At 70.7% G+C, this 56629-nt stretch carries 54 protein-coding genes and 1 pseudogene (1 of these 55 cut by a window edge); 22 read left to right on the forward strand and 33 right to left on the reverse strand.

Annotation, left to right across the window (positions count from 1 at the left end):
- From ABZ794_RS22990 to ABZ794_RS23000, 3 genes and pseudogenes are all read right to left on the reverse strand, one after another.
- A pseudogene (locus ABZ794_RS22990) lies at positions 1-422 on the reverse strand (glycosyltransferase family 1 protein); the annotation flags it as partial.
- Positions 419-817 carry a 6-carboxytetrahydropterin synthase gene (locus ABZ794_RS22995; RefSeq protein WP_210786039.1) on the reverse strand — a complete coding sequence of 133 codons (399 nt, stop codon included), beginning with the start codon at positions 815-817 and terminating at the stop codon, positions 419-421. The pseudogene ABZ794_RS22990 and the gene ABZ794_RS22995, both read right to left, overlap by 4 nt.
- Before the next feature lie 2 nt (positions 818-819).
- Entirely contained in the window at positions 820-1803 is a 984-nt protein-coding gene (locus ABZ794_RS23000; RefSeq protein WP_210786025.1) for a zinc-binding alcohol dehydrogenase, read from the reverse strand.
- Between the two features lie 473 nt (positions 1804-2276).
- Between ABZ794_RS23000 and argJ the strand changes: the two genes are divergently transcribed.
- Complete coding sequence (gene argJ, locus ABZ794_RS23005; protein WP_238688712.1) at positions 2277-3425, forward strand: bifunctional glutamate N-acetyltransferase/amino-acid acetyltransferase ArgJ; 1149 nt, start codon at positions 2277-2279, stop codon at positions 3423-3425.
- A 66-nt stretch (positions 3426-3491) separates the two neighbouring features.
- Here argJ and ABZ794_RS23010 read toward each other — a convergent pair whose 3' ends face one another.
- The 4 genes from ABZ794_RS23010 to argH are packed head-to-tail and all read right to left on the reverse strand — an operon-like array spanning position 3492 to position 8064.
- Entirely contained in the window at positions 3492-4337 is an 846-nt protein-coding gene (locus ABZ794_RS23010; protein WP_210786023.1) for a DMT family transporter, read from the reverse strand.
- 28 nt (positions 4338-4365) lie between these two features.
- Entirely contained in the window at positions 4366-5310 is a 945-nt protein-coding gene (locus tag ABZ794_RS23015) for a methionyl-tRNA formyltransferase (RefSeq protein WP_238688711.1), read from the reverse strand.
- Positions 5311-5332: 22 nt separating this feature from the next.
- Positions 5333-6514 (reverse strand): argininosuccinate synthase, encoded by a 1182-nt coding sequence (locus tag ABZ794_RS23020; protein WP_357517450.1) that lies wholly within the window; start codon positions 6512-6514, stop codon positions 5333-5335.
- Entirely contained in the window at positions 6511-8064 is a 1554-nt protein-coding gene (gene argH / locus ABZ794_RS23025) for an argininosuccinate lyase (RefSeq protein WP_357517452.1), read from the reverse strand. The genes ABZ794_RS23020 and argH overlap by 4 nt, the downstream gene beginning before the upstream one ends.
- A gap of 883 nt (positions 8065-8947) precedes the next feature.
- Between argH and ABZ794_RS23030 the strand changes: the two genes are divergently transcribed.
- The 4 genes from ABZ794_RS23030 to ABZ794_RS23045 all read left to right on the forward strand — a co-directional run bounded on the left by ABZ794_RS23030 (position 8948) and on the right by ABZ794_RS23045 (position 13490).
- The gene (locus ABZ794_RS23030) at positions 8948-9724 is read left to right on the forward strand and encodes an enoyl-CoA hydratase/isomerase family protein (protein WP_357517454.1); all 777 of its coding nucleotides are present in this window, start codon (positions 8948-8950) and stop codon (positions 9722-9724) included.
- A gap of 190 nt (positions 9725-9914) precedes the next feature.
- Positions 9915-11186 carry an asparagine synthase-related protein gene (locus ABZ794_RS23035; protein ID WP_357517456.1) on the forward strand — a complete coding sequence of 424 codons (1272 nt, stop codon included), beginning with the start codon at positions 9915-9917 and terminating at the stop codon, positions 11184-11186.
- A 68-nt stretch (positions 11187-11254) separates the two neighbouring features.
- Positions 11255-12067 carry a TauD/TfdA family dioxygenase gene (locus ABZ794_RS23040; protein WP_210786017.1) on the forward strand — a complete coding sequence of 271 codons (813 nt, stop codon included), beginning with the start codon at positions 11255-11257 and terminating at the stop codon, positions 12065-12067.
- Complete coding sequence (locus ABZ794_RS23045; RefSeq protein ID WP_357517459.1) at positions 12057-13490, forward strand: class I adenylate-forming enzyme family protein; 1434 nt, start codon at positions 12057-12059, stop codon at positions 13488-13490. Before ABZ794_RS23040 ends, ABZ794_RS23045 begins: the two co-directional genes overlap by 11 nt.
- Before the next feature lie 41 nt (positions 13491-13531).
- Here the strand turns inward: ABZ794_RS23045 and ABZ794_RS23050 are convergent, their stop codons facing one another.
- On the reverse strand, positions 13532-14128 hold the full coding sequence (locus tag ABZ794_RS23050) for a helix-turn-helix domain-containing protein (RefSeq protein ID WP_357517461.1): 597 nt from the start codon (positions 14126-14128) through the stop codon (positions 13532-13534).
- Positions 14129-14204: 76 nt separating this feature from the next.
- Between ABZ794_RS23050 and ABZ794_RS23055 the strand changes: the two genes are divergently transcribed.
- The 3 genes from ABZ794_RS23055 (at position 14205) to ABZ794_RS23065 (ending at position 19374) form a co-directional block, all read left to right on the forward strand.
- Entirely contained in the window at positions 14205-15779 is a 1575-nt protein-coding gene (locus ABZ794_RS23055) for a bifunctional NAD(P)/FAD-dependent oxidoreductase/class I SAM-dependent methyltransferase (protein ID WP_357517463.1), read from the forward strand.
- Between the two features lie 247 nt (positions 15780-16026).
- Complete coding sequence (locus tag ABZ794_RS23060; RefSeq protein WP_357517464.1) at positions 16027-17739, forward strand: hypothetical protein; 1713 nt, start codon at positions 16027-16029, stop codon at positions 17737-17739.
- A 240-nt stretch (positions 17740-17979) separates the two neighbouring features.
- Positions 17980-19374, forward strand: coding sequence for an FAD-dependent oxidoreductase (locus ABZ794_RS23065; RefSeq protein ID WP_357517466.1), 1395 nt, complete (start codon positions 17980-17982; stop codon positions 19372-19374).
- A gap of 35 nt (positions 19375-19409) precedes the next feature.
- Here ABZ794_RS23065 and ABZ794_RS23070 read toward each other — a convergent pair whose 3' ends face one another.
- The 3 genes from ABZ794_RS23070 to ABZ794_RS23080 are packed head-to-tail and all read right to left on the reverse strand — an operon-like array spanning position 19410 to position 22036.
- Entirely contained in the window at positions 19410-20177 is a 768-nt protein-coding gene (locus ABZ794_RS23070; protein WP_357517468.1) for a nucleotidyltransferase domain-containing protein, read from the reverse strand.
- 36 nt (positions 20178-20213) lie between these two features.
- The gene (locus ABZ794_RS23075; RefSeq protein ID WP_357517470.1) at positions 20214-21554 is read right to left on the reverse strand and encodes a hypothetical protein; all 1341 of its coding nucleotides are present in this window, start codon (positions 21552-21554) and stop codon (positions 20214-20216) included.
- Positions 21555-21559: 5 nt separating this feature from the next.
- Positions 21560-22036, reverse strand: a complete 477-nt coding sequence (locus tag ABZ794_RS23080; RefSeq protein WP_357517472.1) for a hypothetical protein — start codon at positions 22034-22036, stop codon at positions 21560-21562.
- 104 nt (positions 22037-22140) lie between these two features.
- Here ABZ794_RS23080 and ABZ794_RS23085 point away from each other — a divergent pair, with 104 nt between their 5' ends.
- Together ABZ794_RS23085 and ABZ794_RS23090 are read left to right on the forward strand one after the other, a co-directional pair.
- Positions 22141-23007, forward strand: coding sequence for a copper resistance protein CopC (locus ABZ794_RS23085; RefSeq protein ID WP_357517474.1), 867 nt, complete (start codon positions 22141-22143; stop codon positions 23005-23007).
- 248 nt (positions 23008-23255) lie between these two features.
- Positions 23256-25661, forward strand: a complete 2406-nt coding sequence (locus ABZ794_RS23090) for a ricin-type beta-trefoil lectin domain protein (protein WP_357517476.1) — start codon at positions 23256-23258, stop codon at positions 25659-25661.
- A 70-nt stretch (positions 25662-25731) separates the two neighbouring features.
- Here the strand turns inward: ABZ794_RS23090 and ABZ794_RS23095 are convergent, their stop codons facing one another.
- Positions 25732-26118 carry a DUF2267 domain-containing protein gene (locus tag ABZ794_RS23095; protein WP_196923406.1) on the reverse strand — a complete coding sequence of 129 codons (387 nt, stop codon included), beginning with the start codon at positions 26116-26118 and terminating at the stop codon, positions 25732-25734.
- A gap of 180 nt (positions 26119-26298) precedes the next feature.
- Between ABZ794_RS23095 and ABZ794_RS23100 the strand changes: the two genes are divergently transcribed.
- The 3 genes from ABZ794_RS23100 to ABZ794_RS23110 all read left to right on the forward strand — a co-directional run bounded on the left by ABZ794_RS23100 (position 26299) and on the right by ABZ794_RS23110 (position 27764).
- Positions 26299-26631, forward strand: coding sequence for a nuclear transport factor 2 family protein (locus ABZ794_RS23100; RefSeq protein ID WP_210786179.1), 333 nt, complete (start codon positions 26299-26301; stop codon positions 26629-26631).
- 50 nt (positions 26632-26681) lie between these two features.
- Positions 26682-27281: an ATP-binding protein gene (locus ABZ794_RS23105; protein ID WP_357517479.1), complete on the forward strand. Its 600-nt coding sequence runs from the start codon at positions 26682-26684 to the stop codon at positions 27279-27281.
- A gap of 105 nt (positions 27282-27386) precedes the next feature.
- Complete coding sequence (locus ABZ794_RS23110; RefSeq protein WP_210786178.1) at positions 27387-27764, forward strand: nuclear transport factor 2 family protein; 378 nt, start codon at positions 27387-27389, stop codon at positions 27762-27764.
- Position 27765: 1 nt separating this feature from the next.
- On the opposite strand, the gene ABZ794_RS23115 is transcribed toward ABZ794_RS23110, so the two are convergent.
- The 4 genes from ABZ794_RS23115 to ABZ794_RS23130 form a co-directional block, all read right to left on the reverse strand.
- Entirely contained in the window at positions 27766-28293 is a 528-nt protein-coding gene (locus ABZ794_RS23115; RefSeq protein WP_357517482.1) for a hypothetical protein, read from the reverse strand.
- Positions 28294-28403: 110 nt separating this feature from the next.
- On the reverse strand, positions 28404-29162 hold the full coding sequence (locus ABZ794_RS23120; protein ID WP_357517594.1) for a nucleotidyltransferase domain-containing protein: 759 nt from the start codon (positions 29160-29162) through the stop codon (positions 28404-28406).
- Positions 29163-29182: 20 nt separating this feature from the next.
- The gene (locus ABZ794_RS23125; protein WP_357517484.1) at positions 29183-29881 is read right to left on the reverse strand and encodes a nucleotidyltransferase domain-containing protein; all 699 of its coding nucleotides are present in this window, start codon (positions 29879-29881) and stop codon (positions 29183-29185) included.
- Positions 29882-29976: 95 nt separating this feature from the next.
- Positions 29977-30447 carry a molybdenum cofactor biosysynthesis protein gene (locus tag ABZ794_RS23130; RefSeq protein WP_357517486.1) on the reverse strand — a complete coding sequence of 157 codons (471 nt, stop codon included), beginning with the start codon at positions 30445-30447 and terminating at the stop codon, positions 29977-29979.
- A gap of 102 nt (positions 30448-30549) precedes the next feature.
- Here ABZ794_RS23130 and trpB point away from each other — a divergent pair, with 102 nt between their 5' ends.
- The 3 genes from trpB to ABZ794_RS23145 are packed head-to-tail and all read left to right on the forward strand — an operon-like array spanning position 30550 to position 33238.
- Positions 30550-31731: a tryptophan synthase subunit beta gene (trpB, locus tag ABZ794_RS23135; RefSeq protein ID WP_357517487.1), complete on the forward strand. Its 1182-nt coding sequence runs from the start codon at positions 30550-30552 to the stop codon at positions 31729-31731.
- On the forward strand, positions 31728-32450 hold the full coding sequence (gene trpA, locus ABZ794_RS23140) for a tryptophan synthase subunit alpha (protein ID WP_357517489.1): 723 nt from the start codon (positions 31728-31730) through the stop codon (positions 32448-32450). The genes trpB and trpA overlap by 4 nt, the downstream gene beginning before the upstream one ends.
- 56 nt (positions 32451-32506) lie before the next feature.
- Positions 32507-33238 (forward strand): GntR family transcriptional regulator, encoded by a 732-nt coding sequence (locus ABZ794_RS23145; protein ID WP_357517491.1) that lies wholly within the window; start codon positions 32507-32509, stop codon positions 33236-33238.
- 97 nt (positions 33239-33335) lie between these two features.
- Here ABZ794_RS23145 and ABZ794_RS23150 read toward each other — a convergent pair whose 3' ends face one another.
- Together ABZ794_RS23150 and ABZ794_RS23155 are read right to left on the reverse strand one after the other, a co-directional pair.
- Complete coding sequence (locus tag ABZ794_RS23150; RefSeq protein WP_357517493.1) at positions 33336-35438, reverse strand: PQQ-dependent sugar dehydrogenase; 2103 nt, start codon at positions 35436-35438, stop codon at positions 33336-33338.
- Positions 35439-35475: 37 nt separating this feature from the next.
- Positions 35476-35700, reverse strand: coding sequence for a hypothetical protein (locus ABZ794_RS23155; RefSeq protein WP_357517495.1), 225 nt, complete (start codon positions 35698-35700; stop codon positions 35476-35478).
- A gap of 455 nt (positions 35701-36155) precedes the next feature.
- On the opposite strand from ABZ794_RS23155, the gene ABZ794_RS23160 reads away from it, so the two are divergent.
- Entirely contained in the window at positions 36156-37190 is a 1035-nt protein-coding gene (locus tag ABZ794_RS23160) for a LacI family DNA-binding transcriptional regulator (protein ID WP_357517497.1), read from the forward strand.
- 15 nt (positions 37191-37205) lie between these two features.
- Here the strand turns inward: ABZ794_RS23160 and urtE are convergent, their stop codons facing one another.
- The 6 genes from urtE to ABZ794_RS23190 all read right to left on the reverse strand — a co-directional run bounded on the left by urtE (position 37206) and on the right by ABZ794_RS23190 (position 43564).
- On the reverse strand, positions 37206-37898 hold the full coding sequence (urtE, locus tag ABZ794_RS23165; RefSeq protein ID WP_210786172.1) for an urea ABC transporter ATP-binding subunit UrtE: 693 nt from the start codon (positions 37896-37898) through the stop codon (positions 37206-37208).
- Complete coding sequence (gene urtD / locus ABZ794_RS23170) at positions 37898-38674, reverse strand: urea ABC transporter ATP-binding protein UrtD (RefSeq protein WP_357517499.1); 777 nt, start codon at positions 38672-38674, stop codon at positions 37898-37900. The genes urtE and urtD overlap by 1 nt, the downstream gene beginning before the upstream one ends.
- On the reverse strand, positions 38671-39858 hold the full coding sequence (gene urtC, locus ABZ794_RS23175) for an urea ABC transporter permease subunit UrtC (RefSeq protein WP_112680004.1): 1188 nt from the start codon (positions 39856-39858) through the stop codon (positions 38671-38673). The genes urtD and urtC overlap by 4 nt, the downstream gene beginning before the upstream one ends.
- Entirely contained in the window at positions 39855-40742 is an 888-nt protein-coding gene (gene urtB / locus ABZ794_RS23180; RefSeq protein ID WP_112605839.1) for an urea ABC transporter permease subunit UrtB, read from the reverse strand. Before urtB ends, urtC begins: the two co-directional genes overlap by 4 nt.
- Positions 40743-40817: 75 nt before the next feature.
- Positions 40818-42062 (reverse strand): urea ABC transporter substrate-binding protein, encoded by a 1245-nt coding sequence (gene urtA / locus ABZ794_RS23185; protein WP_210786170.1) that lies wholly within the window; start codon positions 42060-42062, stop codon positions 40818-40820.
- Positions 42063-42481: 419 nt separating this feature from the next.
- Complete coding sequence (locus ABZ794_RS23190; RefSeq protein ID WP_210786169.1) at positions 42482-43564, reverse strand: substrate-binding domain-containing protein; 1083 nt, start codon at positions 43562-43564, stop codon at positions 42482-42484.
- Positions 43565-43660: 96 nt separating this feature from the next.
- On the opposite strand from ABZ794_RS23190, the gene ABZ794_RS23195 reads away from it, so the two are divergent.
- Positions 43661-44164: a MarR family winged helix-turn-helix transcriptional regulator gene (locus ABZ794_RS23195; RefSeq protein ID WP_357517502.1), complete on the forward strand. Its 504-nt coding sequence runs from the start codon at positions 43661-43663 to the stop codon at positions 44162-44164.
- A gap of 162 nt (positions 44165-44326) precedes the next feature.
- On the opposite strand, the gene ABZ794_RS23200 is transcribed toward ABZ794_RS23195, so the two are convergent.
- Genes ABZ794_RS23200 through ABZ794_RS23225 form a run of 6 tightly spaced genes read right to left on the reverse strand, consistent with a single transcriptional unit; the run spans position 44327 to position 48883 of the window.
- Complete coding sequence (locus ABZ794_RS23200) at positions 44327-45043, reverse strand: urease accessory protein UreD (RefSeq protein WP_357517504.1); 717 nt, start codon at positions 45041-45043, stop codon at positions 44327-44329.
- The gene (gene ureG / locus ABZ794_RS23205) at positions 45043-45840 is read right to left on the reverse strand and encodes an urease accessory protein UreG (RefSeq protein ID WP_247670132.1); all 798 of its coding nucleotides are present in this window, start codon (positions 45838-45840) and stop codon (positions 45043-45045) included. The genes ABZ794_RS23200 and ureG overlap by 1 nt, the downstream gene beginning before the upstream one ends.
- The gene (locus ABZ794_RS23210; protein ID WP_357517506.1) at positions 45830-46537 is read right to left on the reverse strand and encodes an urease accessory UreF family protein; all 708 of its coding nucleotides are present in this window, start codon (positions 46535-46537) and stop codon (positions 45830-45832) included. Before ABZ794_RS23210 ends, ureG begins: the two co-directional genes overlap by 11 nt.
- A complete protein-coding gene (locus ABZ794_RS23215; protein ID WP_357517508.1) occupies positions 46537-48240 on the reverse strand; it encodes an urease subunit alpha in 1704 nt (567 codons plus the stop codon). Before ABZ794_RS23215 ends, ABZ794_RS23210 begins: the two co-directional genes overlap by 1 nt.
- Positions 48237-48584, reverse strand: coding sequence for an urease subunit beta (locus ABZ794_RS23220; protein WP_357517510.1), 348 nt, complete (start codon positions 48582-48584; stop codon positions 48237-48239). Before ABZ794_RS23220 ends, ABZ794_RS23215 begins: the two co-directional genes overlap by 4 nt.
- A complete protein-coding gene (locus ABZ794_RS23225; RefSeq protein WP_030335444.1) occupies positions 48581-48883 on the reverse strand; it encodes an urease subunit gamma in 303 nt (100 codons plus the stop codon). Before ABZ794_RS23225 ends, ABZ794_RS23220 begins: the two co-directional genes overlap by 4 nt.
- A 323-nt stretch (positions 48884-49206) precedes the next feature.
- Between ABZ794_RS23225 and ABZ794_RS23230 the strand changes: the two genes are divergently transcribed.
- Positions 49207-49596, forward strand: coding sequence for a hypothetical protein (locus ABZ794_RS23230; protein WP_357517512.1), 390 nt, complete (start codon positions 49207-49209; stop codon positions 49594-49596).
- Between the two features lie 60 nt (positions 49597-49656).
- A complete protein-coding gene (locus ABZ794_RS23235) occupies positions 49657-50673 on the forward strand; it encodes a methyltransferase (protein WP_357517514.1) in 1017 nt (338 codons plus the stop codon).
- 89 nt (positions 50674-50762) lie between these two features.
- On the opposite strand, the gene ABZ794_RS23240 is transcribed toward ABZ794_RS23235, so the two are convergent.
- The gene (locus ABZ794_RS23240) at positions 50763-51614 is read right to left on the reverse strand and encodes an alpha/beta hydrolase (protein ID WP_210786162.1); all 852 of its coding nucleotides are present in this window, start codon (positions 51612-51614) and stop codon (positions 50763-50765) included.
- A gap of 141 nt (positions 51615-51755) precedes the next feature.
- Here ABZ794_RS23240 and ABZ794_RS23245 point away from each other — a divergent pair, with 141 nt between their 5' ends.
- The gene (locus ABZ794_RS23245) at positions 51756-52622 is read left to right on the forward strand and encodes a metallophosphoesterase (protein WP_210786161.1); all 867 of its coding nucleotides are present in this window, start codon (positions 51756-51758) and stop codon (positions 52620-52622) included.
- Between the two features lie 11 nt (positions 52623-52633).
- Here ABZ794_RS23245 and ABZ794_RS23250 read toward each other — a convergent pair whose 3' ends face one another.
- Together ABZ794_RS23250 and ABZ794_RS23255 are read right to left on the reverse strand one after the other, a co-directional pair.
- Positions 52634-53824 carry an epoxide hydrolase family protein gene (locus tag ABZ794_RS23250; protein WP_357517517.1) on the reverse strand — a complete coding sequence of 397 codons (1191 nt, stop codon included), beginning with the start codon at positions 53822-53824 and terminating at the stop codon, positions 52634-52636.
- A gap of 504 nt (positions 53825-54328) precedes the next feature.
- Complete coding sequence (locus ABZ794_RS23255; protein ID WP_357517519.1) at positions 54329-55573, reverse strand: helix-turn-helix domain-containing protein; 1245 nt, start codon at positions 55571-55573, stop codon at positions 54329-54331.
- A gap of 353 nt (positions 55574-55926) precedes the next feature.
- Here ABZ794_RS23255 and ABZ794_RS23260 point away from each other — a divergent pair, with 353 nt between their 5' ends.
- A protein-coding gene (locus ABZ794_RS23260; RefSeq protein WP_210784696.1) for a helix-turn-helix transcriptional regulator crosses the window boundary here: on the forward strand, positions 55927-56629 show its 5' portion. Its footprint extends 47 nt past the window's final position; the window shows 703 of its 750 coding nt (coding positions 1-703); its start codon is at positions 55927-55929; the stop codon falls past the right edge of the window.

The following is a 56629-nucleotide window of genomic DNA, read 5'->3' on the forward strand; positions in this document are numbered from 1 at the left end:
GCGAGGGCCGGGTGGCGGGCCAGCAGGGCGCGGCGGGTCCACTCGCTGGTGGTGACGACAGCCCGAGCGGCGGCCAGGGCGCGGGCCTCCGGCTCGTCGTCCAGCGGCAGGTGCACCAGGAGTACCAGGCGCAGCCGACGGGCGTGCGGGGCGAGCAGGTCCGGCACGGCCGAGGCGATCAGGCCGTCGATCAGCACCACGGCGTCGTCGGGCGTGGCGGCGAGCACCTTGCCCAACGTCGCCCGGTCGGCCGGGTCGGGGTGCGGCCACCCGCCGGGCACCGGATGCTCGTGCACCGACCAGCCGCGCTCGCCCAGCCCGGCGCAGATCCGGCGGTCGTAGGAGTTGCCGCCGCTGGGCGTGGCCGGATCGTCGATGTCACCGGGCAGGACGACGTGCACCGCCCGGCCCGCTTCGGTCACAACGACCGCTCGTAGCTCGCCCAGGCGATGTGCGACTCGTGCAGGGTGACGGTGATGCCGGTCAGGTCGCGCGCCCCCGCGCCCAGCTCGCCGGCGTGCACCCGCTCGACCAGCCGGTCCGCGATCGTACGGGCCAGCACCTCGGTGGTGGTGTTCACCCCGGCGAAGGCGGCCTCGTCGTCGAGGTTGCGGTAGGTCAGCTCGCTCAGCACTGCCCGCAGCTGCTCGGTGGCCAGGCCGATGTCCACCACGATCCCGTCGGCGTCCAGGTCCGGCCGGCGGAACGTCGCGTCCACCACGAACGTCGCGCCGTGCAGCCGTTGGGCGGGCCCGAACACCTCGCCTCGGAAACTGTGGGCGATCATCATGTGATCCCGAACGGTCACGCTGAACACTGTCACTCTCCGTCTTCGTAGGTGATGAGGTGGCAGAGCGCGGGCAGGTCGCCCGAGGCCAGTCTGGCGAGCACGTCGGGCAGCTCCGCGAAGCGCGACGCGCCGGTGATCAACGCGTCGAAGGCCGGGTCGTCGAGCAGGTCCAGGGCGAGCGCCAGTCGGTCGGCGTAACTGCGCCGCCCCCGTCGGGCGGGTGCCACCATGCCGACCTGGCTGCTGCGCACGCTGAGTCGACCGGAGTGGAACGCGCCGCCCAGTGACACCTGCACCGGGCGGTCGCCGTACCAGCTCAGCTCGATGACGGTGCCCTCCGGGGCGAGCAGGTCCAGCGACTGTTGCAGGCCGGCGGCGGTGGCGCTGGCGTGCACGACCAGGTCACGGTCACCACGGGCGTCGGCCGGGCTGGCGAAGTCGACGCCGAGGGCCCCGGCGACGCCGGCCCTGCGCGCGTCGGTGTCAACCAACTCGACGTGCACGCCGGGGAACCGGGCCAGCAGCGCCGCGACGCAGCAGCCCACCATGCCCGCACCGATCACGGTGACCCGGTCGCCGACCAGCGGCGCCGCGTCCCACAGCGCGTTGACTGCGGTCTCCACAGTGCCGGCGAGCACCGCTCGGGCGGCCGGCACCCCCTCCGGCACCGGCACCACGGCACTCACCGGCACGACGTACGCGCTCTGGTGCGGGTGCAGGCAGAACACCGTTCGCCCGAGCAGCTCCGCCGGGCCCTGCTCGACCACGCCGACGCTGAGGTAGCCGTACTTCACCGGGCCGGGGAACTCGCCCTCCTGAAACGGCGCGCGCATCGAGGCGTACTGGTCGGCGGGCACCCGGCCGGCGAAGACCAGCGTCTCGGTGCCCCGGCTGACCCCGGAGTAGCGGGTCCGGACCAGCACCTCGTCGGGGCCCGGGGCGGTCAGTGACACCGGCTGGATCTCGGCCACGCCGGGTTCGCGCACCCAGCAGGCGTACGCCTCGCGGATCACCGTCGCGCACCTCAGCTCTGCTCCGGGCCGAATCGATCGGCCGCGTCGGGTCCCCGGTCGGGGGTTGTCGATCATAAACACGGATGTTCGGTGCGCACAGTTCGAAGCGTCGTCGAACGCCCACCTCGGCCCGATCACCTGCGGTCACCGCCACCGCGTGGCGCCCGGTCTGCCTCGCTCCGAGGTCATCCGACCGGCCACAGTGCGGCGGACCGCCCCTGGGATGCTCCGGGCGGGAATCCATCGGATAGCTACCTCATTGATACCTTGGGTCACGAAGGACGGGCCGCTGTGGCTGCCCGTCGATGTGCGTCGGCTTGCGCCGTGCCGGCGTCCGGAGGTCCGCTCCCCCCGGTGACCGGCCTCGGTGACCGGCAGGTGACAGGGGTCCGAGCCGGTGCGAGCCTTGGCGTCGTCCGCCGCTGAGTTTCGGGGGCCAGGACCGGGCCGAGATGAGAAGGATGGAGCAGTACATGATCGTTCCGCAGGGGTTCCGCGCGGTGGTCGCGAACGCCGGGCTCAAGGATGACGAGGACGACTTCACCGCCCTGGTCTCGGAGGTGCCCGCGGTCAGCGCCGCCGTGTTCACCCGCTCCCGGTTCGCCGGGCCCAGCGTCGTCCTGAGCCGTTCGGCGGCGTCGACATCGTCCGCCCGCGGCGTCGTGGTGCTCTCCCGCAACGCGAACGTGGCCACCGGCAAGGAAGGGCTGGAGAACGCCCGCGAGGTGCGGTCCACAGTGGCTCGCGCCGCCGGGCTGGACGACGACGAACTGCTCATCGCCTCGACCGGGGTGATCGGGAAGCAGTATCCGATGCCCAGGGTGCGACAGCGCCTGGCCGAGCTTCGGTGGCCCTTTCCGCCTGCCGATTTCGACCGGGTCGCCCGGGCGATCATGACCACCGACACCACGCCCAAGGTGGTGCGGGCCAGCTGCGCAGCGGCGAGCATCGTCGGCGTCGCGAAGGGCGTCGGCATGATCGAACCGAACATGGCGACCCTGTTGACGTTCTTCTGTACCGATGCCCGCATCGAGCCGGCCGACCTGGACCGGGTGTTCCGGTCGGTCATCGCTCGCACCTTCAACGCGGTCAGCATTGACACGGACACCTCCACAAGTGACACCGCGGCCGTCTTCGCCAACGGCCTGGCCGGGCCGGTCGATCTGGACGAGTTCGAGCAGGCGTTGTACACCGTCGCGCTGGATTTGGTGCGGATGGTCGCCCGCGACGGCGAGGGCGCCAGCAAACTCATCGAGGTACGGGTCAGCGGCGCCCGGGACGGCGAGCAGGCCAAGCGGGTCGGCAAGGCCATCGTCAACTCGCCGCTGGTGAAGACAGCCGTGCACGGGGCGGACCCGAACTGGGGCCGGGTTGCGATGGCGGTCGGCAAGTGCGAGGACGACGAAGACATCGATCAGCAACGGGTCCGGATCGGCTTCGGCGGTATCGAGGTCTATCCGGCACAGGCCACTGAGGAGACGCTGGTTCGGCTGCGGCGCCACCTCGAAGGCGACGACGTGGTGATCGAGGTCGACCTCGGCATCGGCGCCGGCGCCTTCACCGTGTACGGGTGCGACCTGACCGACGGATACATCCGGATCAACGCTGACTACACCACCTGAGCGACGACGCGTCCGGGCGGTACCGTGCTAGGTACCGCCCGGACGTTCGTAGCCGAGCCGCGCAGGTCAGCGGGATGCCAACAGAAACACCCCGACCAACGCCAGGACGACGCCAGCCCACTGCACCCGGGTGGCGCGTTCGCGCAACACCACCCGCGCGAGCAGGAGCGTGCTGACCGGGTAGAGCGATGCGAGCAGGCCCACCACGGACAGGTAGCCCTCCCGGACGGCCAGCAGATACAGCACGCTCGACAGCATGTCGAGACCACCGGAGAGCAGGGCCAGCAACACTGTGTTACGGGGAGCTCTGATCGGCCACCGACCGATCGGCCAGGCGAGCACGAGCAGGGTCAACGAGGCACATCTGGCGGCCACCAGTGGCCACAGCCCCGACCCGTCGCCGGTACGGGCCAACAGCACGAAGAACAGGCCGAAGCCCGCGCCGGCCGCCAACGCCCCGGCCACAGTCCGCAGGTGCGACTGTCGACCCGGCCGGTCACCGCCCGAGGTGACCGAGACGCAGGGGATGGCGATCAGGCCGCAGGCCAGGCCGGCCGCACCGATCACTGACACGGTGTCCCCACCGGCCAGGCCGACAAGGACGGGCAGGATCGCGGCCATGGCGGCGGTGGTGGGGGCCACAACGCTCATCACTCCGTGGGCGAGGGAGTGATAGAGCAACATGGCACCGACGCTGCCGGCCAACCCGGCGAGTGCTCCCCAGCCGGCGTCGGCGGCCCTGATGGTTCCGCCGCCAACAGTTCCGACGAACACCACGGCGGTCGCCAGCCCCGCCATGTTCGACCAGAGCACGACGGTCACTGCCGCCGCGCGTTTGGTGGCGAAGCCGCCGACGAAGTCGGCCGCTCCCAGAACCGTTGCCGAGGCCAGCGACATCAGAATGCTGAACATGTTCCGCCTTGGATTGTCGATGGCCGGATCAGTGAGACGTCAGATAACCCCCCATGGAGGTGAAGTAGGCCCGCGCCGGCATCTGCGCGCCATCCTCCGTGCGCACCTGCAGGATTCTCAGCCCCTGTTCACGTCCGGTGTGGGCCTCCGGTCCGCACACCACGACCACGCCGTCATCCTCGGGGCAGAAGATCCGGCCCGGCGTCCCCCCGTAGCGCTTGGACGACACCGCGGCGGCGGTCACTCGCAGCCGGACGCCGTTGTGGTAGGCAAAGGCGTTGGGGTAGGGATCGCTCTGTGCGCGGATCAGATTGGCCAGCCGGTCGGCCGGCCACGTCCAATGGATTCGGCTGTCCTCCACCGACCTCTTGTGGAAGAACGTCGCCTGGGCCGGATCCTGGCTGATCCACTGCCCGGTGCCACTCTCGATGAGGTCCAGCGCCGACAGGGTGATCTCCGGGAATATCTCGATGGTTCGCTCGAACAGGTCCGTCACAGTGTCCTTGTCGCCCACCTCGACCCGACGCTGCAACACGATCTCGCCAAGGTCGAAATCGTCGTTCATGAAGTGCACGGTGACTCCGACCTCGCGTTCACCGTTGATCATTGCCCAGTTGAGTGGGGCGAAGCCGCCGTAGCGGGGCAGCAGGGCGTCGTGCACGTTGATCGCCCCGTGCCGCGCCAGGCCGTACACGGCCGGCGCCAGCCAGGTCCGCCAGTCCGACGACACGATGATGTCCGGGGCCAACTCTCGCAGCCGCGCGGCGACCTCGTCGTCATTGGCGTACTGACGCACCAGGATCGGCAAGTCGTGCTTCTCGGCCAGGCCGACCACCGAGTCGTTCCAGATGGTTTCGTACTCGTGACCGCTGTCGGGATGGGTGATGACCTGCACCACCTCGTGGCGGGAGTCCATCAGCGCCTGCAGCACTCGATGCCCCCACGTCTGGTAGCCCATGAACACTACTCGCACGGGTGTCGCTCCTCTCTGCTTCTCAGGCCCGGTGACCGGCGGTCAGCGGCAACGACCACACGTAGGCGAAGCCGGCACCCGCCTGGTGGTCGAACTGGTCTCCGGCTTCGTAGGTGGCCATCGCCCGGCTGTAGCGGGAGCGCGGCGACGACCGGCTGACCACTGTGCAGTTCCCCTTGAACAGGTCCACGGCAATCTCGCCGGTCACCGCCGGCTGAAGCGTCGCCACGAATCCGTCGAGCGCCCGCCGCAGGTCGCTGAACCAGTACCCGTAGTAGACGAGTTCGGCGTACCGCAGGGCGATGGACTGCTTGTGGTGCAGGGTCTCGCGGTCAAGTACCAGCGACTCCAACTCCGCGTGCGCGGCCATCAGCACGGTTGCCGCCGGCGCCTCATAGATGCCCCGAGTCTTGAATCCGACGATCCGGCTCTCGGTGATGTCGATCCGGCCGATTCCGTGCGGCGCCGCGAGCGCGTTGAGGCGTCCGACCAGAGCGCTCAGACCGAGCGACTCACCGTCGAGGCTGACCGGAACGCCCTCGGCGAAGCCGATCCGTACCCGGGTCGGCTCGTCCGGGGCCTGGCGAGGATCACCGGTCAGCTGCCACGCGTCAGCCGGTGGTGGCTGGGTGACGTCATCGAGCTCGCCACACTCGATACTGGTCCCCCACACGTTGGTGTCGATGCTGTAGGGCTTCTCCTTGCCGACCGGCACCGGGATACCGTGCTTGTCGGCGTAGGCCAGCTCGTCCTCGCGGGTCTTCAACTCCCAGTCGATCACCGGTGCCAGCACCTTCAGCGACGGGTCGAGCGCCGCCACACTGGTGAAGAAGCGCACCTGGTCGTTGCCCTTGCCCGTGGCGCCGTGCGCGACCGCGTCCGCGCCGACCGCGTGCGCTATCTCGACCATCCGCTGTGCGATCAGGGGTCGGGACAGCGGTGCGGCCAGCAGGTACTTGTTCTCGTACCGGGCGTGTGCCTGAAGGGCGGGCAACGCGAAGTCGGTCAGAAACCGATCGGTCAGCGGCTCTGCCCGTACCTCGGACGCGCCGGTCCGCAGGGCGCGCTCACGCACGTCCGGTACGGATTCGAGCTGCCCGATGTCGGCGCAGAAGGCGATCACCTCGGCGTCGTACCGCTCGCGCAGCCAATGCAGCGCCACCGAGGTGTCCAGGCCGCCGGAGTAGGCGAGAACGATCTTCATGACTGCTCCTGTCCAGGGTGGTCGTGCGCGAGGTCGTCGAGAACGGCGGCGAGGGCCTTGTCGATCGGGGCACCGCCCGCCACCTCGTCCGCGCCGCGCAGCGTGCCGGCGCGGGCTGCGGCAAGGCCGTCGCGACGGGTGCGGATCCAGCCACGGTGTGCGGCGGAACTGGTGCGCAGCTCCGCCGCGACGTCCGTCACGCTGGCGGTGGACGTGCCACCACCACTGGTGTAGCCGTTCATGGCGTTCAGCGGCGCGAGCAGCTCACGGAGCACGTCCACGGCGACCGGATGACCCTCGTCGGCCAGCATCGACGAGACCAGTTCGAGGTCACGCAGCGTCGCCTGCCGGCTGATCAGCTGACCGACCACCTTGCCGACGATGTGATGCGACTGGCGGAACGACACCCCGGCCGCGGATACGAGATAGTTTGCCAGTTCGGTGGCGGTCGAGAAGTTGTCCCAGCACAGCTCTTCGCCGCGCTGCGGGTCGAAGCGAAGAGTACGTGTCTGGCTCTCCACCACGCGCAGGGTGGACAGGTACGAGTCGATGCTCTGCCACAGGAACGGCTTGTCCTCCTGCAGGTCGCAGCTGTACCCGAGGGTGACACCCTTGACCGCTGTCAGCAGTTGCACCAGCACTCCGGTGGCCCGGCCGGACCGCCCGCGTACCAGCTCGGCGACCACCGGGTTCTTCTTCTGCGGCATGATGGAGCTGCCGGTGGTGAAGGCGTCCCCCACCTCGCAGAGCCGGTATTCGTGACCGCTCCACATGACGATCTCCTCCGCCATGCGTGACAGGTTGTTGCTGCCGATGGCGAAGGCCGCGGCAGCCTCGATCATGTGGTCACGGGCGCTGGTGGCGTCCAGGGCGTGGCTGAGCACCCGATCGAAACCGAGGAGCTGTGCGGTCGCGTCGCGGTCGAGCGGGAACGAGGTGCCGGCGAGCGCGCAGGCGCCCAGCGGCGACTCGTTGACCCGACCGAAGGCGTCCCTCAGGCGGCGCACATCACGCAGCAGCGCGCTGGCGTGTGCGGTCCGCCAGAAGGCGACGCTGATCGGCTGAGCGGCCTGGCTGTGGGTGTACCCCGGCAGCACAGTGCGGAAATCCTGGTCGGTGAGCTGCGTCAACCGATCGATCAGGTCGAGGTTGGCGTCGATCGCCTCGAGCAGGACGTCGCGAAGGTACATCCGGGCGTCGGTGGACACCTGGTCGTTGCGGGATCGGGCGGTGTGCATCCGGCCACCGACGTCCAGCCCCAACGCCTCGATGACCATCTGCTCGATGTTGAGGTGGACATCCTCGTACTCGGCGCGCAGCGTGAGCGCGCCGGCGCGATGTTGCTGGTCCAGCTCGACCAGCGTCGTGACGATGGATCGCGCCGCGTCCTGCGCGATGATGCCCTGCCGCGCCAGCAGCAGGACGTGCGCGATGTTCTGCCACAGGTCGTGCGGGATCAGCCGGACGTCGATGTCAACGGTGAGCGTGTAGTCGAGTACCTCGGGTGTGATGTCTTCCTCGAAGCGACCGCCCCAGAGCTTCTGGGTCATCGGACACGCCTTTCCGGGCCCGTCGGGACCACATGTCGCAACGCCATGACAATTGTTTTTGCGCAGGCGTCGTCCATTCCGCGGCCATTTGAGCGCAGAATTGTCGAGCAGTGATGTCTTGTTCTGGTGACGCAGCCGGCTCACCGGCCCGTGCGAGATTGGGGCATCGATGCCACGGGTCGACGACGCAGGCGACCGGGAAATGCCCCGAATACCGGGAGGAGGGTCGCGTCGGATGCTCGTCACATCACGGCGACCGCTGCTTTCTGCTTGTCACAACCCCGACATCTGGCGGGCCAACCCTCCACGGAGTCGACTAACACCCCGGGAGCGAGTGATGACCCATGCGGGCAATTGCGCCGACGAAGGCGGCGCTTTCGTCGAGCTGAGCACTTTTCGTCTGATTTTCAACACCCCGTGTGTCGTTCACGTCGCTGACCTGCTGGTTTGCCCAAGCCTCGGTCCGAGACGTGGGCACTGACCGTTCACCGTGCGACCACCGTATGTCAGGAGGCGTTGGGGCGGTTGCCCCTTCTCGCCATCTGGGAGCGGTTTTCTGTGCGGCGATCACGGCATCCCCGCCGTTCAGCATAAATTGACCGAATCATGAGCCGAAGGTCAGCGGGAGCCGGCTTTGACGAACAGGCGTATGGTCGAAATTGCGTCTGTTGACAATGAGCGCGATGATGCCCAAGATGAGGGCTATCTGAGCAAGTCGGCGTCGTGAATGCCCGTCGGTGTCACCAGTCGCGCTCCTGTCGTACCGTGCTTGACGATCCCGCCGTTCTTCGCCGTACGTCGGCGCGTCTTGAGCTGCCCGGGCCGGCCTCGCGGTACCGATACGCCGGGGGGCGACACCAACCAGTCGGAAGAGCGGAAGCGAATGTCAGCGGAATTGAGCACGCAGACCTATTTCAGCCTCGACGTCTCCGAGGGCGTGGCCGTCGTGGAGTTCTCCGAGGGCCACCGGCACAACATGTGGTCGATGCCCCGGATGCGGGCGCTGACCGAGACGGTTCGCGACCTTGACGACCCGGGCATCCGTGCGGTCGTGCTGTTCAGCGGCGTCGACAGGTCCTTCGGCGTGGGGGGTGACTTCCACGAGACGTCGACGTTCCGGGGCGGCGACGAGGTTGACGAGTGGATCGATCACATCACCGACCTGTACGTCGCCTGTCTACAGCTCAACCGCCCGTTGGTGGTGGCGATCGACGGCTTCGCGATCGGTATCGGCCTGCAGATCGCGCTCACCGCGGACTACCGGGTGGGCAGCGACCGGTGCGTGCTGAAGATGCCGGAATTCCAGGTAGGCATCGCCTGCACCTTCGGTGGATACATGCTCGAGCGGTCCGTGGGCCGCAGTGTCATGCAGCAGATGCTGATGTCCAGCGAAGACTGGCCGGCCGCGCGGGGCCTGCAGGACAAGTTGCTCCACGACGTGGTCCCGGTGGACCGACTGCTCTCCACCGCCGTGCAGCGGGCCCGGTCCTTCGCGGCGTACCCGGCGGCCGGCTTCCGAAGCACCAAGCCGTACCTCAACAGCGGATTCGTCGACGGGCTCGAACAGCTTCGAGTCATCGGCAAGCAGGCGCACCGGACGGCGTTCGCCGCCGGTGAGGCGCAGCGCAACATGCGACAGGTCATCGACAGCAGTCGGTGACGTCGCAGACCATTCACGCGGAAGGAACACCATCATGGCGGCCAGCAGGTGGGCGGCGGTCGGGAACTGCGATCTGACCCTTTTGGAGCGGATAAGGCCCGCTGTCCACGTCGGTGACCTGAGAGTTCACACCAGCGGGTTGGCGGGTGACAACCCTCGCACCACGCCGTTGGAGATCAATGTGCGGACGATGTCGGTCCAGCCCGCGAACGGCGACGCTCCGACCGGCACCACCGGTTCCGACACGGCACGGATCGTCGTGGACGAGGACCGCGTCGTGGTGCGGACCTCGGCGCTGAACGAGGATGCCATTTACCTGGCGTTCAACCGATCTCAGGGCAAGCTGGCATTCTTCACCGACCTGTTTCTGGCCCCGCTGATCCTGCCCGCGCTCGGTCTGCCCGTCGAGGTCCGCCCAGAGCGACCTCAGCCGCGAAGCGACGAGACCGCCCTGCTGCACGTCAGCCGGGTGCCGTTCGGCGCGGTGCAGGAGGGCCGGCGGCTGCGCGACGGGTGGACCCTGCGCACCACCCTGGCCGACGATCCCCTGCGGCGCCTGCGTCGTCCCCGGCTGACCGACGCGCTGGAAGCAGGAGAGGCGCAGGTCAGCGCCGTGCAGGCGCAGATCCGGGCGGTAGCCCGGAACCGGCCCCTCGACCGGTTCGCAACGCTCCTGTCAGGCGGCATCGACTCCGGCACCGTCACCTTGCTCGCCGCCTCGGAGGGACTCGCCGTGACGCCGTACAGCGCCGGCACTCCCTGGGGCGACGAGTTCGACGACGCCGCGGAGTTGGGCGATCACCTCGGTCTCTCGGTACGCCGGATCGAGCTGTCCGAGGAACGCATCATGGCCGCCGTCCCGCAGGCCATCCGAGGGCTGGGTGTGACGGAACCCGAGGTGGTGGAGGTCGCGCTGACCGCCACGGCGCTCTACGACGGGACCGAGATTCCGCGCGACGAGGTGCTGCTGACCGGGTACGGAAGCGATCTCATCAACGCCGGCATCTACCGTCCGTTCAGCGCCCCGGAGGAACTGATCGACCAGACGATCGCGGCCATCCACCAGACCCGGTTCACCAACGAGTTGTCCAGCCGGTTGCCGTTGGCGCACGGCCGGGAAGTCCATCACCCGTTCTGGGCGTGGCCGGTGATCCAGGTCGCCCTGGACACCGCGCCGGACTGCAAGGTGCGTGGCGGGAGGGAGAAGTTCCACCTCCGCCAGGCCATGAGCCGACGGGTGTCGCACGACATCGCCTGGCGTCGCAAGATCGCCGTTCATCACGGCGGCGGTCTGCAGCGAGGAGTCGTGAAGCGACTCGAGACGGATGCCCCCGGCGTCGACCGGGCCGCGATCTACCTGGCCTGCTTTCGGGAACTGTTGAACCTGGCACAGGAAGGCTCGATCGACGACTGGGACCCACGGCAGGTGTACGAGCGCAGCATCGCCAACGCCAGGCGCTGACCACCCCGAACCCGGCTCACCGCGGCCGCCCCACCCACCATCCCATCGCCACATCTCAGGAGATGACCTTGAGTCTCACCCCGTCAGGTCTCGGGCTAGTACTCGACCCCGCCCCTACGGACAATCTGGCGAGCGCCTGCCGCACCGCCGCGACCCGTACCGGCGCCGCGCTCGTACGAGGGCTCGATCTCGACGAACCAGCCTTTCAACGCTTGGTGCACGAGCTCGGCGACACCGTGCGGCACAAGTTCGGCGAGGGCCGGGCCGACCTGCTCAAGTTGAACGCCTCGGCAGACGAGGGAAAGGTGGTCACCGGGCGCGGCCCACTCCCGCTGCACACCGACGGCATCCTGGTAGGAGAGCAGACGGATCTGATCGTCCTGTACGCCAGCGAGTTCCGCGACGAACCCGGATCCGGCGAGACGACCGTCTGTGACCAGTTGGCGGCGTGGGCCGAGATGCCCGACGACCTGCGGCAGACGATCGAGACCGTAGGGCTGGAGTATCTGGTCGAGGATCGGGGTTACTTCCCGACCGTCCCTGACGACTGGTACGAGATCCCCACTGTCCGCGACTACGGTCGGGTTCGGTCCCTGAACCTGACGTTGCCGTTCCCCGCCGGCACCAACCACGGCTGGCAGGTACGGGTCAAAGGTGGCGACCGAGCCACCACGGACAATTTCTTCACCCAGCTCAGTGACTTCCTACACCGCCCCCGATTCCTTTACCAGCACCGCTGGCAGGTCGGCGACCTTCTCGTGATCGACAACCAGCGCACCCTGCACGGCCGCACCGCGATCGGTGCCGACGGGGTACGGCTGCTCCTGCGCGGACAGGTCACCCTCAACACGGCACGCCAGGACGATCCGCATGCTGCATGAGGCGTTCCAGGAGGTGGTTCGGACCCGCAGGGCAGCGGTGGCCGTTCAAGCCGTCGACGGAGAGGAGTTCACGTATGCCCAGCTGAGCGACCTGGTCGAGCGGGCGTCCGCCGGCCTGCTCGGCGTCGGGGTGCAGCCTGGTCACCACGTCGCCACCCGGCTGCACAACGGCCCCGCATACATCGCGATCATCCTCGCCCTGGCTCGGCTCGGCGCGGTGCACCTGCCGATCAGCGTGCAGGCGGACCGGGATCGTCTTCGCTGGTCGCTGGCCCAGGTCCCGGTCCAACTCCTGATCCACGAGCAGCACGACGACCTGCTCAACACCCCGGTCGACAGTCTCGGTGTCGACGCCCTCTTCGCCGGGTCCGCCCCGCGCGCCGTCGAGTCGCTGCCGGTCGGCTCTCGGTCCGGCGTCTTCCGGTTGCTGGAGACCACCGGATCCACCGGGGTCCCCAAGCTTGTCGCCTGGCGTCAGGAAGACCTGCTGGCCGATCGGCGGCAATGGCTGTCCTATCTGAAGGTGACCTCCGAGGACGTCTTCCTGACCATGCATCCGTTGGATGTGGCCCACGGTGTCGATGTGCACATGTTTCCGGCGCTCCTGGCCGGAGCCCGACTCGTGCTCTCCGACCCTGCCGCGCCTCCGGACCGGCTACTGAGCACTCTCGCCGAATCGGGCACGACCATCTTCAGTGCCTTGCCACGCCACTACCAACTGCTGGCCGACACCGGATCAACCGCGCTGCCGTCGCTACGGCTGCCGCTCTGCGGCGGGGCCTATCTCAGCCCGGAGGTGATCACGCAGGCGCGCCGACACCTCGGAATCCAGATCCGTCGCATCTACGGGTCCACGGAGTTCGGCATCGTCCTGGGCAACCTGGACGACGTCGCGCAGGAGTCCCGCGGCATGCATCCGCTGCCGGCAGTCGAGGTGACGCTGGAACCGCTCTCGGCGCAGATGCCGGCACTCGGTGAGATCCTGGCCCGTTCACCCCACACCAGCATCGGGTACGAAGGCAACCCGGTCGAGACGGCACGGGCCTTCCGGGCCGGCTGGTACCGGACCGGCGACGTGGGCGAGCAGACCGAATCCGGCGAGTACCGCGTCCTGGGCCGAGTCGCCGACGTCTTGACCACCACGTCGGGACGACTGATCTTCGCACCCCAGCTCGAAGGCACGCTTCAAGCCGACGCCGCAGTCAGTGAGGCCGCGGTCCTACCCTCATCGACGGGTGACGGGTCAGCCCCGCTGGTGGTGGTGACGCCGGCCGACGGAGCCTCGGTGCTGAACGTCGCCGCCGCGGTGCGCCGCCTCCTGGGCGAGCACGGTCTGGCTGACCGCGTACAGGTGGTCGACGAGCTTCCGCACACCCCGGTCGGAAAGCTCGACAAACCAGCCATCCTGCGCAGGTGGGGCTGAGCCGGATGGCTGGGCACTCCACCGCCGAAGATTCGTGTGGATCACAGCTGCTTGTCGGGCGTGGCCGGGCGGGCCCGGACGTGCAACCGCTCCCCCTGCGGCCCGAAGAGACTGAGGGCTTCGGCGGTGCCCGGGCCAGGGTTGAAGAAAAGGTGCGGGATGCGGGTGTCGAACTCGGCCACCTCCCCCGGGGTCAGCGTCAGATCACGGTCACCGAGCAGCAGGCGTAGCCGCCCGGAGAGCACGTAGAGCCACTCGTACCCCTCGTGGGCCTGCGGGATTCGGCCCCCGGCGGACGGGTCCGGCGGGAAGATCTGCTTGAACGCCTGGACACCGCCCGGTCGGCGGGTCAGCGGCAGGTACGTCACGCCGTGGATGACGATCGGTTTGGGGCGTACCCGGGGGTCGCCGGTGGCGGGGGCGTCGACCAGTTCGTCCAGCGCCACCTGGTAGGCCCTCGCCAGCGGGAGCAGTAACTCCAGCGTGGGGCGACGGCTACCGGACTCCAGCCGGGACAGGGTGCTCACCGAGATGCCGGTCAGGTCGGCGAGCTGGGTCAGCGTGGTCCCGCGTTGGTGACGCAGGGCACGCAGCCGGGGGCCGACGGCCGCCAGCGCGGCGCTGTCCTCGTTTGCCATAACGGCAAGGATAGTTGCCACCTTGCCGACGGCGACGGATGGTGGGCGCATCCGACGAAGCAAGAGGGAGATACCGGTGGACGAGACATACGACGTGGTGGTGGTGGGTGCCGGCGCCGCAGGGCTCAGCGGAGCCCTGGCGCTGAGCCGGGCCCGACGGTCGGTGCTGGTGATCGACTCCGGTGAGCCGCGCAACGCGCCGGCCGATCGGGTGCACAACTACCTGGGCCGGGAGGGGACGCCGCCGGGCGAGCTGCTCGCGATCGGACGGGCCGAGGTGGCCGGGTACGGCGGGCAGTTCCGCACCGGACGCGTGCAGGCGGCGACCCGGGACGACGACGGGTTCCGGCTGGGCCTGGACGGCGGGGAGGCGGTGCGGGCCCGCCGGCTGCTGGTGACCACGGGACTGACCGACGAACTGCCCGACGTGCCCGGCCTGGCCCAGCGGTGGGGTCGCGACGTGCTGCACTGCCCGTACTGCCACGGCTGGGAGGTTCAGGACCGCCGGATCGGCGTTCTGGCGACCAGCCCGCTGAGCGTGCACCAGGCCGAGATGTGGCGACAGTGGAGCCCCAGCGTGCTGCTCCTCCTGCACGACTCCCCCGCACCCGACGCGGAGACCGCCGAGCGGCTCGCCGCCCGCAGCATCGCTGTGGTGCCCGGCCCGGTCGCCGCGGTGGAGGTGACCGACGACGCGCTCACCGGTGTACGGCTCGCCGACGGCCGGGTCGTGGCGCTCGACGCGATCGTGGTGGCGACGCGGCTGACCCCCCGCGCCGATGTGCTGGTGGGGTTGGGTCTGGCCCCGGAGGAAGTGACGATGGGTGAGCACGTCATCGGTGCCCAGATCCCGACCGACGCCACCGGCGCGACGACCGTCCCGGGTGTCTGGGTGGCGGGCAACGTGGCCGACATCCGCGGTCAGGTGATCACGTCCGCCGGGGCCGGCCTGACCGCGGCGGCGGCGATCAACGCCGATCTCATCGCCGAGGAGACCCGGCACGCGGTGGCCGCGTACCGGCAGTTGGTGGCGACGACGTTCGAGGAGCCGGCGTGGGAGGAGCGCTACCAGTCCCGCCCCTCGATCTGGAGTGGCCGGCCGAACCCGCAGCTGGTCGCCGAGGTCACCGACCTGGCCCCGGGGCGCGCCCTGGACGTGGGCAGCGGCGAGGGCGGCGACGCGGTGTGGTTGGCCGAGCGCGGCTGGCAGGTGACGGCGGTGGACATCTCCAGCACGGCGTTGAGCCGGGCCGCCGCGCACGCCGAGGCCGCCGGAGTGGGCGACCGGATCGAGTTCACCCACGCCGACCTACGGGACAAGCCGCCCACCGAGAAGGCGTACGACCTGGTGTCAGCGCAGTTCATGCACCTGCCACCGGCGGAGCGGCGGGAGTTGTTCGGCCGGCTGGCCGCGGCGGTGGCACCCGGCGGCGTCCTGCTGATCGTCGGGCACCACCCGTCGGATCTGTGGGGGTCGGCGCACCGGATGCACATGCCGGACGCGATGTACACCGCGCAGGACGTGGCAGCCGATCTGGAGCCGGCCCACTGGGAGGTGTTGGCGGCTGAGGAACGCTCCCGCCTCGCCACCAACCAGAACGGTGAGGACATCACCCACCACGACGCGGTCCTGGTCGCCCGCCGACGCTGACCTCGCGTCGAGGTGACCTGCGTCGATCATGGAGTGGTGCTGGATGACAAAGGTGGTGGAGCATCACCTTTCCGGCACCACGGGTCCATGATCGGCGCGGGATCGGGGGGACGCGGGACGCCAACGTGAGAGGTGGTGGGGCAGGACTTCGCATGAGGTCCGGTCGGCGGTAGCGTTGCGCCACACTGACGGCCCGTGGGGCAGGCGACCGCCGACCCTGACGCCCCGATCGTACGGAGGATGGTGCATGTCCATCGGCGCTGAGCCGCACGCAGCACGCGACGATGCGGCCTCCCGGCCGAGCTTCGAGCTCGCCCTGCGCGGATACGACAAACGCCAGGTGGACCGGCACCTGGAACAGCTCGACGGCCAGATAGCAATGCTGAGCGGAGAGCACGGGCGCTCCGCGGTCCGCGTCCGTGAACTGACCGCCGAGGTGCAGCGGCTGCGCGCCGAACTGGCCGAGCTTCAGGAGCAACCCGTGCAGGTGGACCGCGCTTCGTTCCACGATCTGGGCCCGATGGTCGGCGAGATCATGGCGCTCGCCGAGAAGCAGGCCGGCATCATCACCGAGTCGGCCACCGACCGGGCCAACGAGCTGCGCAGCGAGTCCGAACGGATCCTCGCCGACACCCGTGAGCGGGCCGCCCAGGCACGCCAGGATCTGGCCGAGGAACTGGCCGCCCGGCGGGCCGAGCAGGAGCAGGCGCACGAGGAACGGCGCACCCACGCCGAAGCTGAACTGACAGCGATCCGCGAGCACGCCGAGCAGTTGCGGGCCGACGGTGAGGCCGCGCACGAGCGCGCCCAGCACGAGGCCAAGCGGATCACCGAGCAGAGCGCGCAGCAGCTCAACCAGACCCGGGTCGCCGCCGACGCGCTGATGAAGTCGGCCCGTACCCAGATCCAGCAGGAACTCCAGTCGACCCGCTCCAAGCACCAGCAGGAAATGGCCCAGTGGCAGGCCAACGTGGAGCGAGAGGTCAACGAACGGCGCACCGCCGCCGAGCAGGACATCGCCGAACAGCAGGCCGCCGCCGAGCAGGAGCTGGCCGAGCAGCGCAGCGCGACCGAGCAGCAGATCGCCGCGCTGCTGGCCGAGGCGCAGCAGCACGTGACCGAGCTGCGCAACCGCGCCGACGAGCAGGCCGCCAGCCATCAGCAGCAGCTCGCCGCCCTGCAGAAGGAGCTCGAGGAGCGCCGGCAGGAGGCCGCCGAGCTGAACGCCGAGCTGGACACCGGCCGCCAGCAGCTCGCCGAGATCCGCCAGGAGGGCGAGACGCTGGAGAACGAGCTGTCCCGGATGCAGCAGCGACTCAGTGAGGTCCGTCGGGACCTGACCGCCGAAAGTGCCCGGTTGGACGAGGCCCGGCGGGCCGGGGACTCCGCCGAGCGGCACGCCAAGGAGGTCCGCGCCCGCGTGCAGCGGGAGGCGAAGCGGGTGGCCGACCTCGCCGCCGCCGCGGTCATGGCCGCGGCAGCCGGCGGTACGGAGACCGCTGAGTACCCGATGGTGGGTTCCCGCTCCAGCGCCGACCGGCCCGCCCCCGAGCGGGTAGGCGTCGAGCGGCTCACCGTCGACCGCGTCGGCGTCGACCGGTACTCCGCGGAGCGACCCACAGTGGACGACGCGGACGCCGACCGCGCCACTGCCGAGCGCGCCCCGCTCAACCCCGCACCTGCCGACCGGAGCCCGGTCCAGAGCGGCTACGCCGACCTGACCCCGGTAGGACAGGCCACTGGCGACCGGGCCCCGGCGGAGCAGGCGAATGACGAGCAGGCGGACGCACCGGCGGTGGCGGACGAGCCGACGACGTCCGAACCTACGGCTGCCCGGGAGGTTGGCGCCGACGACACCGAGCCGACCTTCCCTCGGCACATCGGCACGGACGCACCGACGCCCGTGCCGTTCCTGGCCTTCGGGCAGCCGGTCAGCGAGAACGGCGCCGCCCGGCACTAACCTCAGCCACCGTTGCACCCCACCCCACCCCACCCCCGCCGATCTTGCAGTTTCGGTCGCCGAGATGCGCGGAATGCCCCCTACGTCGGGACAGTTAGTGCAAGATCGCGGAACGGGGGCGGGCCCGGGCGGATTCTGCGCGGAACCGGGTCGCCGCGTCCGGTCGAGCTGGCAGGCTGGGCTGGCCGCCGCGCACCAGCGGTGGCCGCCGGCCTGGCCGGTGACCGAGAGGAGCGCCCGGTGACCGACCAACCGGAGGAGTTCGACCTGCTCGTCGTCGGTGGCGGCAAGGCCGGCAAGACGTTGAGCATGGACGTCGCCCGATCCGGTCAGCGGGTCGCCATGGTCGAGCGCGGCATGATCGGCGGCAGCTGCATCAACGTCGCGTGCATCCCGACGAAGGCACTGGTGACCAGCGCGCGGGCCGCCCGCCAGCTGCGGGACGCGTCGGCGCTCGGCCTGACGGTGGAGGGCGGCCGGGTCGACATCGACCTGTTGCGCGCGCACAAGCAGGACGTGGTCGAGGGGATGGTCGCCGCCAACCGGCAGCAGTTCCTCGACTCCGGCCTGCACCTGGTGATCGGCGAGGCCCGGTTCGTCGGCCCACGAACCGTACGGGTGGCACTCGCCGACGGCGGCGAGCGAGTGCTGCGCGGCAGCGACGTGGTGATCAACACGGGCACCCGCCCCCATCTGCCGTCGGTGCCCGGGATGGCCGAGGCCGGGGTGCTCACCAGCGACGAGTTGCTGCACCTGGATCGGCTGCCGGCCCGGCTGGTGGTGCTCGGCGGCGGCACCGTCGGGGTGGAGTTCGCGCAGATGTTCGCGTTGTTCGGCAGCGCGGTGACAGTGGTCGAGGGTGGTCCACGGCTGCTCACCCGCGAGGACCCCGACATCAGCGACGCGGTGATGCGCGTCTTCCTCGATGATGGCATCGACGTACGGGTGGGTGTGGCGGTCGCGCGGGTCGACCGGGAGGCCGACGGCTCGCTCCGGGTGACGCTGGACGACGGCAGCGTGGTGATCGGGGACGACGTGCTGGTGGCGGCCGGGCGGGAACCGGTCACCGACGGGCTCGGCCTGGACGTGGCCGGCGTACGGCTCAGCGACCGGGGCTTCGTGGAGGTCGACGAGCACCTGCGCACCAGCGCCGAGCGCACCTGGGCGGCCGGGGACGTCGCCGGCAGCCCGCAGTTCACCCACGTCTCGTTGGACGACTACCGGATCATCCGGGCGAACCTCGCGGGGGGCCAGCGCAGCACCGCCGACCGGCTGATCCCGTACACCGTCTTCACCACCCCGGAACTGGCACGGATCGGGCTGACCGAGACCGGGGCGCGCCGCGCCGGGTACGACATCCAGGTCGCCCACCTGCCGGTCGCCGCCATCCCCCGGGCGCGCACCCTGCGCCAGACCCAGGGCATGTGGAAGGCGGTCATCGACACCAGCACCGACCGGATCCTCGGTGCGGCGCTACTCGGCGCCGAGGCCGGTGAGGTGATCACCTCGGTGCAGCTGGCCATGCTCGCCGGAATGCCGTGGACCGCCCTGCGGGATGCGGTCATCACCCACCCGACCATGACCGAGGGTCTCAACCTGCTCTTCGCCTCGCTGGAGTCCAGCCCGGTCCGCTGAGCCCCGCGAGGCCCGCTCCCGCAGCGGCGAAACGGCTACCCGGCGATCTCGTCGCGTACCCGTTGTTGGAAGGCGCGGGCCTGTGCCCCGGTGGGCGGCGGCCCGCCGTGCCGTGCGGCGACCGCCTGAGGGATCACCTCGGCCCGGTCGCCGGCGTCGATCAGCCGCTGGCCGGCGGCCACCTTCGCCAACCAGACGCCGTCGCGGTGGCGTACCAGTGACCGGCAGGCGCCGAGTACGGCGTCCTCGGTGCCGGGCGCGGGTTGGTCGGCCGGCGGTGTGGGCAGGGCGAGCCACCAGGACAGCGCCTCGATGAGCAGCCGGCGCAGGTCGGCCGGGGCGAGGTCGGCGAAGGCCTCTCCGGCCGGCGGGCCGAGCAGTGGGAGTCCACTCTGGTGCAGGATGCTGCGATCGAGGCCGTACCAGAATCGGCCGTCGGTGACCGGGCGGTCGGCGGGGTCGAGGGTGCGCCGGAACGGCATGCCGGCCCCGGTGTTCAGTTCGACCTCGAAGCCGGGCTCCGGGGTGCCGGAGGCGGCCACCGCCCGGTCGTAGACGACCAGCTCCAGTCCGCGTGCGGGGCAGGGCAGCGCCTCGTGCCGCAGCCGGGCGACCAACGTCCGCTTGGCGGTGTCGGTGAGCGGCCCGGCGCTGAGCAGCGCCACGTCCACGTCGCTGCGGCCGGGTTGGTACGCCCCGAGCCCCACCGAGCCGGCCGCGTACGCGCCGACCAGGTCGGCGCCGAGCACGCCCCGGGCGGTGCTGACGAGGTCGTCGAGGTAACGCTGAAGATCGGAGTCCACGGGCCATCATGACGCACGGGTCGGAGCCCGCCGGGACTACCCCGCGTAGAGCAGCAGCAGACCGGCGACGGTGTAGGCGACCATCAGTGCCAGCAGGGGTAGTTGGCCGGCCACCGCCCGGGCCCGGGGGAACAGGTACAGGGCGCGGTCGTGGGCGAGCAGCGTGCCGAGCAGGTGCCCGAGGATGATGACGGTGATCTGGAGGGTCGCCACCCCGGAGGGCGTGATCAGCGCGGTCTGCGGCTCCCAGTCGCCGGTGCCGAGCCAGTTGGCGCCGGTGCCCAGGGGGTCGGAGAGCAGCGCGACGGTGCGCTGGCCCTCCAGGATCAGCAGCGAGTAGTAGTGCGCCACCACGTACCCCACCGCGATCGGCACGATGGAGTGGGCGATCTCGCCCGGCACCCCACGGGCCTCGGCCGCGTCGGCGCGACCGATGCGCGCCGCGGCGCCGGTGGCGGCGAGGTACGCGACCGCGACGGCGGCGATGACGAGGCTCAGACCGCCGCTGCCGGTGACGGCCGGGTGCAGGCCGTTCTCCTGGCCGAAGCGCAACCAGCCCGGCGCGTTGGAGAGGCTGTCGTACATGGTCGAGCCGAGCAGCACGATCACCACGGCGACCAGCCCGGGGCGGGGTCGCAGGCCGGCGATCCCGTCGAGCGGGTTGCGCCAGACCAGCACGCCGTCGGCGGCCCGGCCGAGCGGGGCGAGTTGACCGATCAGTGTGCTGTACGCCTCGAACGGGTCGGCGCTGTCGAACCAGCCGGCGCCGAACAGCACCGCGCCGGCCAGCAGGACCACCGCGTACCCGGCCAGCCAGGCGGTGATGACCGGCAGGGTGGCCCGGTCGGGGGCCACCAGTTCCAGCCAGACGAACCCGAACACTGTGGCGGCGGCCGGCCACCAGCCGACGCTGTCGGGCAGCTCACGGAGCCCACGGTTCGGGTCGCGCCGCGCCGCCAGCGCCGCGAGCAGGTGCACCGTGCGCAGCGGGTTGACCGCCCGCCAGATCGGGCCGAGCAGCAGCGACAGCGGGGCCAGCCCGACCCAGAGCAGCACGTAGAATGCGCCGGCGGTCGGGTTGTCAGCGGTGTCGGGGCCGCCCAGCAGACCGAGGCAGAACCAGGCGGCGGCGAGCAGGCCGAGCCCGCGCAGCGCCCACCGCAACGCGGGCGCGTCGACGAGTCGGGCGAGCCAGCGAGGCACCGGGCGACCGCCGGCGGCGTCCCGGTCGAGCCGGGGTTCGCGCCAGAGCAGGCCCAGCGCCACGAACGTGACGACGAGGGTCAGCGCGGCGGCGACGACGAGTTGCGGCAGCGTGATCGGCAGGTCCTGGCGGCCACCGACGCCATGTGCCAGCAGCGTGGGAACGGCCGTCATGTCGTTCAGCGGACGACGAGCTGGAAGAGCACCAGCTCGGAGTCGTGCGTCTCCACCTCGAACAGCCCGGTCTTGTCGGCGCGGAACTCCACCGAGCCGGGCGTGCCGGCCGGCAGCCGGGCGCCCAGGTCGTAGCCGTGCACGTGCAACTCGTCGGCCACGTCGGAGGTGACGGTGATCCGGACCAGCTGGCCCTTACTGACGGTGACCCGGCCGGTCGGCGGATCGACCCGCTTCTTGGCGATCGTGACGGTGATCTGTTGGTCCACCGCGACGGTGCTGGCGGAGGCGCTGGGCGTGCCGGTGGCCGTCGGGGTCGGCGCGGTGGGGGTGGCGCTCGACGGGGCGACGGACGTGGGCCCCGGCGAGGGGGTGGCCACCGAGGGGTCGTCGTCCTGCCCGCAACCGGCGAGAAGCAGGGCGCCGAGGGTGGCGGCGGCGAGGGTGGCGGCGGTCCGGGCGGCGGGGGTGCTGACGAACACGGGCGGACTCCGAATGACGCGAGGAGGACGGGTGTCGGGTTGATCGTCGGGGGAGGAGAACTCTACGTCTTGTTCGGTGTCGGGGAAATGACCATGATGAACGAATGCGATCGAAGCTGGTCACTGTGCGTAGGGTCCTGAGCCGTGTCGTGGCGGCGCTGGCGGCAACCCTTGTGGTGTCGTTGCTGCTGCCTGTCGCCCCGGCGTCCGCGCACGGCCAGCTGGCGACCTCCACCCCGCTGAAGGGCACTGTCGTACGCGAGCCGCTGACCCAGTTGGCGTTGTACTTCACCGAGAAGCCGGCTTCCAACGCGCACTTCGCCATCAGCGGTCCGGACGGGTCGCGGGTGGACAACGGTTGGTCCTACGGTGAGCCGAAGCGACTGGACAAGCCGGTCACCGAGTACTTCATTGTCAACGGTGTGTTCGAGCCACGGCTCTACCACACCGGCTTCCCGGCCATGGTTACCGTCGCGCACTGGCCGGCGAAGGGCCGCTACACCGCCAGCTACCTCTCGGTCGCCTCGGACGGCGAGGCGGTGCGGGGCGAGGTGACCTTCGACTACCAGGGCCCGGGCACGCCGGCCCCGGCCGGCTGGTCGGTGCCCACGGCGGGGCCGGATCCGGCGCTGCTCGCCCAGGCCGAGGGCGAGGGATCGACCAACCCGGGGGCCACCGGCAGCCCGGTCGCCCCTACCGGCGCTGCGGCGGACGACCCGGCCGGCGCCACGCCGGAGCAACGCGGGGACGGCTTTCCGGCCTGGTTGGTCCCGGCCCTGATCGTCGTCGTGGTCTCGGTGATCGTGCTGGTGGCCGCCCGTCGTCGGCCCGCGGCGCGCGGAGCCGCCACTGTGGATCGCCGACCCGTCGGCGGGGCGGGCCGGGGCGGAGCCGCAACCCGCACGTCTGCCAACCCGACCCGGAAGAGCGGCAATCGAGCCGGTGGTCCGGCGCGGCGTGGACGGCGTTAGACGGTCGCAATAGCCGGGCACTCTTCGCGTACCGTGGCGAACTTTCGCACGGACATAGGAAACTTTTGATGCATCGAAGCGAAGCCATGGACAGTCCAATCGAAACGCCTTAATGTTCCGAGCCATCCACCCGGTGTTTCCGCAACGTCACTCGTCGGCGTCGAGGACGTTACGGAGCCGGGCCGACGGCCATCCTCACCGCTGATCCACACCGGCCGTCGGACACTCCACTGCCTCCTGGAGGAACGATGGGCACACGCCTGCTACGCCGACTCCACCATCCCGTCCTGGGTGCGTTGGCACTCATCCTCGCCGCCGGTTTCTGGGCCGTCCCCGCCAACGCCGCTCCCGCACAGGAACCCGGTGTCACGCTGCGCGTCTTCGACGTGCAGGTGCCGCTGTCCGAGCTGTGCACGCTCAAGCCCGCCCAGACCCCGAACGTCGACAAGCTGATGTCCACCATCAACTGGACCTCGGCGGCCGACTTCGGCTTCGAGGACAACTTCGTCTCGCAGGTGCTCGGCAACATCACCACCACCCAGGCCGGCAGCCACACCTTCCGGCTCAGCAGCGACGACGGCTCCAAGCTGTCGATCGACAACGCCGTGGTGATCAACCATGACGGCCTGCACGGTGCGACCCCGCCGAAGGAGGGCACCGTCACCCTCACCGCCGGCCTTCACGCGCTGCGCATCGACCACTTCGAGCGTGGGGGCGGGCAGCAGATCACCCTCGAGTGGAAGACTCCCGGTTCGTCGACCTTCGTGGTCGTACCGAACTCGGCGCTGAGCACCGACGCCGGCGTGGTCCGGGTGACCGCACCCGGGCGCAAGGAGTGCGAGGGTGTCTCCGACACCCCCGGCGACGGCCTGCCGCTGACCGGCGTACACCCCGGCTACACAGTGACCAACCTGCGGCCCAGCGGCTTCCAGCCGAAGGTCACCGGCATGGACTGGCTGGCCGACGGCCGGCTGGTCGTCAGCACCTGGGGCGGCAGCGACCAGTCCGGCACCTCCCAGGACGGCGAGGTCTGGATCCTCGGCAACACCGGCGGGTCGACAACCCCGGGCAACGTGACCACCAAGAAGATCGCCGGCGGCCTCAAGGAACCGATGGGGCTCAAGGTCGTCGACGGGGTGGTCTACGTGACCGAGAAGCAGCGGTTGACCCGGCTGGTGAACACCGGCGGTGACGAGGTGGCCGAGCGCCTGGAGACCGTCGCCACCTGGCCGTACGGCGGCAACTTCCACGAGTTCGCGTTCGGCCTGCTCTACCAGGACGGGTTCTTCTATCTGAACCTGTCCGTGTCGATCAACTCCGGCGGCGCCACCACCAACCCGCAGCCCGCGACCAACCGGGGCACCACCCTCAAGGTCAACAAGGACACCGGCGCGGTCAGCTACGTCGCCGGTGGCCTGCGGACGCCACACGGCATCGGCTGGGGCCCGGAGGGCGGCATCTTCGTCACCGACAACCAGGGCGGCTGGCTGCCCTCGTCGAAGCTGGTGCACGTCAAGCAGGGCCGGTTCTTCAACCACTTCACGAACCCGGCGGGTCCGTTCGACACCGCTCCGGTCACGCAGCCGGTGCTGTGGATGCCGCAGAACGAGATCGCCAACTCGCCCAGCACGCCGCTCTACCTGACCAGCGGTCGCTACGCCGGCCAGTTCGTCATCGGTGACGTGACCTACGGCGGCCTGCAACGGGCGAATGTGGAGAAGGTAAACGGCGAGTACCAGGGTGCGCTGTTCCGGCTCACCCAGGGGCTGGAGGCGGGTGTCTCCGAGGTCAACGTCGGCCCGGACGGCGCGATCTACGTCGGTGGGCTCGGCGCGGGCGGCAACTGGGGGCAGACCGGCAAACTGTCGTACGGCCTGCAGAAGCTCACCCCGAACACCGCCACCACGTTCGAGATGCTCGCGATGCGCGCCACCACGACCGGCTTCGAGGTGGAGTACACCCAGCCGGTGTCGACGGCGACCGCCACCGACCTGGCCGCGCGCTACAAGCTCAAGCAGTGGCGGTACGTGGCGACGTCGAACTACGGCGGGCCGAAGATCGACGAGGAGACGCTGACCGTCACCTCGGCCACCCTCTCGGCGGACGGCAAGAAGGTCAGCCTCACGGTGCCCGGTCGCAAGGCCGGCCGCGTGGTGCACCTGCGCTCGCCGCGCCCGTTCACCTCCACCAGCGGCGAGTCCCTGTGGAGCACCGAGGCGTGGTACACGCTCAACTCGATCCCGGGCAGTCCCCCGCCGCCGACCGGCGGCACCATCACCGGCGTCGGTGGCAAGTGCCTGGACGTCGACAACGCTGGCACCGCCGACGGCACGAAGATCCAGCTCTGGACCTGCAACGGCACCACCGCGCAGTCGTGGACGAAGGTCGGCGACACCTACCGGGTGCTGGGCAAGTGTCTGGACGTGGACAACGGTGGCACCGCCAACGGCACGAAGGTTCAGCTCTGGACCTGCAACGGCACCGCCGCGCAGGTCTGGCAGCCGCAGGCCGACGGGTCGATCCGCAACCCGCAGTCCGGCAAGGTTCTGGAGGCCGCCGGCGGTAGCAGCGCCGACCGTACCCAGATCCAGCTCGGCACGTACGCGGGCGGCGCACATCAGAAGTGGGTGGTCAGTAGCGGGGTAACCGGCTGACCTCGGACGAAGGGACGCGGTCTGACCGGCGGGTCAGGCCGCGCCCCCACCCCGGGGCGCCGGCCGTGGGTCAGGGACCGTGCGGCAGCGGTTGCGCCAGCGCCCGCAGGTCCGCCGGGAGTTGGGCGAGGGCATCCTCGAACTCCCGGTGCCCGACCACGCGGTGCATCGTCTGGAGCACCGCGCGGGTGCCGCGCTCGGCGGCCGGACGGTCGATCCCGGCGCGGTCGGCCACCCGGCGCAGGAACTCGTCGTAGCCGAACGTTTCCGGCGGCTCGGCGGCCTTGACCAGCAGCGGGCTCAGCTCGTCGGCCAGGTGGGGGGCCAACGCGCCCGCCTCCCCGCCGCTGAGCCGCTCGGTGAGGGTCCGCAGGACCGCCTCGGTGAGCGGGCGCGCCTGCTCCGGCGGGAGACCCGCCCGTGCCGCAACCTTGTCGACGAACGCCAGCTCGGCCATGCCCCCGCCCTTCGCTTTCGGAAACGCGTGGCTACCCGGGCCCACCGGCAGCAAACCCGGCAACCGCAGCGGGATGGTTCTGCTGGTTGCTCCGCGCGGTGCCGTCGGCTTCTCGTACGGTGAGGTCGGACCGGGAACCCGACGGCTGCCCGACGGCGGCCCGTGCCGCAGGAGGAGCAGATGGCCCTCGACCTGCCCGACGTGATCGACCGGTACTTCCGGGCCGTCAACGACCGGGACCTGGACGCCTTCGTCGCCTGTTTCGCGGACACCGCGAGCGTCGCCGACGAGGACCGCCTGTACGACGGGCGGGCCTCGATCCGCGCCTGGCGACAGAAGACGATGGACGCCTACTCGTACACGGCGGAGCCGGTCCGGGTCACGGCGCAGGCCGGCGACTCGTACCTGGCCGTCACCCGGGTGTCCGGTGACTTCCCCGGCAGCCCGATCGAGCTGCGGTACCGGTTCACGCTGCGCGACGGGCTGATCGGCGCCCTGGACATCCGTCCCTGACGGCGAGTTCCACTGCCGAGGCCGCGAGCCTGGTCGGGACCCGCCCGCAGGTGATCAACCGCCGAACGGACGAGACAGTCAAGCGGGCGGTGGGTGACATGATGTGGCGACAACAGCTGTCGCTACGAGAAGGGTTCCGGCTGCCCGATGGCGCACTTCGAGGCTCGCACGACCACGACACCCGCGCGGAACGCGGTGCCGCTGGCCGGGCAGCCGCACCGGGCGGGCTGATGCGGGGCGAGCGACGGGAGACCGTGGCCGAGCAGAGTGTCTCCACCCACGCGGCGGACACCATGGCGTATCAGGTGGCGACCGACGTACGAGCGCTGCGCGCGTTCGTCAGCGCCGGGGCGCTGGCCCGTGGCCTGTCGGCCGAGCGGGTGGAGCTGTTGACGCTGGCGGTCAGCGAGCTGGCCACCAACACGTTGCAGCACACCACCGGCGGCGGCTGGGTACGGCTCTGGGCAGAGCCGGGTCAGCTGTTCTGCGACGTGGTCGACCAGGGGCCGACGCGGGCGTTCGGCCGGAGCATGCCGGCCGCCGACTCGGTACGGGGTCGCGGGCTGGCGATCGTGGAGCAGATCTGTGACGAGGTAGCGGTGCTCACCAGTCCCGGGGAGACCGTCGTACGGATTCGCCTGAGTCTGTGAACGTCGGCGGCGATCCCTACCCACCCGGGCCGGGTTGGCTGCCACAATGCGGACAGCCCGGGCCGACGGTGGCACCGGGTCGGACCAGAACGGGAGGACGCCACGATGCCGGACAGTGCACGCGAGGCTGAGCTGCTCGACGCCGAGCGCACCCTGCAGGCCGCCCAACGGGCCGGTGACGTCGCCGCCCTCGATCAGCTGCTGGTCGACCAGCTGATCGCCGTCGGACCAGACGGGCGTACCCATAGCAAGCAGGACGACCTGGCCTCCCACCGGGACCGCCGCTTGAGCGTCGAGGAGTTGGTGGAGGAGGAGCTGGACCTGCTCGTCGTCGGAGCGACGGGGGTGACGTTCTTCCTGGGCCGGGTGTCCGGCGTCTCCGAGGGGGTGCCGTTCGCTGCGCGGCTGCGCTACACCCGGACGTGGGTCCACGACGACCCGCACGGCTGGCGGGTCCTGGCCGCACACATCAGCCCGGTCTGACTCAACCGCCGTCCTCGTCGTCCTCGTCGAGCAGTCCCTGCTCGTCGAGGAACGCGAACCACCGGTCGTCGGCGGGGGTCAGGTCGGCGTAGCCCGGCCCCAGCAGGTAGTAGTCCACGAAGGATTCCACGTCGGGGGCGAGCTCCTCGAACGCGTCGGACATGAACCACTCGGTGCCGGTGGGTGGGAAGTACCAGATCGCTCCCGTGCCGCGATCCATGAAGATCGGCTCGTCGCTGCGGACGCCGACCACCAGCCAGCCCGCCCGGTCCTGCGGAATGGACGAGAAGTCCGGCGCGTAGTCCAGGTGGTACTGCATCCCCGCGAGGGTCGACGAGGACACCAGCTCGACCCGACCCGCCCGCAGCCCGTCGGCCACCAGCAGGAGGTCGCGCAGGCCGGCCGGGAGCCCCGCCGGTACGGCGTCGATGGCCGCCCCCTCGCCGAACTCGGCGTAGGCCAGGCTGTCCGGCACATCGGCCAGCTCAGCCCGCAGCTCCTCGATGAGCTGCCGCAGCTCGAGGTTCAACGCACCACCTCTGTTTCGGATGAGGTCCCGTCCGGCATCGCCCCCGGCTGCCCGGAGACCTGCGAGCCGCTGCGCGGTTTGGTTCTACCACGCACCGGCTCGCCGGGGCGTCACCTCGCCGAATCCGCCAGCCGGGCCGTCACCACCAGATCGTCGAGCTGCGCCGACCCGGCGGGTTGCTCCGGCAGTCGGCTGTCGTGCTGCGCCTCGTCGAGCCGCGACGCCAGCTCGGCGAGGTCCCGGCCGAGGACCGGGCCCGCGACCAGGCCGTCGAGCCCGCCGTGTTCGGCGGACCGCTTCGCCGCGATCAGCTCCGGAAGGTACGCCGGCGCGGCCTCGGCGACCAGCAGGCTCGGCAGGTGCGCCAGCATCCGACCGGTGCGCATCAGGTGGACGCCGGTGAGCAGCGCCCGGAAGGTGTAGAGCAGTGGTTTCAGCTCACCGGTCGTGTCGAACAGCCGCCGTTGGGTGGCGGCGAAGCCGCGGTAGTGGTGCGCGTGGTGCCGGGTCAGCACCAGCGGTGCCAGCTCGACCAACGCGGCGTGCACAGCGGTGGTGTGCACCACCAGGGGTGACAGCAGCTGTTCGAGCACGTAGCCGTTGCGCCGCAGCATCAGCCGGACGAACTTGCGCAGGTCGTGCGTGACCAGGTCCAGTTCCACGCCCTCGCGGTCGGTCATGACCGTGTGGGTCTCGGTCGGCTGCGCCAGCCCGATCAGATCCTCGACCGGAAGCAGGTGCGCGCCGCGCAGGTCGACGTCCGAGTCGGTGGACGGGAATCCGTACAGGTGGGCGCCGGAGACGGTGGCGAACACCAACGGGTACGCCTGCTCGGCGAGGATGCCCGTGAGGTCGACGCCGGCCGGCAGCCCCGCGGCCTCCCAGGCCGTCACGCCGAGCACCGCACGGAACGATCCCGGACGGAGATCAACCACTGTTCGACAATGACCTCGTCGGGCTTCTCGGGTAGCGGGCTGGTGTCCAGGCCCGCGGTCATCCGGCTCACCAGCCGGTCCCGCCAGGCGACGATCTCGGCCCAGGGCACCTCGCCGGCCTTGACCGCCAGCAGACGGTCCCGGTCGGCGCCCACGTCCAGCACCAGGCGGCCGGTGCGGACCAGGTCACTCCCGGCGGTCAGCAGTCGGATCAGGTGCATCACGTGCCGCCACGCCGGAACGCCGGTGCGGGCGATCCCCCGCTCGGCCTTGCCGAACTGGGCGGTGGCGTACCGCAGGTAGGTGTCGGCGACCCGCCGGGACAGGAAGGCCGGCGTGAGCGCCCGCAGTTCCGCACCCAGCGGGGTGCACGTCTCGACCAGCGGCGAGTGCAGCACCTCCAGGACCGTGGGATTCGCCGCCAACCCGAGCGTGCAGACGCGTTCCACTTCCCACCGCACCTGCTCGTCGAGCGGCCCGTCGTGATGGCGCGCGGGTTTTCGCAGCCCCCAGAACGCCGAGGCCGGCAGGGCGTACACCCCGCGTCGGTCGGTGTCCGAGGCCGCGCCGGACAGCCCGAACGCGCGGGAACCGACGACCACCTGCAGGATCGTGTGGTCGTCGACCAGCTGATCCGTCAGTGCGTGCTCCACTGCCGCCGCCTCCCCCGAGCGTTGCGCCGACCGCCGGTCGGCCGTTGTCCGGTTCACACCATGCCGGCCGGGAGGGTCGACGTCGAGCCCTTTCCTCAGTTCACTACGGCGTCGATCGCGCCGACGCGCAGGGTGCCGTCGTTGAGGGGCGTGCAGCGGATGCCGCCGGTGGTGCGCAGCGCCTTCCACGTGCCCGGGCCGACGGTGACGTCCATCCAGGCGCACGGCCGGGCCGCCCGGTTGACCCGCAGGCTGACCGGGCCGTCGCCGGAGTCCAGCACCAGCACCCTGCCGATCAGCTCGTCCACGGCGATCCCGGCGGTGAGGATGTTGCGCCGCACCTCGGCCAGGCCGATGCCGACCGGCAGCGACTCCTGGGCGATGACGGTGACGCTGGCGTCGCGGTGTGCCTGCTGGCCGAAGTACCGGTCGCCGACGATGCCGAGGCCGGCCCGGATCCGGACCACGTCGACCAGCTCGCCGGGCGGGGCCGGCGCCGGGCCGTCGGCGGGCCGGCCCAGGAAGCGGTGCACTGGCGAGGCCAGCAACTCGACGATCTCCGGCATGGCAGGAATTCTACGAACCGGACCGGGTCCTCCGGGGCAGGTCGACGGATGCTCGGTGGGGCGCCTGTTGCCAGGCGGGCCAGACTGTTCTATAACTGCTGTATGAGTTCTATAACAGTGCGGTCGGCAGTCGGTCCGGGGCGGTACGGGAGCTACGGCGGACGATACGTGCCGGAGTCCCTGATCCCCGCCTGCGAGGCGGTCGCCGATGCCTTCTCGCAGGCGTGGGCCGATCCCGGGTTCCGCGGCAGCCTCGCCGCGCTGCTGTCGGCGCACGTGGGACGGCCGACCCCGCTGACGCCGGCCGCGCGACTGTCGGCGGAACTCGGTGTGACGGTGCTGCTCAAGCGGGAGGATCTGACGCACACCGGATCACACAAGATCAACAATGTGCTGGGACAGGCGTTGCTGGCCCGGCGCATGGGGCGTACGCGCCTGATTGCCGAGACCGGGGCGGGCATGCACGGCGTCGCGACGGCGACGGCCGGTGCCCTGCTGGGCTTGCCGGTGAGAGTGTTCATGGGCGAACGCGACGTGGAACGCCAGGCGCACAACGTCTTCCGTATGCGGCTGCTGGGCGCCGAGGTCGTTCCGGTGACCACCGGTAGCCGGACGCTGAAGGACGCCACCAGCGAGGCCATGCGTCACTGGGTGACGGACGCCGACGAGGCGTACTACTGCGTGGGCTCCGTCATCGGTCCGCACCCCTATCCGATGATGGTCCGCGAGTTCCAGCGCGTCATCGGTGACGAGGCCCGGCGGCAGTGCGCGGCCGAGCTGCCCGCTGCCACCCCCGACTACGTGGTCGCCTGCGTCGGCGGCGGCAGCAACGCGGCGGGCACGTTCGCCGGGTTCGTCGAGACCTCGGCGAAGCTCGTCGGGGTGGAAGCCGAGGGCGGCTCCGGCGCGGCGAACGGGGAAATCGGTGTACTGCACGGCTTCCAGTCCCTGTTCCTCCAGGACGAACACGGGCAGATCAAGGAGGCGCACTCGATCGCGGCCGGGCTGGACTACCCCGGCGTCGGCCCCGAGCACGCGTACCTGCGCGATCTGGGGCGCGCCCGGTATGTCACCGCCTCCGACGGGGAGGCGATCGCGGCCGCAGTCCGGCTCGCGCGGGCGGAGGGCGTGCTGCCCGCCATCGAGTCGGCCCACGCACTCGCCTGGGTCGTACGCGCCGCCGGCACGCCCGAGCTGCCCAGAGGATCAACAGTGCTCGTCACCCTCTCGGGGCGCGGCGACAAGGACGTCACCACCCTGATCGCGGAGGCGGAGCTCGCATGAAGCTACTGATGCCCTACATCACGGGCGGGATCGTGCCGGGCTGGACGGCGTACCTGAGCGCCTTCGAGCACGCCGGAGCTGACTTGATCGAGGTCGGGCTGCCGTTCTCCGATCCCACCGTGGACGGTCCCACAATTCAGAAGTCCTCGGACGTGGCACTCGCCCGAGGCACGACGCCCGCCTCGGTCCTGGAAGACCTCGCCACAGCGCGGATAGGCGTCCCCCTCGTCGCCAGCACGTACGCCAACATCGCGCTACGGCCCGGGTTCGGCGACGCGCTGACGGCGGCCGGGGTGACCGGGCTGATCGTGCCCGACCTGCCCCTCGACGAGCTGGCTGGGCTGGACGTGCCGGGCGTCCAGGTGAGCCTGCTCGCCTCGCCCGCCACACCGGACGACCGGCTCGCCGAGATCGGCCGACGCAGTCAGAGTTTCGTGTACGCCATCTCGATCATGGGCACGACCGGCGAACGCGACCGGCTCGCACCGTCGGCCGCCACTCTGGCCGCCCGGCTCAAGCAGGTAACGGACCTACCCGTGCTGCTGGGCTTCGGCATCTCCACGCCGGAGCAGGCGGGCGAGGCGGCGTCGGTCGCCGACGGAGTCATCGTCGGCGCGGCCGTCATGCGGCGCATCCTCGACGGGGCGAGTCCCGCCGAGGTCGGCGCCTTCGTGGCGTCGCTGCGGGCCGCGCTGTCTCAGGTCGCCCCCGTGCGATGATCGACGGCGGCCGTCGATGACGGGAGCGGACAGTCGACGCATCGGGAGACAGAACAGTGGCACGCTATCGGGCCATCGCCGCCGACCTCGCCGCCAAGATCCGCGACGGTCACTACGTGCCGGGCGAGGCGTTGCCCGCGCAGCGCGAGCTGAGCACGGTGTACGGCGTCACTCTGATGACGCTGCGGCAGGCCCTGCGCGAACTGAGCGCCGAGGGGCTGATCGTCCAGCGGCCCGGCAAGGGCACCTTTGTGGCACCGTCTCATGCGGCGTACCAGCTGGGATCGTTGCGGAGCTTCGGCGACGACTTGCGCGAGCAGGGCCACGCGGTCCACACGACGGTGATCTCCCGCATGCAGCGCCGCGTGCCCTCGCGCGTCGCGGCCCGGCTGCGGGTCCGCGAGGCCGAGACGGGCCTGCGCCTGGAGCGGGTCCGCGCGTTCGCTGGCCGCCGCGCCATTCATCAGATTTCCTGGGTACGCGAGCCGCACGCGAACCGGTTGCACGACGTGGACTTCACCGCCACATCGTTGTACGCGGCCCTCGCCGACCTGGGGGTGGTGGTGGCCCGGGCGGCGGAGACGATCCGACCGGAGGTGCTGAACGCCGACGTGGCCCGGCATCTGGACGAGGCGGAGGGAGCGCCGGTGCTGGTCAGCGACCGAATCACGTACGCGCCGGACGGGACGGCCCTGGTGACGGACCGGGCGACGATGTTGGGAAGCATGATGCAGATAACCGCCGACCGGGCCGCCACTGGGCTGTCCCTCCATTACGGAGCGGTCTAGCCGGCCCTGGACGGCCTCGCCGTTGATCTCGCACGGCGCGACGGATGCTCGGTGGGGACGGCGGCGTGAGCCGTCGCCGTCCCCACCGTGACCCGGTTCAGGCCGGCGTGCCGGTGACGGTCAGGTTGCGCAGTCGGCCCACGTTGTCGAACGAGCCGAAGCCGACCCGGCCCGAGCCGAACGTGGTGTCCTTCGCGGTCAGCAGCGGGTCCCGGTGCCCGTCGACGTAGACGGCGATCTCACCGGTGGACGGCAGGTGCACCACCCGGACCCGGTGCCAGTCGGCGTCGGTGATCGCCGGGTTGGCGCCCCGGGAGCGGCCGTTCCACTGGTTGTCGATGCGTTCCCGGTCGGCGTTGTTCACTTTGAAGATGCCGTTGTGCGGATAGATCGTGTTGTCGGTGGAGAGGTGGGCGTAGTAGAACTCGGTGTCCGAGCGCCAGCCGAAGACGATGATCACGTCCCGGTTGGTGATTTCCACGGGGGTGTCGAGTCGTACCTGGGCGTCGACCCGCACCGCCGACCACGCCGGACCGTTGGTCAGCACGGCGTACTCGAAGGGCCGGCGCGGACCCGGCCGGCTCTCCCCGGCCTCGGCCAGGATGACCTGGTCGCCGGTGAACTGCCACTTCGCCGGCGTCACCGGCGCCCAGTTCGCGGCTCCCGTGGTACGACGGACTGTGACGTCCCCGACGTCACCGCTGGCGAACTCCTGGGTACCGGTCACCTTCCAGACCTTTCCGTTGGCCTTCGCGACGACGTAGAGCTCACCGGTGGCGTCGGTGCCGAAGCGCAGGTCCACCCGGTTGGGGTCACCGGGCGCGCCCGGTGCGGACAGGTCGCGCATCCGGACCGGGGTGCCCGCCGCGTCGAAGAGCGCGAGCTGGTGGATCGTGGCCAACCCTCGGCCCCGGCGCATCTCGTTGGCCTCGGTGTAGAGCACCCGGCCGTCGACCAGGTCGCCGAAGACGTACTTGCCGCGCAGCGCGGGCAGCGCCCGCCCCCGGTAGACGAAGCCGCCGGCCACCGCGACACCGACGTCGTCGGTGCAGTTCCAACCGGCGGCGGGGTCGTGGTCGTACGCGGCGACCGGGTAGGTGTAGCCGTACCTGTCGTCGTCGGCGGGCAGCGGGAGCAGCCGGTCGCAGGGGTTCGTGGCCGCCTTGTCGAAGACGAATGAACCCTCGCGCTCGCTCCAGCCGAAGTTGTCCCCGGCACGGACCTCGTAGATCGCCTCGACTGCGTGTTCACCGATGTGCCCGAGGTACATCCGGCCGGTCGCCCGGTCCCAGCTGAACCGGTGCGGGTCCCGGAAACCCACCGCGTAGAGCTCGCCGAGCGCGCCGGCCCGGCCGACGAACGGGTTTCCGGGCGGGATGCCGTAGCGCCCGTTCGCGGAGTTGGTGCCCCGGGGGTCGATCCGCAGCAGCTTGCCGTGCGGCAGGGCCAGGTTCTGCGGGTCGGTGTTGCGGGCACCCTGGCCACCGTCGCCGACGGCGAGGTACAGCAGGCCGTAGTCGCGGTCGTGGCGCTTGGCCGTGGGGTTGAAGTTGATCTCCTGGATGCCGTGCACCTGGCCGCCGAAGCCGATGCGCAGCACCTCCCGGTGCGTACCGGCGAAGGTCGGAGCCGCCGGATGCGTCGCCGTCCACTCGGTGATGACACCGTGGAAGAGCGTGTTGGGCTGGGCGTAGTCCGGGCTGACGGTCGTCGTCGAGGCCAACTCGGTGTGGATGGTGTAGAACCGGCCGTTCACCCCGAACTCCGGGTGGAACGCTACGTACCCGAAGCCCTGGCCGAGCCCGCGACCGGAGAAGAACCGCGGCGCGAACGTCGCGGCCACGTCCAGGTAGACGTGCGGCACCGCGCTCTCGACCAGGTAGAGGCTGCCGTTGAGGTCGGGCACCGCCCGCCGGCCGGAGCCGTCGGGCACCTCCATGATGGTGTTGATCCGCGCGGTACGCATGAGCCGCACGTCGGTCGGCGCCGGCGTGGGGTACGACTGCGGGAAGCTGGCGTACTCGCTGAGGACCAGCCCGAGTCGGGACTGGACCGGCATCTCGGGGATCGGGTCGTCGACCGCGTCGGCGGCTCGCGCGGGTGAGGCGACCAGTGTGGACAGGATCAGCACGAGGGCGGTGAGGCCGGCCCTCACTGTGGGCCGGCCGACGGTGCCGGCGCGGCGGTGCTGGGTGCGCACGCGTGTCTCCTTCTCGGTGGGACGGTGCCGAGGGTGGTCAGCGGGCAAGGTGGCGGTACTGCCTCCGTACGTCGTTCGCGAAGACCACACTGTCGAGGAACATCAGGCCGTCCATCCGGCAGTCGCACGGGTTGCGCTCAAGGGTGTCCTGGGGGAAGCTGCCGCCGATCTTGATGCCCCGGGGGTCGGACGCGGTGGTCACGTGCGGGCCCGGCCCGGACACCAGCCACGGGTCGTCGGTGCGGGTGTAGAAGCCGTCCACCGGTTCGCCGTTGCGGTAGAGGGCGAGCGCGCCGGGGGGTCTGCACCGCGTTGCGGCTGCCCCGGTAGGCGCGGTCCGGCACCCGCATGGCGGCACCGCCGTTGATCAGCTCGATCTCGGTGCCGGAACGCCCCTGGTCGCGTTCGAGGGCGGGGTCGCCGGGCACCGGGTGGTCGAAGTCGTACGCGGCGACCAGGTGCGCGCGCAGCTCCGGGTGGACGTCGGACGGGATGCTGCGATCCGCCTGCGCCGGTGGCGCGCCGGCGCCGGTCAGTGCGCCGATCGCCAGGAGGGAGACGGCCGCTCGTCGGGCCCTGGACATGGCTGTCACCTCGTTTCGCGGCATGCCGGATGCCGGTCACGTAAGCGCTTACGAAAGCGCTTACGTACCCTAGGCTTCGATCGATGTCGCTCGCAACAGATCGGGTGACATGAATGTTTCCGGAGGGTTGCCGATGCCCAGGGCCAGCCGGCGGCCGCGCCTTGTGGACGTCGCCGAACACGCCGCCGTCTCGCTGGCGACCGCCTCCCGCGCCCTCACCGGACGTGCGGGGGTCAGCACCGAGGTGGCCGACCGGATCCGGCAGATCGCCCGTGAACTGGGCTACGTGGCCAACCCGTACGCCCGCACCCTGGCCGGCGGGGCCACCTCCACTGTGGGGTTGATCGTCCATCAGGTCGACGACCCGTACTTCGCCGAGATCGCCGCCGGGGTCATCCAGCTCGCCGCCGAGCAGGGGCTGCTGGTGCAGATCTGCCAGTCCGGCCGCGACCCCGACTACGAGCTGCAACAGCTGCGCCACCTGATCGCCCAGCGGGTCGGCATCGTCCTGATCAGTGGCTCCGGCTACGACGACCCGCGGGTGGAGAGCGCGGCCCGCGCCGAGCTGGCCGCGTTCCAGGACCACGGCGGGCGGGCCGCCGCCATCGGACGGCACGCGCTCGGCGTCGACACCGTACTGCCGGACAACGAAGCCGGCGGCCACGCGCTCGCCCAGCACCTGATGGATCTCGGCCACCGGCGGATCGCTGTCGCCGCGGGCAGCGCCGGCCTCACCACGGTCGCCGACCGGCTGGACGGAGTGTCGTCGGCCCTGCGGCAGCGCGGGCGCTCCCCCGCCGACCTCGTCGTCGTGCACAGCGACTTCACCCGCGGCGGGGGGCGTGCCGCCGCCGAGCGGATCCTCAACGAGCATCCCGAGACGACGGCGATCGTCGCGCTCAACGACGTGATGGCCATGGGCGTGCTGTCGACGTTGCGGTCCCGCCGCGTGCCGGTGCCCGCGCGAATGTCAGTGGTCGGCTTCGACGACGTCTCCGTGGCGGCCGACCTCGCGCCCAGCCTCACCACCATCCGCCTGCCGATGACCGAGATGGGCCGCACGGCACTCACCCTCGCGCTCAAGCCGCGCACGACACGACCCCGCCGCCGTCCCACCGGGCACCTGCTGGTCGTCCGCGACTCGACCGGGCCCGCACCGAGGACCTGACCGACGCCACCCCGATCACACCGCCAGGGCCGCCCGGACCTCCCGTTCGGCCGTGACGCCCCCGTCGCCGTGCGAGGTGACCCGACCGGACTCCAGCACGTGGTATCGGTCCGCCACCCGCAGCGCGAAGCCCAGGTGCTGCTCGACGAGGAGCACACTGAACCCGGACTGCCGGGTCAACTCGACGATCCGCTCCTGGATCTCCGCGACCACCGACGGCTGGATGCCCTCGGTCGGTTCGTCGAGCATCAGCAGCCGCGGCCGGGTGATCAGGGCACGGGCGATGGCCAGCTGCTGGCGCTGACCGCCGGAGAGCAGGCCGGCACGACGCCGCAGCAACGGGCGCAACGCCGGAAACAGATCCAGCACCTCCGCCGTGGCCACCGCCCCGTCGCGCCGGCCGTCGGCGACCAGCCGCAGGTTCTCCGCCGCGGTCAGGTGCGGAAAGCACTGCTGACCCTGCGGGACGTACGCCATCCCCCGCGCCACCCGCTCGTGCGGCCCGGCGCGGGTGACGTCCTCGCCGTCCAGCTCGACGGTGCCGGCACTCGGGCGCAGCAGCCCGGCCGCGACCCGCAGCAGGGTGCTCTTGCCGGCACCGTTGTGCCCGAGCACGGTGGCCACCCCGTCGGGCGGGACCGCCAGATCGACCCCGTGCAGCACCCGGGAGCGCCCGTACCCGGCGTGCACCCCGCGCAGCGTCAACATCATGCCTCCAGGCCGGTGCGGGCCGACCCGGCGTCGACCGGGTGGCCAAGGTAGACCTCCTGCACGCGCGGGTCCGCCTGGACCTGCGCGACAGTGCCCTCGCTGAGCACCCGGCCGGCGTGCAGCACTGTGACGCTGCGCGCGAACCGACGCAGGAAGTCCATGTCGTGCTCGATCACGACGACGGTGCGATCCCGACTCACCAACTCCAGCAGAGCGCCGGTGGCGTCGCGTTCCTCGTGGCTCATCCCGGCGACCGGCTCGTCCAGCAGCAACAGCCGCGCGTCCTGCACCAGCAACATGCCGATCTCCAGCCACTGCTTCTGGCCGTGCGCCAGCGTCCCGGCGAGGTCCGCGGCGCGCCCGGCCAGACCGATGGTCTCCAGCGCGGCGGCCACCTCGTCGGGCACACCCCGGCGACGGCGGGCCAGGGTCGCCCAGCTACGCCGGGCGCCCGCCGCGATGTCGAGGTTCTGCAACACCGACAGCTCCTCGAAGACCGTCGAGGTCTGGAAGGTCCGCCCGATGCCGAGCCGGCTGATCCGGTGCACCGGCCGGCCGAGCAGTTCCTCGTCACCGAACCGGACCGAGCCGGTGGCCCGGACCAGACCGGTGATCGCGTCGACCAGTGTGGTCTTGCCGGCGCCGTTCGGCCCGATCAGGAACCGGATGTCACCGGCGGGCACCTCCAACGAGACGCCGTCCACCGCGGTGAAGCCGTCGAAGCTGACCCGCACGTCACGGACGGACAACCCGTCCAACCGCTCGCCGCTCATGCCGCCGGCACCTCCGTCCGCTCGGCGCGTCGTCGGCCCAGCGACAACCGCCCGCGCCGCAACGGCTGCGCGGCGACGTCGCGGCGGCGGGCCAACGCCCACAGCGACGCCAGACCGCCGGGAAGGAACGCCACCACGACCACGAAGAGCAACCCCTGAAGGTACGTCCAGGTGCCCGGGAAACGCTCGGAGAGGGCGGTACGCGCCCAGGCCACCGCCACCGCGCCGAGCACCGGCCCGAGCAGTGTCGCTCGGCCGCCCACGGCGACGCCGATGACGAACTCGATCGACGGGACGATGCCGATCAGCGCGGGCGAGATGATGCCCACCGCCGGCACGAACAGCGCCCCGGCCAGCCCGGCCATGCCCGCCGCCACCACATACGCCACCAGCTTGACCGACGCCGGGTCGTAGCCCAGGAAGCGGACCCGTTCCTCACCGTCGCGGACCGCCACCAGCAGCTCGCCGTAGCGGCTGTGAATGAGCTGACGGGTGAGCGCGAGCAACGCCAGCAGCGTCCCGGCGATGATGAAGTACACCATCCGCTGGTTGACCGGGTCGTCCAGGTCGTAGCCGAAGAAGCCCTTGATGTCGGTGAGCCCGTTGGTGCCACCCGTGGTGCCCTGCTGGCCGATCAGCAGGATCACCATCGCGGCGGCGAGCGCCTGACTGAGGATGGCGAAGTAGGCGCCGCGGACCCGGCGACGGAAGACCAGCGAGCCGAGCCCGAAGGCGACCGCCATCGGCAGCAGCACCGTGGCGGGCAGCGCGAACCACGGGCTGGCGAACGGCCGCCACCACAGCGGCAGCTCGTCGAGTTGCCCGTACAGCTGCATGAAGTCGGGCATCCCACCCGGACCCGCGTCGGCGAGCTTGAGGTGCATGGCCATCGCGTAGCCGCCGAGGCCGAAGAAGACGCCCTGGCCGAGGGTGAGCATCCCGCCCCGGCCCCAGGCGATCCCGATGCCGACCGCGACCATGGCGACGCAGAGGTACTTGGCGAGCAACGCCAGCCGGAAGTCCGACAACACCAGTGGGGCGACGGCGAACAGCAGCGCCGCGCCGAAGGCGAAGCCGGCCAGCGTCCGTAGCCGCGAGCGGCCGGCGGGCCGGCCCGGTGGTACGGCGCCGGCAGGTGCCGGGCGGACGGCGGTGCTGGGTGGCGCGGGGGTGACGGCGGTCATGCGAGGCTCCTGGTCCGCAGGGTGAACAGGCCCTGTGGCCGCCACTGGAGGAACGCGACGATCGCCACGAACACGATCACCTTGGCGACGCTGAGGGTGGTGAGGTACTCCCCGGTGGCCTGGAGCACGCCGAGGGCGAAGGCGACGATCACACTGCCCTTGAGCTGGCCGATCCCGCCGACCACGACGACCAGGAAGGCGTCGATGATCAGGTTGGTGCCCATGGTCGGGCCGATCGGGCCGAGCAGGGTGAGGGCCACCCCGGCGAGCCCGGCCAGGCCGGAGCCGAGGAAGAAGGTCGTCCGGTCGACCCGGGAGGTGGCGATACCGGAAACGGCGGCGAGGTCGCGGTTCTGCACCACCGCGCGGATACGACGCCCGAGTGGGGTGAGTCGCAGCGCCAGGGTGAGCGCCGCGACGGCGGCCAGCGCCAGGGCCAGGATGAACAGCCGGTTGTTGGCGATGGTCAGCCCGCCGGGCAGCGCCACGTTGCCGGTGAGCAGCTCGGGCGCGCGGGTCTGCACGTTCGGGCTGCCGAAGATGTCCCGGGCCAGCTGTTGCAGGATCAGTGACACACCCCAGGTGACCAGCAGGGTGTCCAGTGGCCGGGCGTAGAGCCGGCGGATGAGCAGCACCTCCAGCAGGACACCCATGGTGCCGGCGACCACGAACGCCACCGGCAGCGCGACAGCCAGCGACAGGCCGGCGCCGGTGATGCTCTGTTGCAGAACGTAGGTGGTGTACGCGCCGGCCATGATGAACTCACCGTGCGCCATGTTGATCACGTTCATCTGGCCGAAGGTCAGCGCGAGGCCGAGCGCGATGAGCAGCAGCACCGCGCCGATGCTGATGCCGGTGAAGAGTTGACCGAAGAGGACTGTCACTGTGGGTACTCCGAACTGCTGGTCGGGTGGCCCGGGCGGAGCGCGCGGCAACGCGTTCCGCCCGGGCCGGCGTCGTCAGCTCAGGCCGCTCGCCCACGGGTAGGTCTTGAGGTACGGGTCCGGCGCGACCGGCTTGCCGGAGTTCCACACCTCGGTGATCAGGCCGTCCGCGCCGATCTTGCCGATCCGGGCGGTCTTGGCGATGTGCTGGGTCTTGCCGTCGACGGTGACCAGGCCCTCCGGCGCGTCGAAGGTGATCCCGTCCGAGGCGGAGCGGACCTTCTCCACGTCGAAGGCGCCGGCCTTCTCGACCATCGCCTTCCACAGGTGCACGGCGACGTACGCCGCCTCCATCGGATCGCTGGTCGGCTTGTCCGCGCCGTACTTCGCCTTGTACGCGGCCACGAACTTCGAGTTCGCCGCGCCCGGGGTGGTCTGGTAGTAGTTCCAGGCCGTCAGCTGGCCCTCCAGGTACTGGGTGCCGATGCCCTTGACCTCTTCCTCGGCGATCGACACCGACACCACCGGCATCGCGGCGGCGCTCAGGCCGGCGGACTTGTACTCCTTGAAGAAGGCCACGTTGCTGTCACCGTTGAGCGTGTTGAACACCGCGTCCGCGCCGGACGATTTGACCTTGTTGACGATGGTGCCGAACTCGGTGGAGCCCAGCGGCGCGTAATCCTCACCCAGCACTGTCATCCCGTTCGCGGCCGCGTACGCCTTGATGATTTTGTTGGCGGTCCGCGGAAAGACGTAGTCGCTACCCACCAGATAGACCGACTTCGCGCCCTGCGACTTGAGATAGTCCAGCCCGGGAACGATCTGCTGGTTGGTCGTCGCCCCGGTGTAGAAGATGTAGGGCGACTGCTCAAGTCCCTCGTACTGCACCGGGTAGAACAGCAACGCCTTGTTCTTCTCGAACACCGGCTTGACCGCCTTGCGGCTGGCCGAGGTCCAACAGCCGAAGACGGCGGCCACCCGGTCCTCGGAGATGAGCTTCTCGGCCTTCTCCGCGAAGGTGGGCCAGTCCGAGGCGCCGTCCTCACCGACCGGCTGGATCTTCTTGCCGAGGACTCCGCCGGCCGCGTTGATCTCTTCGACGGCGAGCATGATGGAGTCGCGGACGGTGACCTCGCTGATCGCCATGGTCCCGGAGAGCGAGTTGAGCAGGCCCACCTTGACGGTGTCGCCGGACACGTCGGCGGTGACGCCGGTAGCGCCGCCCTCGTCGGTGGTCTTGCTGCCGCACGCGGTCATCGCGGCCGCGGCGACCAGGGTCATGGCACCCGCCAGGATGCGGCGGCCCCGGAATAATGACATCTACTCTCCCTGCGGTGCACTCAAGTGGCGAAAGGACGGTCGGTGCGGTCCGATGGAGCTGACGTGGGCGATGCCAAGGTCGACGGGTGGACGCCGCGCGGGGCACCGGATCGGATATGGGCACCGAAAGCGTCGACCGGCATGATTGCGCGGGTGTTTCCCAGTCCTTAATTGACTGTTTCCGAGCGACCGTCGAGGCGCGCACGAAAAACGGCCGACACCGTTGGGGAGGAAACGGTGTCGGCCGTTGGGAAAGACGCAGAATAGTGCCACCACAATGGTCGACGGACGAATCCGCCAACGGTGGGCACGCAATGGTGAGATCTGGCCCCGTGGCCAGATACTTCACCCAGGAAGCATCTTAGGACGGGATCGGGTGGCGCTGTCAAGGGTCGGGCGTACCGACTGCCGTACCCGGTTCAGAGCTGGGCGAGCACTGTGAAGTCGAGCCCGTCGGCCTCGGCCAGGTAGATGCGCTGCCGGACGTGCCGCTGACGCAGCCGCAACCGCCCACGCGGCCCGTGGTAGGCGACCGTGTCGGCGGCCGTCTCGATGGCCCGTACGTCGAGGGTGCGGGCCTGGCCGATCAGTGCGGCGAGCAGCATGACGCCCTCGTAGCAGGACTCCCCCAGGCTGCCCAGTGGCGGCGCCTCCACCCCGAAACGCCGCGCGAACTCGCCGTGGAAGTCGAGATTCTCCTGGGTGACCAGCCCGGCGAAGAAGCCCGCCGTGCTGTACAGCCTCCGGGTCGCGCCGGCGCCGCTGGCCAACAGCATGTTCTCGTCCATCAGGGTGCTCAGCCGCAGGCAGCGCTGATCCAGGCCGGATCGGGCGAACGCGCGGTTGAACCGCACCGCGTCGGCACCGACCAGCAGCATCAACACCGCGTCCGCGTCACTGTGCTCGATGCGGCGCAACACCTCGGTGAAGTCGTGCGCGTCCAACGGCAGGAAGTGCCGGCCCACCACCTGCCCACCGCCGCGCAGCGCGTACCGCTGGGCCGCCCGCGACGTACGGCGCGGCCACACGTAGTCGTTGCCCACCACGAACCAGCGGCGCACACCCTGCTCCCCGGCGAGCAGCCGCATCGCGGGCCACAGTTGGGCATCCGGCGTCTCGCTGGTCAGGAAGACACCTTCGGTGTGTTCGCCGCCCTCGTAGAGTGCGGTGTAGACGTACGGCACCCGATGCGCGACGCGGGGCGCCAACGCCTGGCGCACCGAGGAGATGTGCCACCCCGTCACCCCCTGCACGGCCCCCACCGACACCAACGCCTCGACCTCGGCGGCCACCTCGGCCGGCGGTGCCCCACCGTCGACCGGCACCAGGCGGACCTCCCGGCCCAGCACGCCACCGCACCGATTGATCTCCTCGACCGCGAGCTGTGCGCAGAGCTCACAGGTGGGGCCGAACATGCCGGCCGGCCCGCGCATCGGATAGACCAGCGCGATGCTGACCACGGCACGGTCGACGGTCAGCCACGGCGGTGCCGGCGCGGACATGAGCACATGATTGCCCGGCCTACGACGGAAGACCAGCGCTCACCACTGACCGGGACGACTCGCTACCATGACAGGGCCACCGGACCAGGGAGTTTCATGTCGAACGTGCCCGGGGCGCCAGCCGACCTGCTGCGCTCGCTCACCCGCGCCGAACGGCTGCTCTCCCGCCGGCTGGGCGCCGTTCTGGCCGACGACGCGATCAGCATCGAGGCGTGGCGGGTGCTCTGCCTGCTCGCCGACGGCCAGGGCCACCCGATGAGCGAGGTGTCGGCCGCGGCGTCGCTGCCGCCGGGCACCCTCACCAAGCTGGTCGACCAACTCGTCGACCGCAACCTCGTCTTCCGCCGCATCGATCCGATCGACCGCCGACGCATCCGGGCGTACCTGACCGCTCGGGGTCGCCGCGAGCACGCCCGCCTGGACGAACGGGTCCAGGCCAGCATCGCCGAACTGGGCATCGTCGAGCTGGGCGTCGCGGAGACCAGCGAGCCGGGCACCCCTCCGGCCGCCAACCTCGTACGCCAGCTCGACGACCTGATCGGCCGCCTCGACCCGGCCCGGCAACGAGTGCACGCCGACGCGGCCGGCCCACACCCCTGACCCCTTCCCCGCTCCCCGCTCCGGGCCTCCGGGCGTCGTGCTCTGCACCAACCTGGCCTCGGGAACGGTCTCGGCGGCCGAGGCGGCATCGCGCCAAGACCGCCAGGACCAGCAAGACCGCCAGGACCAGCAGGACCGGCACGCGGCCCGGGTAGCGGCTCCCTAGACCGTCAGGTGGGCGCGCAGGGTGTGCGCGTCGGGAGCTGTCGCCGTCCACAGTGTCGCCGGGCCGCCGGCCAGCGGCAACCGGGCGACGCTGCCCTCGGCCGTCGAAGGTTCGGCGGGTTGCGACGGGTCGACCACCAGCAGCGATCCGGTGGCCGGGGCGCCGCCGAGCACCGCCGGGCCGGCCCAGCCCGGCGCGTGCGGTCCCACCGCGAGGGACTGGCGCAGCAGTGGTCGGCCCGCGTAGTCGACCTGGGTGTGTACGACGGCGCCCCCGGGCGCCTCGCCGTACCGGCCGCAGATCAGCTCGTCGCGCCACCGCAGGCTCGCACCGGCGGCCAGCTCGATCCGGGACTCCGCGAAGTGCGCGCAGCCGGCCGCCGCGACCAACTGTTCCGGAAGCCAGTGCAGCGTGGCGCCGGCGTGCACCACCGCCCGCACCGCCATCCGGGAGACGGCACCCGCGCGACCCGGCAGGGCGATCGACGCGGCGACGCTGTGCACCCGGACGGCCGCGCCCGGCCCGACCTCGATCTCCAGGCGCAGATCGTCGCCGGCCAGCGGCCCGGCCGCCCCGCCGACGAGGTGCACAGTGGCGACACCACCGTCGGTCGAGGTCTGGCGCAGCAGCAACGGCGTTTCGCCGTGCAACTCGACAAGGGCCGTACCGCCCCGACCGTCGGCCCGGGCGACCAGCCGAGCGAGCGCTCGCATCAGGCCGGGCCGACCGGCACGGCCAGTGGGTGCAGGGCGGCGTGGTGGGCCAGCTCGTGCCGGATCCAGTCGGCGACCGACGTTGCCGTGGGGTCTCCCACGATGGACAGGAAGAGGGTCGGGAGGTCGCCGCGCCGGGCCCGCGCGTCACGATCCATGACGGCGAGGTCGGCACCCACCATCGGCGCCAGGTCGGTCTTGTTGATCACGAGAAGGTCGGCGGCGGTGACCCCCGGCCCGCCCTTGCGGGGCACCTTGTCCCCGCCGGCCACGTCGACCACGAAGATCTGCCGGTCGACCAGCCCTCGACTGAAGGTCGCGGTCAGGTTGTCCCCACCGCTCTCCACCAGGACGAGGTCCAACGGGCCGACAGCCTCGGCCAGTTCGTCGACGGCGTCCAGGTTGGCGCCGATGTCGTCGCGGATCGCTGTGTGCGGGCAACAACCGGTCTCCACCGCGCGGATCCGGGCCGGGTCCAGCACACCGGCCCGCCGGAGGAAGTCGGCGTCCTCGGTCGTGTAGATGTCGTTTGTCACCACGCCGAGCCGCAACTCGTCGGCGAAGGCACGGCAGAGCGCGGCCACCAGGGCCGTCTTGCCGGAACCGACCGGGCCGCCGATGCCAACCCGCAGGGCACGGCCGGCACGCGCCAACGGCGGATGGGGGTCCACCCCGGGCTCCGGATGGGTGTGCGGAACGGTCTCGTCGTGGGGTGGGATCGCCGGCGGCGGGGTCGGCGGCGGCGTGATCGGTTCGACGGCGGGCACAGCGCTCGGCACAACGGTGTCAGGACGCAAAGAGACGCACCTCCCAGGTGGCATGGATCTCGGCATGGATGTCGGCGAGTGGAGCGGCGGCGGCCGGCAGCCGCTCCGGTGGGTCATCGGCGGCCCGCGCCGCCTCGGCGGCAGCGCCGTCGCAGGCGTCGGCCAGACCGACCAGCAGGGCCTGGACCTGGTACGGGTCAAGGCCGAGCAGACGTACGCCGGCGCTGGCCGCCCCGGTCAGCGTCCCGTACGCGGCGATCGTGGCGGTCTCGACGCGGGACAGCCCGGCCGCGGCGCACAGCAGCCCTAGCACCAGCGGTTGGTGTGCGCCACCGGGCGACGCGGGCAGGTCGGCGAACGGGGCGTCCGGCCAGATGGTCCGGCCGGCACGTAGCAGCGCCCGGCCCTGCCGGCGCGAGACGGCCCGCAACGCCGGGGCGGCGGTACGGGCGTCCAGCTCCGCGTCGAGCCGAGCCAGCGCCCCCGACCGAGCCTCAGACTCAGCCGGGTCGGCGGTGGTGGCCACCGCCGCCCGGTGTGCGGCCGCCGCGAACGCCGCGCCGACCAGACCGGCGGTGGCCAGCCGTCCGGCCAGGAACGCCTCCAACGAGGCCAGGTCGGTGACGCGGCCGGCGGCGACGGCCGCCTCCAGACCACCGGAGTGCGCGTGCGCCCCGGCCGGGAAACGTCCGTCGGCCAACAACAACAGCAGGCTCGGCGTCGCCATCAGAACAGGAAGTAGCGCTGGGCCATCGGCAGCCGGGTCACCGGGTCCGGCTCCACCACCTGCCCGTCGATCCGTACCGTGAAGGTGTCCGGGTCCACCTCGATGCGCGGCATCGCGTTGTTCTCCGGCAGGTCGGCCTTGCCCCGCGACCGTACGTCGCTCACCGGCACCACCCGGCGACGCACGTCCAGGCGGAGCCCGGCGTCGAGGGCCGCCGGGGCCACGAAGGCCAGGCTGGTGGCGGCCGCCGCCGCGCCGTACGCCCCGAACATCGGCCTCGGCAGGATCGGCTGCGGTGTCGGGATCGAGGCGTTGGCGTCGCCCATCTGGGCGTACGCGATCATGCCGCCCTTGAGGACCAGGTGCGGCCGGACCCCGAAGAACGCCGGGTCCCAGAGCACCAGGTCGGCGAGCTTGCCCGGTTCGACCGAGCCGACCTCCCGTTCCAGCCCGTTGGCCATCGCCGCGCAGATGGTGTACTTCGCCACGTACCGTCGGGCCCGGTGGTTGTCGGCGGGCCCGTCGCCCGGCAGCGCGCCGACACGGTCCTTCATCACGTGGGCGCTCTGCCAGGTCCGCATGATCACCTCGCCGACCCGGCCCATCGCCTGCGCGTCGGAGCCGATGATCGAGATGGCGCCGAGGTCGTGCAGCAGGTCCTCGGCGGCCATCGTGGACGGTCGGATCCGACTCTCGGCGAAGGCCAGATCCTCCGGCACGGACGGGTTGAGATGGTGGCAGACCATCAACATGTCCAGGTGCTCGGCCAGGGTGTTCGCGGTGTACGGCCGGGTCGGGTTGGTCGACGACGGCAGCACGTTCGGTTCGCTGGCCACGGTGATGATGTCCGGCGCGTGCCCGCCACCGGCTCCCTCGGTGTGGTACGAGTGGATCGCCCGTCCACCGATCGCCCGCAGGGTGTCGGCGACGAACCCGGCCTCGTTGAGCGTGTCGGTGTGGATCGACACCTGGACCCCAGACGCGTCCGCCACCCGCAGGCAGGCGTCGATCGCCGCAGGTGTGGTGCCCCAGTCCTCGTGCAGCTTGAAACCGCCCGCACCGGCTCGCAACTGTTCCCACAGTGCTTCGCTGGAGACGGTGTTGCCCTTGCCGAGCAGCAGCACGTTGACCGGCATGGTGTCCAGGGCCTCGTGCATCCGGGCCAGGTGCCAGGCGTTCGGGGTGACAGTTGTCGCGCGGGTCCCCTCGGCCGGCCCGGTGCCGCCGCCCACCATCGTGGTGATGCCACTGGCCAGCGCCTCGGTGACGATCTGCGGGCAGATGAAGTGCACGTGGGTGTCGACCGCGCCGGCGGTGAGGATCCGCCCGTTGCCCGCGATCACCTCGGTCGACGGGCCGATGACCAGGTCGGGGTGGATACCCGGCATGGTGTCCGGGTTGCCGGCCCGGCCGAGCGCCACGATGCGCCCGTCGCGCAGCCCCACGTCGGCCTTGACCACGCCCCAGTGGTCGAGCACCACCGCGCCGGTGATGACGGTGTCCAGTGCCCCCTCGGCGCGGGTGGCACGGGACTGCCCCATCGACTCGCGGATCACCTTCCCGCCGCCGAAGACCGCCTCGTCGCCGCCCACGCAGTGGTCGGTCTCCACCTCGATGAGCAGGTTGGTGTCGGCCAGTCGGATCCGGTCACCGGTCGTCGGCCCGTACAGGTCGATGTAGCGGTCCCGCCGCACGGCGCTCACCGCGGCGACCCGTCTTCCATGACCGTGTGCGGCGGCGGGTCCAACGGTCCCGCGCATTCTGCGCGCAGGCCCGGCACGACGCGTGCGCCGCCGAGTGGTACGAGGTCGACGCTGCGGTTGATGCCCGGCTCGAACCGGACCGAGGTGCCGGCCGGAACGGCGAGCCGTTGCCCCCAGGCCGCGCCCCGGTCGAACGACAGTGCCGGGTTGGCCTCGGCGAAGTGGTAGTGCGAGCCGACCTGCACCGGGCGGTCGGCGGTATTGACCACGAACAGCGTGGTCACCGGACGACCCACGTTGATCTCGACCGGGTCCGCCGCCGGCAGGATCTCCCCGGGGATCACGGGATCGGGTGGTGCACCGTCACCAGCTTGGTGCCGTCCGGGAACGTCGCCTCCACCTGCACCTCCCTCAGCAGCTCGGGGATGCCGTCCTGGACGTCGTCGCGGCCGAGCACCGCCCGGCCGGCCGACATCAGGTCGACCACCGACCGCCCGTCGCGGGCCCCTTCGAGGAGGAACGCGGTGATCACCGCGACGGCTTCGGGGTAGTTGAGGCGCAGGCCGCGTTCGCGGCGGGCGCGGGCGACATCGGCCGCGACGTGGACGAGCAGGCGGTCCTGCTCGTGCGGGCTGAGGAACACGGGGCTCTCCCGGTGGGTCGGCGTGCCCCGGCTCGCCGTCGGCTCCACGCGGAGCCACCCGGGCAACAGGACCCGAGGGGACGAGCTGGGAGTCACACGACCGCCGGGTCACCGCCGACGGGGCGACCCGGGACTCCACCATCCCGGCCCGCACGACGGGCAACCGGCGGTGTCGGGTCGGATGCGGACCGCACCGCCCACCGCTGAGCAGACCGTAGAGGATCGCCACCGACCGAGGCAACAGTCCAGTGGGGACCGTGCTGGCCCACCACCGGAAGCCGGTCCGTGTTCCGGTGGAGGGGCAGGCAGGGGATGATCGCCGGATGACGGCGACGAGGGGTACCCGGGCACTGCTCGGTGTTCTGTTCCTGGCGGCGGCCACGGTCGGGGCGTGGATCCTCTGGCTGGGCTGGGACACCCGGTACACGGTCGACGCGCAGACCGGCGCGAGCAGCGGCCCGTACGAGCCGTGGCAGGTGATCGGCTGCGTGTTGACGCTCGTGCTGCTGGCCGCGCTCGCCGGGACGCGGCTCAGCCCGTGGCTGGTGGCGCCGGTGATGACTGTGGCGTTCACGGCGGTCTGGTCGTGGCGGGCCGCCGGGACCGACGACAGCGGGCTGTGGGTCGTCGGGGCGATTCTGGTGCTGGTCGGGATGGCGGCCGGCAGCGCTGTGGTGAGCCTCGCGGCGCGGCGGGTCGGTCGCCGCGGGTGACGTCGCCGCGGGCACGAACCGCCCATAGTGGACCGGATCCATCTGTGATCTCATGTCGTGGTGATCACTCCGACTCCCCTCATGCGTCTGGTGGCCGGTGTGTGGGGGTTCAAGACCCTCGCAGTCGGCGTTGAACTCGGTCTGTTCACCCGGCTCGCCGGCGGGCGGACGATGACCGTCGAGCAGGCCGTCGCCGAGTTCGGGCTGCCCGAACGGCCCGCGGACCTGCTGCTGGCCGCCAGTGCGTCACTCGGCCTGCTGGAGAAGGCCGGCGACGGTTACCGCAACTCCGAGTTGGCCGAGCAGTTCCTGGTCGAGGGTCGCCCGTACTACTTCGGGGCGCAGGTCCGCTACTCGGACCTGCGCACCTACCTGCCCTGGCATCGCATCGGCGAGGCCCTGCGCACGGATCGGCCGTTGACCTGGGACCCGGAGGCCCAGCAGTCGATGTTCGACACCGAGGACCCGCAGATGCTGGCGCAGTTCTGGGACGCGATGTTCTCCACGTCGAGCTTCACCGCCAGCGCGTTGGCCGACGCGTACGACTTCTCCGCGCATCGCCGGCTACTCGACGTGGGCGGTGGTGCCGGCGCGTTCCCGATCGAGTTCTGCCGACGACTGCCCGAGCTGCGGGCGACGGTCCTGGACCTGCCGCACGTCTGCGTCCGGGCCCGGGAGCGGATCGCGGAGGCCGGCCTGACCGGGCGGATCGACGCGGTGGGCGGTGACTTCCTCGCCGACCCGGCGCTGCCGGACGGGCACGACGTCATCCTGCTCAGCATGATCCTGCACGACTGGGACGAGCCGACGAACCGGGCGTTGCTGGCCCGGTGCCACGCCGCGTTGCCGCCCGGCGGGGCGATCGTCGTCTGCGAACTGCTGCTCAACGACGAGCGCACCGGACCGCCGGAGGCGGCCCTGATGGGAATGAACATGCTGGTCGAGACCGAGGGTGGCCGGAACTACTCGGGCGCCGAGTACGCGGCCTGGCTCACCGACGCCGGCTTCGTCGACGTGCGTACCGTGCCGTTCGACGCGCCAGGCGCCAACGGCGCGGTGGTGGCCCGCCGGCCCTGACCGACGACGACACCCGGCCCCGGTGCGAACCGTGGGCCGGGTGTCGCGGCGCCTCACGGCGCGGGCGTCCGATCGGCTACCGGTACGGGTCAGGCGCGAGCCTTGGCCGGCTGCTTCATGAAGTCCATGATCGCCTTGTTGACTTCGTCGGCGTGGGTCCACGGGATGCCGTGCGGCGCGCCCTTGAGCGTGACGAGCGTTCCGGTCGGCATCATCGGCCCGAGCCGCTGACCGGTCACCGGGTAGGGCAGCACCCGGTCCTGGTCACCCTGCACGATCAACACCGGAATGTCGATCTTCGGCAGGTCCGGGCGGAAGTCTTCCTGCCAGGCGTCCACGCTGTCGTGGGTGGCCTTGCCGGAGGCCATCGCGCCGATCTGCCAGTGCGCCCGGTACGCCTCCTCGCTGACCCGCTTGCCCATGTTCTGGTCCGGGTTGAAGAAGGCGTCACAGAAGGACGTCAGGTAGGCGAACCGGTCCTTGATGATGGCGTCCTGGAAGCCCTTGAAGAGGCTCCGCTCGACGCCCTCCGGGTTGTCGCTCGCCTTGGCCAGCATCGGTTGCAGCGGGCTGAGAAGCACGGCCCGGCTCACTCGCTGGGAGCCGTAGTTGCCCAGGTATCGGACCACCTCGCCGGTGCCCATCGAGTGACCGATCAGGGTCACCTCGTTCAGGTCCAGCTCGGTCATCAACACGTCCAGGTCCGCAGCGAACGTGTTGTAGTCGTACCCGAACGCCGGCTGGGCGGAGTTACCGTTACCGCGCCGATCGTAGGTGATCGTCCGATAACCGGCGTTCAGCAGCGCGGTTGTCTCCTTCTCCCAGGTTGCGCCATTGAACGGGAAGCCGTGGATCAGCACCACCGGCTTACCGGAACCGTGATCCTCGTAGTACAGGTCGATGGGCGCGGAGTTTTCCGTCCCCACGGTGATGAAAGGCATGTTTGTCTCCTGCTCCGGTCTCGGGCTGTCGGACCCCCCGCGCTTTCCCGTCGGGTCGCCGGATATGCGACCGTCAGATCGGCCCGAACGGCAGGCCCGCAGAGGTTCCGTGACGCGCCCGTGCCGTCCTAACCTCGGGGGGTGAAACTTCCGCCCCGGCTGCGGGCCGTCAGCGACCTGCACGTCGGGCACCCGCAGAACCGCGCGTTCGTGCAGGAGCTACATCCGGACAACGAGGGCGACTGGCTGCTCGTCGCCGGCGACGTCGCCGACCGGTTCGCCGACATCGAGTGGGCGCTCGGGCTGCTGAGCAGTCGGTTCGCGCGGGTCATCTGGGCGCCGGGCAACCATGAGCTGTGGACACCACCGCGCGACCCGGTCACGCTGCGCGGCGAGGAGCGCTACCGCGAGCTGGTGCGGATGTGCCGGCGGCTGGGGGTGCTCACCCCGGAGGATCCGTACCCGGTGTGGGACGGCGACGGCGGTCCGGCGACCATCGCCCCGCTCTTCGTGCTCTACGACTACACGTTCCGGGTGCCGGAGGCACGCACCCAGCAGGAGTCGCTGGCCCTGGCGTACGCGGCCGGTGTGGTGTGCACGGACGAGGCGCTGCTGCACCCCGACCCGTACCCGAGCCGGGAGGCGTGGTGCGCGGCCCGGGTCACCGAGACCGAACGCCGGCTGGCCGAACGCGACCCGGCGCTGCCGACGGTGCTGGTCAACCACTACCCGCTGGTGCGGGAACCCACCGACGTCCTGCGGTACCCGGTCTTCGCCCAGTGGTGCGGCACCGTCCGCACCAGGGACTGGCACCTGCGCTTCGACGCGGCCACAGTGGTCTACGGGCACCTGCACATCCCCCGCACCACGTTCCACGACGGGGTGCGTTTCGAGGAGGTCTCCCTCGGCTACCCCCGCGAGTGGCAACCCCGAGGGCCGGTGCCCGACCCGGTGCGCACCATCCACCCGGCGGACGACTGGCGCCGGCGCTCGTCCGTCGGCGGTTGAGGCCGTCAGGTTTACCGCAGCGGCCGGAACGCGGCCCGCACCTCGGCGGAGAAGAGTTCCGGCTCCTCCCACGCCGCGAAGTGCCCGCCGCGGGCGGCCTCGTTGAAGTACGCGATGCCGGGGTAGACCGCCTCGGCCCAGCTACGCGGAGCGGCCCAGATCTCGCCGGGGAACGTGGTGAAGCCAACCGGAACCGCGACCGGCGGCGGAGCCTGGCCGGCCGCCTGGGCCGCGGCTTGGAAGCGTCCGAATTCCCAGTACCACCGGGCGGACGAAGCGCCGGTACCCGTCAACCAGTACAGCGTGATGTTGTCGAGGATGCTGTCCCGGGTGAGACCGCCGGCCGGTTCACCGTCGAGGAACGCGCGGGAGATCTTGTAGTAGCTGTCCGTGTCGTGGTCGAGCATCCAGGCCGCCAACCCGACAGGTGAGTCCAGCAGCGAATAGCCGATCGTCTGCGGCCGGGTGGACTGCTCCAGGAAGTAACCGAAGCCATCCATGGTGAACAGGTTCAGCGCGTCACGCGCCGCGCGTTCCTGCTCGGAGTTTGCCGGCAACTGGTCCTTGATGCCGATCGCCCCGGCGAGCAGGTTCACGTGGATGCCGAGCAGCCCTTCGGGTCCTTGGCGTCCCATGGCGTCCGTGACGGCGGCGCCGACGTCGCCACCCTGTGCGACGTAGCGCGAATACCCGAGGCGGTCCATGAGTTTCGCCCACGCCTGTGCCATCCGCGCGGAATCCCAGCCAAGGTCGATCGGCTCACCGGAGAAGCCGTAGCCGGGCAACGACGGCAGCACCAGGTGGAACGCGTCCTCGGGCGTGCCGCCGTGCGCCGTCGGGTCGGTCAGCGGGCCGACGACCCCGAGCAGCTCGACGACCGAGCCCGGCCAGCCGTGCGTCATGATCAGCGGCAGGGCGTTCTCGTGCTGCGACCGTACGTGGATGAAGTGAATCTCGACGCCGTCGATGTTCGTCGTGTACTGCGGCAGCGAGTTCAGCCTCGTCTCGCACGCACGCCAGTCGTAATCGCTCATCCAGTAGCGGGCCAACTCCTGGATCGTCGCCAGCTGCACCCCCTGCGAGCGATCGGTGACCAACTCGCGAGTGGGCCAGCGGGTAGCCGCGATCCGGCGACGCAGGTCGGCGATCAAGTCCTCCGGTGTGTCGAGCCGGAAGGGACGAATCTCGTTGTCGTTGGACATATTCCCCACCTCGCCAAGTCGAGTCGGCCACTGCCGAGGCACCGCCGGTGCCGGCACTCGTTCAGTCTCACAGCGGGCCGGTGCCACCCGGGCCGAAACGCGAATCGCCGACCCGCCTCCCGAGTCACACCCATGGGATGATCATCCGGTGAGCCAACCGGACGAATTCGACGACAACTGGTTAAACGGCGAGGAACTTACCTGGCACCTACCCCACGCTGATGGCGGCGCTTGAGGCTCGGCTACGGCGGTGCGACTGCGGCGGGCGGTTCCGGGACTCGGCGCCTCGGCGCTGCCACCGGTGCTCCACCGTCCTGACTGCCATCAGCGAGCCCTCCGGTGTCGACGTCTGGCCAGGTTGGTGGACAGACGAGGCAGACACCGGCTCCGCTCCCTGGAAGAGACGTTCACCGCCAGGTACTTCCGCACCGAGGACCTCTGGGAGCACTGACAATGGCGTTACGCACCATCCACCCGGCCACGACCTACGCCCCCGCTCGTCCGTCAGCGGGTGAGGCCGACCAACGTGGCCAGTCGCGCCACGCCGGCCGGCGCCGGCCGCGCGCGGGCAACGTCGGCGATCACGGTACGCGCCAACGGCCGACACCGAACCTCGGCCGGCGCGATGCTGTCCGCGTCGACGAGCGCGCGGGCGGCCCCGCGCAGGTCACCCACCTGGAGGTACGCCCGAGCGACGTCGACCAGGTACGCACCCCGATACTCGGCCGGCAACCGCCGCCACCCCTCCCGCCGCATGATGGTCGAATGCCTTCGTAGCGCCTCGGCTGCGTCACCCCGTTGCGCCGCCACGAGCACCCGCGCCAACTCGACGGCGATCGGCCCGAAGTTGGTGCGGTGCGTGTCGTCGTACCCCCTCAGGCTGGCGGCGATCCCCGCGGCCCGCTCGGTCAGCTCGTCAGCGCGGCGGCTATCGCCGCAGCCGGCGGCGGCCAGGGCGGCCTGCACCAGCAGCGTCCCACCCACCGCCCAATCCCGGCGGTCGCCCTGAACCCGGCGATCGCCCCGACCCCGGTGATCAAGAGGTTTGGGGGTGGTTTGATCTCCAAAGGTCCCGCAAACCTCTTGATCACCGGAGTGGGATGAGGGTGGAAGGACGCGGTTGGCGGCGGGCAGCAGCGCGGACAGGGCCAGATGGTCTCGGTCTTGCGCGCGGAGCGCTTGGCCTACCGAGATGGCTGCCGTTGCCACCAGGATCGGGTCGTCGCTGGCGGCGGACATCGCCCGGTCGGCGGCCAGCCAGGCGAGGTCGGCCTCGCCGAGCTTCACCAGCAGCGACGAGGTGATCCGGTACGCCTGGACCAGTAGCTCTGGTGTCTGCGCGGCCTGGGCGGCGTCGAGCAGACCCGGTAACACCCGCACCAGCTGCCCGTAGTGCGCGTGCTGGTAGCTCAACCAGGCGTAGGCGACCTGCCTTCTTAGTTCGTCCGTCTGCTCTGGGGACTGTGGGGTGTCGTAGCGGGCGAGAGCGGTCCGGATGTCGTCCACCCCGTCCGGCGTGCTCGCCGGGGTGCTGCGCTGCTGGCCGAGCAGCACCTCCGGATCGACTCGCAGGACGTGGGCCAGTTCCTGAATCACCGAATAGCGGTCCAGGGCGCGCACGCCCCGCTCCACCTTGTCCACCCAGCTCTTCGACCTCCGGAGCCGGTCTGCCAGCATCTGTTGCGTCATCGACCGCCGCACCCGCCATCGGGCCACCCGCCGGCCGATCGGGAGGTCATCGCTGGTCACGCCGCCACCGCCGGTCCGGGACCGCTCGGGTCGTGTCGTCTACGGGTACGCGTTCCGCCTCGGCCTGCGCAAGCAGGCGCTGTTTGGCAGCCTCCCGCTCGGCCGCCTCGGACTGCTCGCCTCGGCTTTGCGACTCGTCGCCTTGCATGCCCACCCCCGCCAGCCGGTGCCGACGCTTAGACACACCGAACCTCAGCCGTGCCTCTCGCGTCCTGTTTGGATGACCTGTCCTGTGGAACCAGGCTCCGCCGATTGGTAATGACGACTTCACCGCGAGTCACGGACGACTGGGGACGTCCTTGCTAGGCTGAGCCGTCCCGATGCCGTCCCCAGCCCAGTGCGCAGGAGATGCCATGCCGAACGACCGTCTTCGCAACGGCATGCTCAAGAACGGTCTGACGGCATCGACGTTGGCGGAAAGGCTCGGTGTCGACCCGAAGACTGTCGAGCGGTGGGTGACACAGACCCGCAACCCGTACCCGCGTTATCGCCACACCATCGCCGAACTGCTGAACGAGAGTGAGTCGTACCTCTGGCCGGACGCGCTTCCGACGCAACGAGCCGTGCAGATCAGCCAGTCGGAACTCGTCCACATCTACCCGCGCCGCGGGGCCGTCCCAACCGACCTCTGGCAGCGGCTCCTGGTGCAGGCCAACCGACAGGTCGGCGTGTTGGTCTATGGAGGACTGTTCCTGCCCGAGTTCAACCACCGCTGGATCGCAACGCTCCGCGAGAAGGCGTTGGCTGGGGCGCAGGTGGAGTTGCTATTCGGCGACCCGGAGGGCGAGCACATCACCGAGCGTGGAGACGCCGAGGGCATCGGGCCAGCCATGTCCAACAAGATTCTGAACGCGTTGGCGTTCTACAGAGACCTACGGGACCTGGACAACGTCGGGATCTACTACCACGACACCATCCTTTACAACTCCATCTACCGCTTCGACGATGAGATGCTGGTCAACACCCACCTCTACGGCACACCGGCCGCGTACGCGCCGGTGCTGCACCTGCGGCACCTTGGAGGGGGAGACCTGTTCGACAGCTATGTCGCTAGCT

It is taken from the genome of Micromonospora sp. NPDC047187, from assembly GCF_040643355.1.
Taxonomy (GTDB): domain Bacteria; phylum Actinomycetota; class Actinomycetes; order Mycobacteriales; family Micromonosporaceae; genus Micromonospora; species Micromonospora salmantinae.

Coding starts and splice junctions, on each gene's coding strand:
- urtD (WP_357517499.1), bottom strand. CDS start 38,674: ATGAGCGGCGAGCGGTTGGACGGGTTGTCCGTCCGTGACGTGCGGGTC.
- ABZ794_RS23035 (WP_357517456.1), top strand. CDS start 9,915: ATGTCGGTCCAGCCCGCGAACGGCGACGCTCCGACCGGCACCACCGGT.
- ABZ794_RS23060 (WP_357517464.1), top strand. CDS start 16,027: ATGTCCATCGGCGCTGAGCCGCACGCAGCACGCGACGATGCGGCCTCC.
- ABZ794_RS23100 (WP_210786179.1), top strand. CDS start 26,299: ATGGCCCTCGACCTGCCCGACGTGATCGACCGGTACTTCCGGGCCGTC.
- ABZ794_RS23190 (WP_210786169.1), bottom strand. CDS start 43,564: ATGTCCGCGCCGGCACCGCCGTGGCTGACCGTCGACCGTGCCGTGGTC.
- ABZ794_RS23130 (WP_357517486.1), bottom strand. CDS start 30,447: ATGCCGGAGATCGTCGAGTTGCTGGCCTCGCCAGTGCACCGCTTCCTG.
- urtE (WP_210786172.1), bottom strand. CDS start 37,898: ATGTTGACGCTGCGCGGGGTGCACGCCGGGTACGGGCGCTCCCGGGTG.
- ABZ794_RS23200 (WP_357517504.1), bottom strand. CDS start 45,043: ATGCGAGCGCTCGCTCGGCTGGTCGCCCGGGCCGACGGTCGGGGCGGT.
- ABZ794_RS23010 (WP_210786023.1), bottom strand. CDS start 4,337: ATGTTCAGCATTCTGATGTCGCTGGCCTCGGCAACGGTTCTGGGAGCG.
- ABZ794_RS23250 (WP_357517517.1), bottom strand. CDS start 53,824: ATGTCCAACGACAACGAGATTCGTCCCTTCCGGCTCGACACACCGGAG.
- argH (WP_357517452.1), bottom strand. CDS start 8,064: ATGACCCAGAAGCTCTGGGGCGGTCGCTTCGAGGAAGACATCACACCC.
- ABZ794_RS23045 (WP_357517459.1), top strand. CDS start 12,057: ATGCTGCATGAGGCGTTCCAGGAGGTGGTTCGGACCCGCAGGGCAGCG.
- ABZ794_RS23090 (WP_357517476.1), top strand. CDS start 23,256: ATGGGCACACGCCTGCTACGCCGACTCCACCATCCCGTCCTGGGTGCG.
- ABZ794_RS23050 (WP_357517461.1), bottom strand. CDS start 14,128: ATGGCAAACGAGGACAGCGCCGCGCTGGCGGCCGTCGGCCCCCGGCTG.
- ABZ794_RS23240 (WP_210786162.1), bottom strand. CDS start 51,614: ATGCCTTTCATCACCGTGGGGACGGAAAACTCCGCGCCCATCGACCTG.
- ABZ794_RS23160 (WP_357517497.1), top strand. CDS start 36,156: ATGCCCAGGGCCAGCCGGCGGCCGCGCCTTGTGGACGTCGCCGAACAC.
- ABZ794_RS23095 (WP_196923406.1), bottom strand. CDS start 26,118: ATGGCCGAGCTGGCGTTCGTCGACAAGGTTGCGGCACGGGCGGGTCTC.
- trpB (WP_357517487.1), top strand. CDS start 30,550: ATGAGTTCTATAACAGTGCGGTCGGCAGTCGGTCCGGGGCGGTACGGG.
- ABZ794_RS23075 (WP_357517470.1), bottom strand. CDS start 21,554: ATGACGGCCGTTCCCACGCTGCTGGCACATGGCGTCGGTGGCCGCCAG.
- urtC (WP_112680004.1), bottom strand. CDS start 39,858: ATGACCGCCGTCACCCCCGCGCCACCCAGCACCGCCGTCCGCCCGGCA.
- urtA (WP_210786170.1), bottom strand. CDS start 42,062: ATGTCATTATTCCGGGGCCGCCGCATCCTGGCGGGTGCCATGACCCTG.
- argJ (WP_238688712.1), top strand. CDS start 2,277: ATGATCGTTCCGCAGGGGTTCCGCGCGGTGGTCGCGAACGCCGGGCTC.
- ABZ794_RS23020 (WP_357517450.1), bottom strand. CDS start 6,514: ATGAAGATCGTTCTCGCCTACTCCGGCGGCCTGGACACCTCGGTGGCG.
- ABZ794_RS23230 (WP_357517512.1), top strand. CDS start 49,207: ATGACGGCGACGAGGGGTACCCGGGCACTGCTCGGTGTTCTGTTCCTG.
- ABZ794_RS23210 (WP_357517506.1), bottom strand. CDS start 46,537: ATGGCGACGCCGAGCCTGCTGTTGTTGTTGGCCGACGGACGTTTCCCG.
- ABZ794_RS23085 (WP_357517474.1), top strand. CDS start 22,141: ATGCGATCGAAGCTGGTCACTGTGCGTAGGGTCCTGAGCCGTGTCGTG.
- ABZ794_RS23195 (WP_357517502.1), top strand. CDS start 43,661: ATGTCGAACGTGCCCGGGGCGCCAGCCGACCTGCTGCGCTCGCTCACC.
- ABZ794_RS23030 (WP_357517454.1), top strand. CDS start 8,948: ATGTCAGCGGAATTGAGCACGCAGACCTATTTCAGCCTCGACGTCTCC.
- ABZ794_RS23110 (WP_210786178.1), top strand. CDS start 27,387: ATGCCGGACAGTGCACGCGAGGCTGAGCTGCTCGACGCCGAGCGCACC.
- trpA (WP_357517489.1), top strand. CDS start 31,728: ATGAAGCTACTGATGCCCTACATCACGGGCGGGATCGTGCCGGGCTGG.